General features: G+C 41.5%; 42 protein-coding genes (1 of these 42 cut by a window edge). 17 read left to right on the top strand and 25 right to left on the bottom strand.

Annotated features, from left to right (window positions below):
• The 9 genes from purH to rsmD form a co-directional block, all read right to left on the bottom strand.
• Window positions 1-58, bottom strand: partial view of a bifunctional phosphoribosylaminoimidazolecarboxamide formyltransferase/IMP cyclohydrolase gene (gene purH, locus MSC25_RS16580; RefSeq protein WP_248443993.1) — the 5' portion only. 1,529 nt of this gene lie to the left of the window's left edge; only the first 58 of its 1,587 coding nucleotides appear in the window; the start codon lies at window positions 56-58; its stop codon lies beyond the left edge, outside the window.
• A 325-nt stretch (window positions 59-383) separates the two neighbouring features.
• Window positions 384-674: a DNA-binding transcriptional regulator Fis gene (gene fis / locus MSC25_RS16585; protein ID WP_002957804.1), complete on the bottom strand. Its 291-nt coding sequence runs from the start codon at window positions 672-674 to the stop codon at window positions 384-386.
• 19 nt (window positions 675-693) lie between these two features.
• Window positions 694-1,665: a tRNA dihydrouridine synthase DusB gene (dusB, locus tag MSC25_RS16590; protein ID WP_004588630.1), complete on the bottom strand. Its 972-nt coding sequence runs from the start codon at window positions 1,663-1,665 to the stop codon at window positions 694-696.
• 282 nt (window positions 1,666-1,947) lie between these two features.
• The gene (gene prmA / locus MSC25_RS16595) at window positions 1,948-2,829 is read right to left on the bottom strand and encodes a 50S ribosomal protein L11 methyltransferase (protein ID WP_121638027.1); all 882 of its coding nucleotides are present in this window, start codon (window positions 2,827-2,829) and stop codon (window positions 1,948-1,950) included.
• Window positions 2,830-2,895: 66 nt separating this feature from the next.
• Window positions 2,896-4,743 carry an RNA polymerase sigma factor RpoD gene (rpoD, locus tag MSC25_RS16600; RefSeq protein ID WP_054983281.1) on the bottom strand — a complete coding sequence of 616 codons (1,848 nt, stop codon included), beginning with the start codon at window positions 4,741-4,743 and terminating at the stop codon, window positions 2,896-2,898.
• A gap of 124 nt (window positions 4,744-4,867) precedes the next feature.
• Window positions 4,868-6,619: a DNA primase gene (gene dnaG, locus MSC25_RS16605; RefSeq protein WP_024031414.1), complete on the bottom strand. Its 1,752-nt coding sequence runs from the start codon at window positions 6,617-6,619 to the stop codon at window positions 4,868-4,870.
• A gap of 372 nt (window positions 6,620-6,991) precedes the next feature.
• The gene (locus tag MSC25_RS16610; protein ID WP_004588626.1) at window positions 6,992-7,438 is read right to left on the bottom strand and encodes a GatB/YqeY domain-containing protein; all 447 of its coding nucleotides are present in this window, start codon (window positions 7,436-7,438) and stop codon (window positions 6,992-6,994) included.
• Window positions 7,439-7,458: 20 nt separating this feature from the next.
• The gene (gene rpsU, locus MSC25_RS16615; protein ID WP_002957797.1) at window positions 7,459-7,674 is read right to left on the bottom strand and encodes a 30S ribosomal protein S21; all 216 of its coding nucleotides are present in this window, start codon (window positions 7,672-7,674) and stop codon (window positions 7,459-7,461) included.
• 145 nt (window positions 7,675-7,819) lie between these two features.
• Entirely contained in the window at window positions 7,820-8,425 is a 606-nt protein-coding gene (rsmD, locus tag MSC25_RS16620) for a 16S rRNA (guanine(966)-N(2))-methyltransferase RsmD (RefSeq protein ID WP_004588625.1), read from the bottom strand.
• 207 nt (window positions 8,426-8,632) lie between these two features.
• Here rsmD and ftsY point away from each other — a divergent pair, with 207 nt between their 5' ends.
• The 5 genes from ftsY (at window position 8,633) to MSC25_RS16645 (ending at window position 15,887) form a co-directional block, all read left to right on the top strand.
• Window positions 8,633-10,657 (top strand): signal recognition particle-docking protein FtsY, encoded by a 2,025-nt coding sequence (ftsY, locus tag MSC25_RS16625; RefSeq protein ID WP_248443994.1) that lies wholly within the window; start codon window positions 8,633-8,635, stop codon window positions 10,655-10,657.
• A 232-nt stretch (window positions 10,658-10,889) separates the two neighbouring features.
• A complete protein-coding gene (gene ftsE / locus MSC25_RS16630) occupies window positions 10,890-11,567 on the top strand; it encodes a cell division ATP-binding protein FtsE (protein WP_004588623.1) in 678 nt (225 codons plus the stop codon).
• Window positions 11,564-12,550, top strand: coding sequence for a permease-like cell division protein FtsX (ftsX, locus tag MSC25_RS16635; protein ID WP_004588622.1), 987 nt, complete (start codon window positions 11,564-11,566; stop codon window positions 12,548-12,550). Before ftsE ends, ftsX begins: the two co-directional genes overlap by 4 nt.
• A 260-nt stretch (window positions 12,551-12,810) precedes the next feature.
• Window positions 12,811-13,674: an RNA polymerase sigma factor RpoH gene (rpoH, locus tag MSC25_RS16640; RefSeq protein ID WP_004588621.1), complete on the top strand. Its 864-nt coding sequence runs from the start codon at window positions 12,811-12,813 to the stop codon at window positions 13,672-13,674.
• Between the two features lie 341 nt (window positions 13,675-14,015).
• Window positions 14,016-15,887, top strand: a complete 1,872-nt coding sequence (locus tag MSC25_RS16645; RefSeq protein WP_096042353.1) for a methyl-accepting chemotaxis protein — start codon at window positions 14,016-14,018, stop codon at window positions 15,885-15,887.
• Between the two features lie 58 nt (window positions 15,888-15,945).
• Here the strand turns inward: MSC25_RS16645 and MSC25_RS16650 are convergent, their stop codons facing one another.
• The 4 genes from MSC25_RS16650 to gpmM all read right to left on the bottom strand — a co-directional run bounded on the left by MSC25_RS16650 (window position 15,946) and on the right by gpmM (window position 20,891).
• A complete protein-coding gene (locus tag MSC25_RS16650) occupies window positions 15,946-16,701 on the bottom strand; it encodes a divergent polysaccharide deacetylase family protein (RefSeq protein ID WP_096042352.1) in 756 nt (251 codons plus the stop codon).
• Between the two features lie 200 nt (window positions 16,702-16,901).
• Complete coding sequence (locus MSC25_RS16655; RefSeq protein ID WP_248443995.1) at window positions 16,902-18,167, bottom strand: S41 family peptidase; 1,266 nt, start codon at window positions 18,165-18,167, stop codon at window positions 16,902-16,904.
• Window positions 18,168-18,203: 36 nt separating this feature from the next.
• Window positions 18,204-19,343 (bottom strand): peptidoglycan DD-metalloendopeptidase family protein, encoded by a 1,140-nt coding sequence (locus MSC25_RS16660; protein WP_248443996.1) that lies wholly within the window; start codon window positions 19,341-19,343, stop codon window positions 18,204-18,206.
• A gap of 3 nt (window positions 19,344-19,346) precedes the next feature.
• A complete protein-coding gene (gene gpmM, locus MSC25_RS16665) occupies window positions 19,347-20,891 on the bottom strand; it encodes a 2,3-bisphosphoglycerate-independent phosphoglycerate mutase (protein ID WP_248443997.1) in 1,545 nt (514 codons plus the stop codon).
• A gap of 580 nt (window positions 20,892-21,471) precedes the next feature.
• Between gpmM and MSC25_RS16670 the strand changes: the two genes are divergently transcribed.
• From MSC25_RS16670 to gpsA, 4 genes are read left to right on the top strand one after another with little or no spacing between them, the layout of a single operon-like run.
• The gene (locus tag MSC25_RS16670; protein WP_096042348.1) at window positions 21,472-21,903 is read left to right on the top strand and encodes a rhodanese-like domain-containing protein; all 432 of its coding nucleotides are present in this window, start codon (window positions 21,472-21,474) and stop codon (window positions 21,901-21,903) included.
• Between the two features lie 31 nt (window positions 21,904-21,934).
• Window positions 21,935-22,192 (top strand): glutaredoxin 3, encoded by a 258-nt coding sequence (gene grxC / locus MSC25_RS16675; RefSeq protein WP_004588615.1) that lies wholly within the window; start codon window positions 21,935-21,937, stop codon window positions 22,190-22,192.
• A gap of 34 nt (window positions 22,193-22,226) precedes the next feature.
• Window positions 22,227-22,712 (top strand): protein-export chaperone SecB, encoded by a 486-nt coding sequence (secB, locus tag MSC25_RS16680; protein WP_004588614.1) that lies wholly within the window; start codon window positions 22,227-22,229, stop codon window positions 22,710-22,712.
• 3 nt (window positions 22,713-22,715) lie between these two features.
• Window positions 22,716-23,723 carry an NAD(P)H-dependent glycerol-3-phosphate dehydrogenase gene (gene gpsA, locus MSC25_RS16685; protein WP_024031407.1) on the top strand — a complete coding sequence of 336 codons (1,008 nt, stop codon included), beginning with the start codon at window positions 22,716-22,718 and terminating at the stop codon, window positions 23,721-23,723.
• A gap of 96 nt (window positions 23,724-23,819) precedes the next feature.
• Here the strand turns inward: gpsA and trmL are convergent, their stop codons facing one another.
• A complete protein-coding gene (gene trmL / locus MSC25_RS16690) occupies window positions 23,820-24,284 on the bottom strand; it encodes a tRNA (uridine(34)/cytosine(34)/5-carboxymethylaminomethyluridine(34)-2'-O)-methyltransferase TrmL (RefSeq protein ID WP_004588612.1) in 465 nt (154 codons plus the stop codon).
• 159 nt (window positions 24,285-24,443) lie between these two features.
• On the opposite strand from trmL, the gene MSC25_RS16695 reads away from it, so the two are divergent.
• Window positions 24,444-25,310 (top strand): cation diffusion facilitator family transporter, encoded by an 867-nt coding sequence (locus MSC25_RS16695; protein ID WP_084554422.1) that lies wholly within the window; start codon window positions 24,444-24,446, stop codon window positions 25,308-25,310.
• Here the strand turns inward: MSC25_RS16695 and MSC25_RS16700 are convergent.
• The 3 genes from MSC25_RS16700 to MSC25_RS16710 are packed head-to-tail and all read right to left on the bottom strand — an operon-like array spanning window position 25,270 to window position 28,302.
• Window positions 25,270-26,217 (bottom strand): alpha/beta fold hydrolase, encoded by a 948-nt coding sequence (locus MSC25_RS16700; RefSeq protein WP_055252664.1) that lies wholly within the window; start codon window positions 26,215-26,217, stop codon window positions 25,270-25,272. The two genes, MSC25_RS16695 and MSC25_RS16700, sit on opposite strands and share 41 nt — an antisense overlap.
• A gap of 2 nt (window positions 26,218-26,219) precedes the next feature.
• Window positions 26,220-27,635 carry an ATP-binding protein gene (locus MSC25_RS16705; protein ID WP_154945868.1) on the bottom strand — a complete coding sequence of 472 codons (1,416 nt, stop codon included), beginning with the start codon at window positions 27,633-27,635 and terminating at the stop codon, window positions 26,220-26,222.
• A complete protein-coding gene (locus tag MSC25_RS16710; protein ID WP_248443998.1) occupies window positions 27,613-28,302 on the bottom strand; it encodes a response regulator in 690 nt (229 codons plus the stop codon). Before MSC25_RS16710 ends, MSC25_RS16705 begins: the two co-directional genes overlap by 23 nt.
• Before the next feature lie 175 nt (window positions 28,303-28,477).
• Here MSC25_RS16710 and MSC25_RS16715 point away from each other — a divergent pair, with 175 nt between their 5' ends.
• Window positions 28,478-28,969: a Spy/CpxP family protein refolding chaperone gene (locus MSC25_RS16715; RefSeq protein WP_004588607.1), complete on the top strand. Its 492-nt coding sequence runs from the start codon at window positions 28,478-28,480 to the stop codon at window positions 28,967-28,969.
• 67 nt (window positions 28,970-29,036) lie between these two features.
• Here MSC25_RS16715 and yacG read toward each other — a convergent pair whose 3' ends face one another.
• The 8 genes from yacG to nadC form a co-directional block, all read right to left on the bottom strand.
• Window positions 29,037-29,267: a DNA gyrase inhibitor YacG gene (gene yacG / locus MSC25_RS16720; protein WP_024031401.1), complete on the bottom strand. Its 231-nt coding sequence runs from the start codon at window positions 29,265-29,267 to the stop codon at window positions 29,037-29,039.
• 47 nt (window positions 29,268-29,314) lie between these two features.
• A complete protein-coding gene (gene pilB / locus MSC25_RS16725; protein ID WP_126008292.1) occupies window positions 29,315-30,991 on the bottom strand; it encodes a type IV-A pilus assembly ATPase PilB in 1,677 nt (558 codons plus the stop codon).
• 146 nt (window positions 30,992-31,137) lie between these two features.
• Window positions 31,138-31,758 carry a dephospho-CoA kinase gene (coaE, locus tag MSC25_RS16730; protein WP_004588604.1) on the bottom strand — a complete coding sequence of 207 codons (621 nt, stop codon included), beginning with the start codon at window positions 31,756-31,758 and terminating at the stop codon, window positions 31,138-31,140.
• Between the two features lies 1 nt (window position 31,759).
• Window positions 31,760-32,650 (bottom strand): A24 family peptidase, encoded by an 891-nt coding sequence (locus MSC25_RS16735; protein WP_248443999.1) that lies wholly within the window; start codon window positions 32,648-32,650, stop codon window positions 31,760-31,762.
• Window positions 32,651-32,664: 14 nt separating this feature from the next.
• Window positions 32,665-33,894 carry a type II secretion system F family protein gene (locus tag MSC25_RS16740; protein WP_248444000.1) on the bottom strand — a complete coding sequence of 410 codons (1,230 nt, stop codon included), beginning with the start codon at window positions 33,892-33,894 and terminating at the stop codon, window positions 32,665-32,667.
• Window positions 33,895-33,905: 11 nt separating this feature from the next.
• A complete protein-coding gene (locus MSC25_RS16745) occupies window positions 33,906-34,646 on the bottom strand; it encodes a hypothetical protein (protein ID WP_248444001.1) in 741 nt (246 codons plus the stop codon).
• Window positions 34,647-34,697: 51 nt separating this feature from the next.
• Window positions 34,698-35,207, bottom strand: a complete 510-nt coding sequence (locus MSC25_RS16750) for a pilin (protein WP_282448147.1) — start codon at window positions 35,205-35,207, stop codon at window positions 34,698-34,700.
• A gap of 469 nt (window positions 35,208-35,676) precedes the next feature.
• Window positions 35,677-36,528 (bottom strand): carboxylating nicotinate-nucleotide diphosphorylase, encoded by an 852-nt coding sequence (gene nadC, locus MSC25_RS16760; RefSeq protein ID WP_248444002.1) that lies wholly within the window; start codon window positions 36,526-36,528, stop codon window positions 35,677-35,679.
• A gap of 215 nt (window positions 36,529-36,743) precedes the next feature.
• On the opposite strand from nadC, the gene ampD reads away from it, so the two are divergent.
• The 6 genes from ampD (at window position 36,744) to lpdA (ending at window position 45,595) form a co-directional block, all read left to right on the top strand.
• Window positions 36,744-37,298 (top strand): 1,6-anhydro-N-acetylmuramyl-L-alanine amidase AmpD, encoded by a 555-nt coding sequence (gene ampD, locus MSC25_RS16765; RefSeq protein ID WP_248444003.1) that lies wholly within the window; start codon window positions 36,744-36,746, stop codon window positions 37,296-37,298.
• A gap of 13 nt (window positions 37,299-37,311) precedes the next feature.
• On the top strand, window positions 37,312-38,163 hold the full coding sequence (ampE, locus tag MSC25_RS16770; RefSeq protein ID WP_248444004.1) for a beta-lactamase regulator AmpE: 852 nt from the start codon (window positions 37,312-37,314) through the stop codon (window positions 38,161-38,163).
• A 404-nt stretch (window positions 38,164-38,567) separates the two neighbouring features.
• Window positions 38,568-39,317 carry a pyruvate dehydrogenase complex transcriptional repressor PdhR gene (gene pdhR / locus MSC25_RS16775; protein WP_004588597.1) on the top strand — a complete coding sequence of 250 codons (750 nt, stop codon included), beginning with the start codon at window positions 38,568-38,570 and terminating at the stop codon, window positions 39,315-39,317.
• Between the two features lie 90 nt (window positions 39,318-39,407).
• Complete coding sequence (gene aceE / locus MSC25_RS16780; RefSeq protein ID WP_024031395.1) at window positions 39,408-42,074, top strand: pyruvate dehydrogenase (acetyl-transferring), homodimeric type; 2,667 nt, start codon at window positions 39,408-39,410, stop codon at window positions 42,072-42,074.
• Window positions 42,075-42,084: 10 nt separating this feature from the next.
• Window positions 42,085-43,992, top strand: coding sequence for a pyruvate dehydrogenase complex dihydrolipoyllysine-residue acetyltransferase (gene aceF, locus MSC25_RS16785; protein ID WP_248444005.1), 1,908 nt, complete (start codon window positions 42,085-42,087; stop codon window positions 43,990-43,992).
• A 175-nt stretch (window positions 43,993-44,167) separates the two neighbouring features.
• The gene (gene lpdA, locus MSC25_RS16790) at window positions 44,168-45,595 is read left to right on the top strand and encodes a dihydrolipoyl dehydrogenase (protein WP_029773352.1); all 1,428 of its coding nucleotides are present in this window, start codon (window positions 44,168-44,170) and stop codon (window positions 45,593-45,595) included.
• The last annotated feature ends 212 nt before the right edge of the window (window positions 45,596-45,807 follow it).

Genomic DNA, 45,807 nt, shown 5'->3' on the forward strand with positions numbered 1-45,807 from the left:
TACCGGTTTTATCAGACACACTTAATAGTGCGCGACGAATAGGACGATGAGTATCCATTGTAGTTTAATTTCCTCAGTTAATGAGCTAGCTTAGAAGCGGGCATTTTAACTGATTACTACTCAAAAAACGACTTATAAAGCGCCAATAAGCGTGAGCATTTTGCAACATCTCTACTAAATTGTACGCATAAAAAAAGCACCCGAAGGTGCTTTTTTTGCATGATACCAATTGTATTGGATTAGTAAGCAGTTATAACGATAGAAAAACAAGTCTATAACAAGGCAAAAATTTTACAGTGTAGTTATTCTACATAAGAAATTTTTAACGCCGTTATGGGCTTGTTTAGCTCGTTAGCATGCTTACGCTTTCAATATAATTGGTATTAGTTCATGCCGTATTTTTTAAGCTTTTTACGTAAAGTACCACGGTTGATACCTAGTAAAATTGCCGCACGAGTTTGGTTACCACGTGTGTATGTCATTACTTCTTCAAGTAATGGCGCTTCTAGCTCTGAAAGAACAAGGTCGTAAACGTCTTGCACATCTTGACCGTTAAGCTGCTTTAAATAGTGGTGAACAGCTTTTTTTACTGCATCACGCAATGGCTGCGGTTTCTCGTGTGACTGAACATGAGGGTTTGTGATAAATGGAGAAGTCACGTTTTGTTCGAACATTATTTAATCTCTTTCTTTCTTAGTTAGCTGCTAGTGTTTTAAAGTATTGCGTTAATGCGTCAACCTGTGCTTGTGGGTTGTCGAGCGCATTAAATACTCGCCTAAACTGACCGTCACTGTCATGGGTTTGCAAATACCAAGATACATGTTTGCGAGCGATTCGCGCTCCCATTGGCTCGCCGTAAAACGCATGGAGGTTATCTAAATGCTCCATTAAAATACTTCGCACCTCTGAAATAGCAGGTGGTGGTAAGTGTTCTCCAGTTCGCAAATAGTGGTCTATCTCCCTAAATATCCAAGGGCGACCTTGGGCGGCTCGGCCAATCATGATGGCATCTGCACCCGTATAGTCCAAAACCTGCTTTGCTTTTTCTGGAGATGTAATATCACCATTAGCAACCACAGGTATCGACACTGAGCGTTTTATATCCCTAATCGTGGCATATTCTGCTTCACCTTTGTACATACATGCGCGTGTACGCCCATGTACGGCAAGTGACGCAATGCCATAACGCTCAGCTATTCTCGCAATCTCTACACCATTACGGTTGTCCTGATCCCATCCTGTACGGATTTTAAGTGTGACAGGGATATCAACAGCGTTAACCACTGCATCAACTATCTCTTCCACAAGTTCAGGAAACTGTAATAATGCAGAGCCTGCGAGTTTCTTGTTCACTTTTTTTGCTGGGCACCCCATATTGATATCTATGATCTGTGCACCGTTAGCAACATTGAATTGTGCGGCCTGCGCCATAAGCTCAGGATCAGCTCCTGCAATTTGCACCGCGCGTATACCCGACTCACCGCTGTGATCCATACGGTTCATCGATTTTTCAGTTTTCCAAACCTTCGGGTTTGACGATAACATTTCAGACACGGCCAAGCCTGCGCCTAAGCGGCGGCAAAGCTGTCTAAATGGTCTGTCTGTAATACCTGCCATTGGCGCGACTATTACATTATTCTCAAGTTGGTATGAACCGATACGCACTGTATTCAATAGGCCTCTTTTCAAGGGGCGCTAAGTTTACGGTTTTTTTAGGAAAAATCAAAGGCTATAAATTGAACAAAAGTGACTTTTTTTTGCCCTTTTCGTATTGACTTTTGATAACCGCATGACAAGTGGGTCGATTTGTTTGAAATTTAAACAAAAAATAATTTTGTTAAATTATGCGAGCTAATTTTCGAACTGTAAAAAAATAGTAAAGCCTGTTAAATACAGGCTTTACATGCAAGTTTTGAGTTAAAACTCTAAATTTATAAATATATGCGGTTAGCTATTTTTTGTACCGCTTACACGGGTCCAATCACCCTCTAGTGCAATATCGTCAAGCTCAATAAACGGTGCGTAAATATCGGCAACCGATTGGGCTTGCTCTTCTAATATGCCCGACATAGCAATTTTGCCACCCGGTTTAAGTAATCCCAAAATTACACTGTGAAGCTCACGCAGCGGCTGCGCTAAAATATTAGCCACTACAATATCAGCACTAAACTCAGGTTGGTTTTCTGGTAGGTATACCTCAAGCTTATCGGCTACGCCATTACGTTGTGCGTTATCTAAGCTTGCTTCTAGTGCTTGCGGGTCAATATCAATACCTATCATGCGCTCTGCACCAAGTTTAATGGCTGCAATGCCTAAAATTCCCGAGCCACAACCAAAATCAACCACTGTTTTACCACTTAAATCTTGGCTTTCTAACCATTTAAGGCACAATGCCGTTGTTGCATGCGTACCCGTACCAAACGCAAGGCCTGGGTCGAGCAGTACATTAACTGCATCTGGGTCTGGAATGTCGCGCCAGCTTGGGCAGATCCACAGTTTTTCGCCGAACTGGATTGGGTGAAAGTTATCCATCCACTCACGTTCCCAGTCTTTATCTTCTAGTTGCTCAATTTTGTATACCAGCGTGTCTTTAATTTCATCATGACGCTTAAGTAATGCAATTACCGCGTTCATATCATGATTGGCTTCAAATAGACCAATTACAGTGGTATCGGCCCAAAACTCTACGGTGCCAATTTTAGGCTCATAAATAGGCGTGTCTTTAGCGTCAATAAAAGTAACAGAGGCGCTGCCTGCTTCCATTAATAAGTCACTCACTGCATCTGCGGTAGCAGCATTGGCATTGATACGGATTTGGATCCAAGCCATGGTTGTTTCCTTTAAATAGAAAAAAGGCCGCTACAGCGGCCTTTTTAGTTTATATGAAGCGCTAAATTATTTAGCGTCTAAAAAGCTTTTTAGTAAATCAGAGCGAGAAGGGTGGCGTAATTTACGCAGTGCTTTCGCTTCTATTTGACGAATACGCTCACGTGTTACGTCAAACTGTTTACCTACTTCTTCTAAGGTGTGGTCGGTATTCATATCAATACCAAAGCGCATACGAAGTACTTTAGCTTCACGGGCTGTAAGGCCTGCTAGCACGTCGTTTGTTGCGCCACGAAGAGATTCCATTGTTGCCGAGTCGATTGGCGAATCAATAGTGGTATCTTCGATAAAGTCACCTAAGTGCGAATCTTCATCATCACCGATTGGTGTTTCCATCGAAATTGGCTCTTTGGCAATTTTAAGTACCTTACGGATTTTATCCTCAGGCATCATCATGCGTTCTGCTAATTCTTCAGGATTTGGCTCACGACCCATTTCTTGTAACATTTGACGAGATATACGGTTAAGTTTATTAATCGTTTCTATCATATGTACTGGAATACGGATTGTTCTTGCTTGGTCAGCAATTGAGCGGGTAATCGCTTGGCGAATCCACCACGTAGCATAAGTCGAGAACTTATAACCACGGCGGTATTCAAACTTATCTACCGCTTTCATCAAGCCAATGTTACCTTCTTGGATTAAATCTAAGAACTGTAAACCACGGTTTGTGTATTTTTTAGCAATTGAGATTACAAGACGTAAGTTAGCTTCAACCATTTCTTTTTTCGCACGGCGCGCTTTTGCTTCACCAATGCTCATACGACGGTTAATGTCTTTAATACGCTCAATGCTTAAGCCTGTGCTTTCTTCAATTACACATAGCTTTTGGATGCAACGAATAATTTCAGGCTTCACTTCTTCAAGTTTAGCTGAATGTTTTTCGTTAGCATTTATTTCTAGGTCTAGCCACGCTGAGTCAGTTTCGTTATTAGCAAAGTGCTTAATAAACGTTTTCTTAGGTAGCTTAGCAATTTGTACCGCTTGTTTCATGATAAGGCGTTCTTGAATACGCACTCTATCCATCATTTCACGCATGTTGTTAACCATGCGATCAAACTGTTTTGGTACTAATTTAAAGGTTCTGAAAAGCTCGCCAATTTCAAAAATAGCGGCTTGAGAATCTGGGTGCGAACGCCCTTTTTCATCAAAGGTAGCGCGAGCTTTAACGTATAAATCACGTAAGTTTTCAAAGTGAATACGGGCTTCTTCTGGATCTGGGCCTGTATCTACTTCTTCTTCGTCTTCATCGTCATCGCTGTCTTTGTCATCTTCATCATCGTCTTCATCAAGTTGTTCTTCACTTAATTCAGAGCCGATGTGAGTTGCTGAGATTTGCGCTTCGTCTTCGTTAGGGTCGAAAAAGCCTGAAATAATGTCGCTTAAGCGCATTTCTTCTGCTTCAAACTTATCCCACTGTTCAAGTAGGTAAGTAATCGCTTCAGGGTATTCGGCAACAGAAATTTGTACCTGGTTGATACCTTCTTCAATGCGCTTAGCGATTACAATTTCGCCTTCACGTGTAAGAAGTTCAACAGTACCCATTTCACGCATATACATGCGCACTGGGTCAGTTGTACGGCCAATTTCTTTTTCTACAGTTGCAAGGGCTGCAGCAGCAGCTTCTGCTGCGTCTTCGTCTGTCGTGGTTTCTTGCATCATTAATTCATCAGCATCAGGCGCGTTTTCGCTAACCTTGATACCCATGTCATTAATCATGCTAATGATATCTTCTACTTGATCTGAGTCGATTATGTCTTGTGGAAGGTGATCATTTACTTCAGCAAAAGTTAAGTAGCCTTGCTCTTTACCTTTTTGAATCAGAAGTTTTAATTGTGACTGAGGAGTTGGATCCATAGAGATTGTTTCTTCCACTCTGATAAGTTGATACAACAGGCGTCATCATAGAGTTAGCCTTTTAACTAACTTTAATAATGTGACGCAGTGAATAGCACAGTATAACAGTTTAAATCAAGTCTGACTAGCTGTTACTCGCTTTTAGCGCTGTCATAAGTAAATGACATTCTAGTTTTTCATCACTTGATAAGCCCTGTGTCTTGTCCTTTATTAATAGGGTCTCTAGTCGATAATTTAAACACTGATCTTCAATAAATTTAAAAGTATTTTGAAAAACAGTCTCTAAACGCTCATCACTAATTTGGTGCTGCCATGTGGCAAGCTTTACTAGCGGTTCGTAATCTTCGGAATCTCTAAATGATTCGAGTAAAACCGCTGTGTTAGCATTGTCTTTTTGCAGTGCGCGCTCTTGTAAGCGCAGTAGCAAACCAATCCCTGCTATGTTCATTTGCGCCAATTCTGGCAAATGGGGCACACTTTTAGCTAACTGTGGGTGCTGAATTAAAATACCAATAGCTTGGCGCATTGGGGTAATTTTAAATTTTCGCTCAACAGCGTGTTGTTGCTTTGGTGTTTTTAAGCGGCTATTTAGCTGCTCACGCGTACGGCCAATTAATCGCCCTAACTGCTCTAAAATATTTTCTTGGTAAAATTCACTCGGAATTTTTTCAATTAACGGCAAAGCGGCACTTAATAGCTTCGCTTTGCCTGAGTCTAGTGTTAGGTCTACTTCTTGGCTAAGCTTATTAAATAACACTTTGGTAAAATCATCTGCTTGGCTTAAGCGTTGCTCAAACTGTGTTTTACCTTCTTGCTGAACCAGTGAATCGGGGTCTTCGCCGTCAGGTAAAAATACAAAGTGTAATGCTTTGCCATCGTTTAAGTAGGGCAGAGCATTTTCTAGTGCTCGCCATGCAGCGTCGCGGCCCGCTCTGTCGCCATCGTAACAACAAATAACTTTGTCGGTGGTTCTAAATAGCGTATGCATATGCTCGCTTGTTGTTGCGGTACCAAGCGCAGCTACGGCATATTCAATACCTTGCTCTGCAAGTGCAACTACATCCATGTAACCTTCTACAATAAGTACATGCTCAAGCTTTTTATGTGCTTGTTTTGCCTCATAAAGACCATATAGCTCAAAGCCTTTATGAAAAATGCGGGTCTCTGGTGAGTTGAGGTATTTAGGCCCTTGGTCGGCTTGCATTACACGCCCGCCAAAGGCAATAACACGGCCACGTTTATCACGAATAGGGAACATTAACCGATCGCGGAAAAAATCAAACTGCCTACCTGGTGTTTTTTCGGAGGCGAGCTTAAGCTCGACCAGCTGTTCTTTTTGCTCTTTTGTTCGGCCAAGTTGTTGGCACAGCGCTTCCCATTCGCTCGGCGCATAACCAATCATAAACTTTTTAACGGTTTCGCCACTTAAACCACGCCCTTTTACATAGTCAATCACCGCAGCAGAGTTACTGTGGTGCTTTAATTGATGCTGGTAAAAGCGTGCTGTGTGTAACATTAAATCGTAATCTGAGCGCTTTTGCGCTGCCGTGCGCTCAGGTGCTGAGCTACTGCCTTTCTCGCGAGGTACGTCTAAATTTAAAAGGCTTGCGAGCTCTTCTATGGCATCAACAAATTCAAGCTTGTCGTATTCCATAACAAACGAAATAGCGTTGCCATTAGCACCACAGCCAAAGCAGTGGTAAAACTGTTTATCTTGAGAAACAGTAAACGAGGGAGATTTTTCGTTATGGAAAGGGCAGCAAGCTTGGTAGTCTTTGCCTGCTTTTTTAAGACCAACTTTAGAGTCTATTAGCTCTACAATATCTGTTCTGGCGAGTAAATCGTCAATAAAATTTCGTGGGATCTTTCCAGCCATGTTTTGTAAGTAGTCCTAACAATTGGTGAGGTGTAATTTCAACACAATGCGCGCATTTATAAAAGGGGTATTGGTAAGCTAAAAAGCTACATTATATCCATGGGCAATAATACTTAATCATTTTTAGGTGCTAAACCTGACGCTAACAGCGTGCAAAGCTAGGATATTGAAGGTAGAGCAGTGCAGGCGCAGTAAGTGATAGCCCTAAATAACCCATTTTACCTAGCCCTCAATGTGCTTTTGTAGCTACACAATAAATCACTTAATTACATGCACGAGCATTACTTAAAAGCGTTTTGTTTGTCTACTTAAACGAAGAAACCGAGCACTAGGCTCGGTTTGCTTTAATCATACTTTGTGTATGTGGGAGTATTAGGCTGTTAATCGTTGCTTAATTAAACCAGAAAGCTTGCCCATATCGGCACGTCCTTCGGCTTTGCTTTTGATTATGCCCATTACTTTACCCATGTCTTGCATACCTGCTGCATTAGTATCAGCAATAGCCGCATCAATAAGGGCAACTATTTCTTCTTCACTCAATTGTTGAGGTAAAAAAGTTTCTAGTGCTGCGATCTCATTGGCTTCAATTTCGGCTAAATCTTCACGCCCAGCATCTTTGTACTGAGTGTAAGAATCACGACGTTGTTTAACAAGCTTCACTATAACGGAGGTAATACCTGCGTCGTCTAGTGTTATTTGCTCGTCAATCTCACGTTGCTTGATTGCGGCAAGCACCATGCGAATAGGGTTAAGACGTTGTTTGTCTTTCGCTCTCATCGCATCTTTTTGCGCATCTTTTAGCGTTATTAAAAGGCTCATTTATACAAGACCTAATACTATTAGTATAATTTAACGCGACGTGCGTTATCGCGAGAAAGCTTCTTCATGTGACGCTTAACCGCTGCAGCTTTTTTACGCTTACGCTCAGCTGTTGGCTTTTCATAGTGCTCGCGACGACGAACTTCTGAAAGGATACCTGCTTTTTCACATGAACGCTTGAAGCGACGAAGTGCTACGTCAAACGGTTCGTTCTCTCTTACTTTAATTACTGGCATTAAAAATTCACCTACCTAAATTATGAGCGTTGCTCAAGTTGATCAAACATTGATCAAGTGGTTCAAAAATGGTGCGGTATTGTAATCCGAAGCAACACCACATGTAAAGGATAATATTAACAGAAATGCAGCGGCTTAAATAGTGTTAATTTGGCTGGCGTTGGTATAGCCTACAGAATACTTGCCCTGCTTTTTTTTCTTTAATTAACAGCCAGTTATCTGGTTGTGAAAAGCTGCTTAGTTCGGTTTCTACCTCAACATAAATGAGCGCGTCTTCGCTAAGCCATTGGTTATTTTCTAATAAATCACAGCTACTTTGCGCTAAGTTTTTACGAAATGGTGGGTCAACAAAAACTAAATTAAATGGTGAATTTGTATTCTTTTGCTCTAAATATGAGAGTGAATTAGTGTGTTTTACCTGTGCATTTTCAAGCTTTAAGGTACTAATATTTTGCTCAATTTGCTTAGCAGCCGAGGCATCTAGTTCGATAAACGTGGTGCTTTTGGCAAACCGAGAAAGCGCTTCAAAGCCAAGCCCGCCAGAGCCTGCAAAGCAATCGAGAACTGTTGCATCGCGCGTATCTTGCATTAACCAATTAAACACGGTTTCTTTAATGCGGTCTGTTGTTGGGCGTAGCCCTTCTACATTTTTTACCGGCAGTTTACGGCCACGAAATTGCCCGCTGATTACTCTAATAAAGCCGTCAGTAGATTTGCTAATTGCTTTATTTTTCGTTGTTTTTTTTCTCATTTAGGTCACTAAAAAATGGTATAAGGGATCTAGCTCAGATAATATTGTGCGTAGTTTACGTTTAGCTTCATTTTTCAACCGCATTAAAAGTGTTACTATTTAGCACTTACGTTTTGAACGGTTGTTTGGCCGGCACGCTTTGCTGAGCCACACCAAGCTATTTCAAATTTTAGTTTATCAGATTTTTATAAGTGGTTATTAGCAAGTATGGCAAAAAAAAGTAAATTCATGTCTTGGCTCGGTTTTGGTAAGTCAGATAAAAAACAAGCAGAAGCTGATAAACAACAGGCATTAGCTCAGCAACAAGAGGCTGAGCGCTTAGCGGCAGAAAAGGCCGAAGCAGAGCGTGAAGAACAAGCACGTATTGCTGCTGAAAAAGCACAAGCAGAGCGTTTAGCAATTGAAAAGGCTAATGCAGAGTTGCTTGCAAAAGAGCAAGCCGAAGCACAGGCGCAACAACAAGCACAAGCTGCTCGTCTAGCTGAGCAAGAAGCGCAAATGCGTTTAGAGCAAGAGCGAATGGCTGCACAGCGAGCTGAGCAACAACGTTTAGACACAGAGCGCGAGCAAGCTGAGCAAGATGAAAAATTAGCAATTGAAAAAGCCAACGCTGAGTTGCTTGCGAAAGAGCAAGCTGAAGCACAGGTACAACAACAAGCACAAGCCGCTCGTTTAGCAGAGCAAGAAGCGCAAATGCGTTTAGAGCAAGAGCGTGTTGCAGCAGAAAAAGCTGAAGCTGAGCGTTTAGAACAAGAGCGTATTGCACAAGAACAGGCAGAAGCTGAACGTGCAGAGCAAGAACGTATTGCTGCAGAAAAAGCAGAAGCTGATCGCTTAGAACAAGAGCGTATTGCCGCAGAGCAAGCAGAAGCTGAACGTGTAGAGCAAGAGCGTATTGCCGCAGAGCAAGCAGAAGTTGAACGTGCAGAGCAAGAGCGTATTGCTGCAGAAGCGGAAGCTGAGCGTTTAGAGCAACAGCGAATTGCACAGGAACAAGCAGAAGCTGAACGTTTAGAGCAAGAACGTATTGCAGCAGAACAAGCAGAGGCCGAGCGTTTAGAGCAGCAGCGTATTGCAGCAGAACAAGCAGAAGCTGAGCGTTTAGAGCAACAGCGAATTGCCGCAGAGCAAGCAGAAGCTGAACGCTTAGAACAAGAGCGTATTGCACAAGAACAGGCAGAAGCTGAACGTGCAGAGCAAGAACGTATTGCAGCAGAGGCCGAAGCTGATCGTTTAAAGCAAGAGCGCATTACGGCAGAGCTTGCAAAAGAAGAAGCTAAACTTGCCGAAAAGCCTAAAAAAGAAGGCTTTTTTTCACGTCTTAAAAAAGGGTTATTAAAAACCCGTGTAAATATAGGCTCTGGCTTTGCATCTATTTTTAGTGGTAAAAAAATAGACGATGATTTATTTGAAGATTTAGAAACACAGCTTCTTACCGCCGATTTAGGTGTTGATACCACCATGAAGCTGATTGATAGCCTTACTGATGCAGCTGATCGCAAGCAGCTTAAAGATGGCGATGCGCTTTATGAATTAATGAAGCAAGAAATGGCCGCAATGCTTAAAACAGCTGAGCAACCGCTTGAGATACGTGCTGATAAAAAACCATTTGTTATATTAATGGTCGGTGTAAACGGCGTAGGTAAAACGACAACCATTGGTAAGTTAGCTAAGCAATTTCAAAATGAAGGTAAGTCGGTTATGTTGGCCGCAGGTGATACCTTTCGTGCAGCAGCCGTAGAGCAGCTGCAAGTGTGGGGCGAGCGTAACAGCATTCCTGTTATTGCCCAGCACACTGGTGCAGATAGTGCCTCGGTGGTGTTTGATGCATTTCAAGCCGCTAAAGCGCGTAATGTAGATGTATTAATTGCCGATACAGCAGGGCGCTTGCAAAATAAAGATAACTTAATGCAAGAGCTTGAAAAAATAGCCCGCGTAATGAAGAAAATTGACCCTGATGCACCGCATGAAGTTATGCTAACCATTGATGCGGGTACAGGTCAAAATGCAATTAGCCAAGTAAACTTATTTAATCAATGTGTTGGGTTAACCGGTATTACCCTTTCAAAACTTGATGGTACTGCTAAAGGTGGGGTTATATTTGCGGTTGCAGATAAGTTTAATATTCCTATTCGTTACATTGGTGTTGGCGAAGGTATTGATGATTTACGCGCATTTAAAAGCGATGACTTTATTGACGCTTTATTTAGCCAAGATGAGGATGACGCTTAATACATAAAAGGGAGCTTGCTCCCTTTTTTGGTCTGTTTATCTTTTGAGATTAAACATGCGCTGCCCTTTGGACTATTTACTTTTTATTGCTCCGTTTTACTTAGCCTTCTGGGCTATAAACCTTGCGCCGCGATTAAATAGTCTCTAGGCAGAGCAAATTTCAATCCTCAAAGGTCAACAGGCCCTAGCTAAGGAATTCCATTTTACTAATTTGGGACTGGCATAATAAAAAATGATAAATTTTCAGCAAGTAAGTAAAACCTATCCGGGTGGGCATCGCGCTCTCGAAAAAGTTACATTTCATATTAAACCTGGCGAACTGGCTTTTTTAACAGGCCACAGTGGTGCGGGTAAAAGTACCTTATTAAAGCTCATTAGCTTAATGGAGCGCCCCTCTGCAGGCAACGTGCTAATTAATGGTGTTGATTTAAATAAAGTTAATTCTCGGCAAATTCCTTATGCGCGCCGCGATATTGGTATTATTTTTCAAAATCATCGATTGTTAGAGCGTTACACTGTGTTTGATAACGTTGCACTGCCGTTGATTATTGAAGGCACTCATCATAAACAAATCGCTAAACGAGTTCATGGTGCGCTAGATAAAGTAGGGCTGTTAGATAAAGTTAAATGCCATCCTTCTACACTCTCTGGTGGTGAGCAGCAACGCGTAGGTATTGCCAGAGCGATTGTAAATTCTCCGCCTATTTTATTAGCTGATGAACCAACGGGTAACCTTGACCCCGAGCTCTCTATGGAAATATTAAGGCTTTTTGAAGATTTTAATAAACACGGTACGACAGTACTTATAGCAACACACGACCTTGGTCTGGTGTCGCGTTTAAAATACCGTAGCCTGACTTTAAAAGATGGCCGAATGCTTGAAGACCCACTTGCGGAGGGCACGCTGTGAGCTTGTTATTTAAAGGACGCCAAAACTCAAACGATAAACAAAAAAAATCAGCCATAGCTGGCGGTTATTTTTTTATTATTAATATTTTTCGCCAAGGTGTGCATAGTTTAGGTGAAATGTGGCGTACGCCACTTGCATCATTAATGACAATTGCTGTACTTGGGCTAAGTTTAACATTGCCTGCAACGCTTTATTTAGTCGTAAAAAATGTACAGCAAGTCAGTAGCGGGTTTGAAGAAGCCAGTGAAATATCGCTTTTTGTAAAAGAAAGTATGAGCGAACAAGAAACACAAACCTTAGTAAAGCGTTTAGCACTTTACGCCGAGGTAGAAAGTGTTGAATTTATTTCTAAGCAACAAGCATTAACTGAATTTAAAGATGTGTCGGGGTTTGGGCAAGCTTTAGAATACCTAGATAGCAACCCGCTACCCGATGTTGTATTAGTGACACCTACTAAGCGGCATCGCCAGCCTAATGCGGCTAAAGCGCTGCTTACAAAGCTTGAGAACGAGCGCGAAGTAGATTTTGGTAAGCTTGATATTGCTTGGCTTGAGCGCCTAAATGCATTATTAGACTTATTAAAAGAAAGCGTTATCACAATTGCTTTATTACTTCTTACCTCTGTCACGCTTATTATTGGTAATACGATTCGTTTATCGATTATGGATAAAAAAGAAGAAATACAAGTAATGAAGTTAGTAGGTGCTACCAATACATTTATACATGCTCCGTTTTTGTGGACCGGCATTTGGTATGGTGTTATAGGGGGCTTGTTTGCATTTATTTGTATTGCCTTAATGATGTGGTGGTTAACTAGCGCAGTAAGCAGCGTTGCAGGCGTGTATCAAACAAGCTTTTCGTTAATTGGTTTAACGCTTAATGAGTTTGGCGCATTAGTATTACTAGCAACCAGCTTAGGCTTTATTGGTTCTTACTTATCGGTTAACCGATATATTAAAGAAATTGAGCCTGATAAAGTATGAGTACAGCTGCTAATGGCTGACTCAAAAATGTCATGTTTGTATATTATTATCCTCAAATGAGATTAGTTGTAAATGCGCTGTTACGCTTGCGCTAATCTCTTGCAATCCCTTAGTTCATCACTTATTCAGTCGCATGTAGTAGACTTAACATACACTAAAAAACCGCTTGATTTACGCTTAAAAAAAGTTTTAAATTGGGGTTAGCACTCTTAGAGAAAGAGTGCTAAGATGGTTTCAAATGTTTATCACCGAGGTGAAAAATGAGTAAAGATTTATACGCAATGGCACTTACAGTTGGGCAACAAAGCGCAAGCATGGACGGCTACCTTCAAGCGGTTAGCACAATTCCTATGCTTAAAGCTGAGCAAGAGAAAGAGCTAGCAACACGACTTCAAGAAGAAGGCGATCTTAGTGCTGCAAAGCAACTCATTATGTCGCATTTACGCTTTGTAGCACATATTGCTAAAAGCTACTCGGGTTATGGTTTACCGCAAGCCGACTTAATCCAAGAGGGCAATATAGGCCTGATGAAAGCGGTTAAGCGTTTCGACCCAAGTGTGGGTGTACGTTTAGTGTCTTTCGCTGTTCATTGGATTAAAGCAGAAATTCATGAGTTTGTGCTTAAAAATTGGCGCATCGTAAAAGTTGCGACCACTAAAGCGCAACGTAAATTGTTTTTTAATCTTCGTAAAAACAAAAAACGTTTAGGTTGGTTTAACCAAGCTGAAGTAAGCACTGTAGCTAATGAGCTAGGTGTGAGTGAAAAAGAAGTTCGTGAAATGGAATCGCGCATGAGCGGCCAAGACATGGGCTTTGACTTAACGGGCGACGATAACGACGACGCACCAACAAGTACATATTCACCAGTACAATATTTAACAGACGGCTCAGCTGATTTAGCTGACGATATTGAGCAGCAACAATGGCAAGAGCAGTCACATACTCGTTTATTTAGCGCGCTTAAAACGCTAGACGAACGCTCACAAGACATTGTAAGTGCACGCTGGTTGTCTGATGACAAAGCAACACTACAAGAGCTTGCTGAAAAATACAGTGTATCTGCTGAGCGTGTTCGCCAGCTAGAAAAAACAGCGATGAAAAAGCTGCAAAGTGCTATGAGCTAATAGCGCAAAAAATGTAAAACTTAAAAAGCCCTGCATTAATATGCGGGGCTTTTTTTTAACTAAAAAAGCTAACTAAAAAGGTTAATAGAAAGTATCGTTTGTCTTGTTCTGCTTACCTCTAGTCACATCTATGTATCTTTTAATTAAATGTACGCTATTTAAAATTAATGAATAAGTTTGGTTTTAATTTAAATAGATGATTTTAGTTTGTTTTTAATTTGGGTATATGAAAATATTCGCGCACCTGAGCGACTTATCGCTCAAATCGTAGCTTAATTAAGTCATTTAATTGCTGGTTTGTTGCCTTTCAATTTCATTTAACGCGAGTATTTACACTCAATATGAACTCATATTCACTAAAGAAAAAAATCTTGCTATCGGTCGTTCTTGCCCTAGCCGTTATTATTGTATTGCTGTCCTGGAATAGCTATACCTCTCAAAAAGCGTTACTGCTAAAAAGCAGTATTGATAACGTAAGCCAATCTGGTAAGCAACAGGCTACGAGTATTGAAAATTGGCTAGCTAGTCGTCAGCAGATAATTAAATCGGTTGCGAATAAGGTTGAGGACAACACGCTCAGCGCACTACAGCAAGCAGCATTTTCAGGTGGCTTTCAGTTAACTTACTTTGGAGATAGTAGCGGAAAAATGACTGACTCTGATCCCAGTATTGATCGCACCGGCTACGATCCGCGCACTCGTCCATGGTATAAACAAGCACTGCTTCAAAGTAGCACCGTAATTACCAAACCTTATTTAGATACCGCGTATAATCTGTTGGTTGTTTCTATTGCTAAAACCACGCAAAGCGGTGTGGTTGCGGGGGATTTATCGATTGAGGCCTTGGCCGATAGCGTCAATACAATGTCTTTGCCTGCGGATGGGTACGCCATTATGATGCATAAAGATGGCACTGTGGTTGCCTACAAAGACGCTAGAAAAGTAATGGCAGATATTACGCGTATTGACTCGAAAATAAATCATCAATTAATTTTATCTAACAGTCAAAACGGTGAATTTACTCCTGTTTACTTTGAGAGTGAAGACCGAGAGAAGCTAGTTTGGGGTGAAAACATTAACAATACAGATTGGCAGTTGCTGTTTGTATTGGATAAACAAACTTTAGAGGCTCCGCTTATTAGTTTATTGCTGACCCAATTAGTGCTGGTTGCAGTAGCACTTTTACTGAGTGTGTTGGCTATTTCATGGTTATTGGGTGTATTGCTCGCCCCTTTGAGCCGAGTGTCGCAAGCTTTATCAACAATTGCAGATGGTAACGGTGATTTAACCCAGCGTATAACTGTTGATACGCAAGATGAAGTTGGGGTTCTGGCTGGTAGTTTTAATCGTTTTGTTAGCAGCCAACATGAACTGATCAGTCATATTCGTCAATTAGCTACTGACTTAGACTTTGATGCAGAGAAAAGCTTGATCACCAACCAAAGCAGTGTCAGTGAGTTGCAGCGCCAGCAACAAGAAGTGGCTATGGTTGCTACCGCGGTCACAGAAATGGCGAGTGCAACCCATGAAATTGCCGCTAATGCAGAAAACACCGCAACCGCATCGCAACAATCGGCACAAAGTAGCCGTGAAGGTAAGCTGTTAGTTGATAAAACCAGAAACACGATTAATTCACTCGCGGGCGAAATAGACCAAACTACCACAGTTATTGGTGAATTAAGTTTGCATGCTCAGGCTATATCGAGCATTTTAACTACCATTCAAGAAATTGCAGAGCAAACAAATCTCTTAGCACTTAATGCTGCAATAGAGGCCGCCCGTGCGGGATCGCAGGGGCGTGGTTTTGCAGTGGTTGCCGATGAAGTGCGCGTGTTATCAAGAAGAACACAAAACTCTACAGCCGAAATTTATACCACTATAGAAACCTTACAAAACACCACTAAAAAAGCAGTGAGCTTGATGGACAGCAGTAAGGGCTATGCCAACAATAGTGTGGATGATGTAAATGCTGCCGCACACGCACTAGAAGAAATTACTTTGGCGGTAAATGAGATTTCTGATATGGCGGGTCAAATAGCGGTTGCAGCAGAAGAGCAAACGCAAGTGACCAATGAAATTACTAGAAATACGGTTGCCATTAAAGATGTAACCGATGAAATAACTACCTCAGCTACCGCGCATTTAAGCCAAGCCGAAGTATTAAAAGACAGAGCTACAGATCTAAATGCCAAGGTAGCGACATTTGTTTTATAAATACCATACTTATAATTGAGTTAAATTAACTGATGGAGTAAGGTGCTCGCTTACTCCATCAGTTTAATGAAATGGCTTGTTGTTGGGCTATTTGTACATACTTACGTTCTACCAGCTGTGAGATTGGTACCAGTTCAAAGCCTTGCTCAGTGAGCTCAGGTAGCGCTTGGCGTAAAAAGTCGATGGTTTCTGGGTAGGGGTGGGCAATCGCTATGGCAAAGTGATGTTTAGTCGCTTTATATTTTAGCTCATCCAGCCTTTGCTGCAGTTGCTCATGCGTGGTTATATTGTCTAAAAACACATGGCGGCCTATATTTTCAACCCCAATAAAATTTGCCGCATTTTGCGCTTGGCTTAAGTCGGTAGTACGGCTATCTAAAAAGAATAAATTACGTTTTTTAAGTACTTCCATAGTCCACTTCATGGCTTGGCTTTGTTGAGTGAGTGCCGACCCCATATGGTTATTAACCCCTTTTACTTGCGGTAAGCTTGCCAGTGCGGTGCCTAAAGTTTTTTGTAGCTGTTCTTTATCCATATTTACAGTGAGCCCACCAGGGCCGAGTGCTTTACCGTTCAAGGCTTGCATAGGTACATGCAATAAAAGCTCTTTATTTGCTTGGCTGGCAAGCGTGGCAAAAATTTGAGAGTAGGGTGTGTGGGGCAAAATTGAATACGACAATTGCCCTGGTAAGGTAAGAAATTCTAAATCTCGCTGATGATAGCCAATATCATCAATTACGATGGCTATTTGCTTTGCCCAAGCAGTGCTAGATACAAAGCAGATAGCCAACAACAGCCATTTTATTATTTTCACGTTTATAGTTTTTATTATCTTTTTAATTTATTAAGGGTATTTTTTAATCTCAGCGCCGGGTAATAAAGCTATCTCAGCAGCTATTTTTAGCGCTAACTGCTTTGAATTTACTTAAAACTTATAGCTAGAGAATAGCAGAATCTAATAGTGTTAATATTTATTCTGTTATTAAATCGCTTACCTAGAGTTCAGATTATTTACTATTGCATGCTAAGTAATTGCTTAGCTTTTACTAACTGTAAGTCGCCCAGTATTTCATGTTCAAATTGTGGTGCATTTTTGTTCTGCTCATTTTTTATTATAACGGCTTTATTTGATTGTGGAAGGGTTGCTTGCGCAATTGCTACATCAGGGGTAACTCCTACGCCTTCAATCGATACGCCCGCAGGTGTAAAGTACTTAGCAGTTGTTAATTTTAGCGCTGTATTACCATCACCAAGTGGGATCAAAGATTGCACCGAGCCTTTGCCATAAGACTGATTACCAACCACTGTAGCACGCTTATTATCTTTTAAAGCAGCGGCGAGTATTTCAGCCGCAGAGGCCGAATTTTCATTAATAAGCACCACAATAGGCAAGCCTTTTAGTATGTCACCTCGTTTAGCGTAGTAGGCTTGGTTAGCGTCGTAATAGCGCCCTTTAGTGGTGACTATAGTGCCACTTTGTAAAAATAGATCCGCTACCGCCACTGCACTTTGTAAAGTACCACCTGGGTTGTCACGTAAATCAATGACTAACCCTTTAAGGGGCGTGCGATAATCATTTTTAAGTGCAGCTACCTGCAGCGCCACTTCATGTAAGGTGTGATTAGAAAAATTATTTATGGCTAAATATCCAGTGCCTGAGTCGAGTAATTGGCTAGTGGCGCTTTCTAAGTTTATTTCTTTGCGATTTACCGCAAAGCTAATTGGTTGCTGCTGCCCTGCGCGCTTTATTGTTAGTTTAACCGCGTTAAAGCGGGTATCTTTTATCAACGCAGCTACTTGCTCTAAGCTACCTGTTTGCGTGTTTATATCATTAACACTAACAATAATATCGCCCGCTAAAATACCGGCCTTTTTGGCTGGGGAGTTTTTAACTACACCGACAATAGTAATGTCACTGTCAATGTCTTTCACTTCAATGCCCACGCCAGTGTAATGGCCATTTGTATTATTAAACAAAGCGTCTAAGTCATTTTCATTGAGGTATTTAGAATAAGGGTCTAGCTGGTCGAGTAAAATTTCTACTTGCTGATTATTAAAGGCACCCTGTGCACCTTTTGTCAGTGACAAGTCATCAACATAATAGGCTTTAATGTTGAAAAGTATTTCAGAAATTTGCTGACTTTTAAGATCTTTAACTGAGCTGGCAAGTAATGAATTGCTAAAACAAAAAATAGCAATACAGGTCAATGCGCACAATAAAAACAAATAGCGCGTACGGGAAGAGGGACATGAGCGTGTTTGTGGTATTTTTTGAGTCATCAGCTGCTCCTAATGCGGTGCAGCTGTTTTATTCACTTAAATACGTCTGCACCATTTAACAGGATTTACTGCGCGTCCTTTGTGGCGTATTTCAAAGTATAGACCAGAACTCGACTGTCCGCCGCTTTGACCTACTAATGCCAGCGTTTCGCCTTCTCGAACCATGTCGCCCACATCTTTTAATAATGTTTGCGCATGGCCGTATAGGCTCATAAAGCCCTCACCATGATCAACCACAATAACCCAGCCAAAGCCTTTAAGCCAATCAGCAAAAACAACTTGGCCATTATTAATACTGTTTACATTAGTGCCTTCTTTTGCACCAATTAACACGCCTTTCCAGTCTATGCCGCCATGTTTGCGCTGACCAAATGTGTGTTTTAGCTTTCCTTTGCTGGGCCAATTAAGCTTGCCTTTACTTTTATTAAGGCCGAGCAATTCAATTTTTTGATTCTTCTCTTGCTCAAGTTCTTCAATGGTGGTGATTAATGTTTGCTCGTTGTCTTTTAAGTAATTAATCGAGCTTTTAGTGCTATTGAGCTGTGCTTGTAAGTTTTTAAGATTAGTTTGGCGCTCGCTTTGGGCATTTACTAGCGCGCTTTGGCGTCTTTTTTGTTCTTCAAATAAGGCGGCTAATTTTTGTTTGGTTTTGGCAAGTGCAGCTTGGTTTTCTGCAATTTGTTGTTGTAGTACTTTAAGCTCTTCAATTTGCTCTATGCGCGCTTTATTTAAATAGTTGTAATAGCTTAAGGTACGCTCAAATTTAGCTGTGTCTTGCTGGTTTAAAAGCATTTTGGGGTAGTCGTCGCCCCCAGCCATGTAAGCACTTTTTAGCTGGGCCGCTAAAATGGCTTGAAATTGCGCGTGTTGCGCTTTTAATTGCTGTGCTTTTTGTTGCTGGGCTTGTTGTTTTTGCTCTGTTTCTTTTACTGATTGCTCAGCCATATTGAGAGCTTTAGCGTTTTTAGCTATTTCTAGCTCGTGTTTTTTTAAGTTTTTTTGCAGTGCGGCAATTTTTTTTCGCTGTGCGTTGTACTCTGCTTGGCTTTGTTCTAATGCAGATTGCACTTCAGATAGGTCTTTTTTAGTGCGGTTTTCGTTAGCGGTTGCAGGTGCAACCACTAACGAAACCAATACAAATGTATAAACACTAAACCAATTTACTGGTTTGCTCATGTGTTATTTCAACGTCATGATTGGCGTACCGGTCATTTCGCTTGGTTGCTCCATGCCCATCAGGTGTAGCATAGTAGGTGCTACATCACTTAATGCTTTGCCTTCACTTGGCGTTGCATCGCGTCCTACATAAATAAATGGCACTGGCTCGCTAGTGTGAGCGGTATGAGCTTGGCCCGTGGCAGTATTTGCCATTTGCTCTGCATTACCGTGATCGGCTGTGATAAGCGCTTCACCACCAAACTCATCTAGCGCTTCTACCACGCGGCCTATACATGCATCAACTGCTTCACAGGCTTTAACCGCGGCTTCAAACACACCAGAGTGACCCACCATATCGCCATTCGGGTAATTACAAATAATGGCATCAAACTTACCGCTTTTAATGGCTTCAATAAGTTTGTCGGTTAGCATTTCAGAATTCATTTCTGGCTGAAGGTCGTAAGTGGCAACCTGTGGAGAAGGAATTAATTCGCGTGATTCGCCTTCAAATTCATCTTCGCGTCCGCCACTAAAGAAAAAAGTAACATGAGCGTATTTTTCTGTTTCAGAAATACGTAGCTGCGTTTTGCCATTTTTTTCAAGCCATTCACCTAATACGTTTACCAATGGCGTAGGGCCAAATGCGACAGGGGCATCAATATCGGCTGAGTATTCTGTCATCATTACAAATGCGCTTAACTGTGGTGATTTTTTCTTTTCGAACCCATCGAAGCCTGGCTCTACAAAGGCACGGGTGATTTCACGGGCGCGGTCGGCTCTAAAATTAGCAAAGATGATAGTGTCGCCATCATTAATTTGTGCTGCTTCAGTGCCTTGTGGCGTGATGGTGGTTGGAGCTACAAATTCATCGTTTTCGTCGCGCTCATAGGCGGCTTCTAATGCCGACACACCATCAGCATAATTAAACTCGCCTTCACCTAATGCCATTACATTGTAGGCTTTTTCTACACGGTTCCAACGGTTGTCTCTGTCCATGGCGTAATAACGCCCCACAAGAGACGCTAAGCGGCCACAATTTAGCTCGGCAAATAAGGCTTCTATACGCTCTATTGATGCTTTAGCACTGCGTGGTGGTGTATCACGGCCATCTAAAAAGCCATGAAAATATACTTCTTTTGCACCGCGTTTAGCGGCTAATTGAATACTCGCGACAATATGATCTTCGTGGCTGTGAACACCTCCTGGGCTTAATAAACCCATAATATGCACGGCTTTGCCTGCAGCGATTGCTTTATCGATGTTTTCAACAAGTGCAGGAGTTGAGTCAAACTCGCCATCGTTGATTGCTTTGGTAATGCGAGTAAAGTCTTGATAAACAACACGACCAGCACCTAAATTTACATGGCCTACTTCTGAGTTACCCATTTGCCCTTCAGGTAAGCCTACATCTAAACCTGAGCCTGAAATTAATGTGCGTGGGCGGGTTGCCCATAGATTGTCTAAAACGGGGGTGTTGGCTGCAAGAATCGCATTGCTTTGCTCATCTTCGCGGTATCCCCAACCGTCTAAAATCATTAATACCAGTGGTTTTTTATGCTCTGTCATAATAGCTCCTGAAAATTAGCACCTGTTGATGGGCACTGTGCACCGAAAAGGTTATCTGGTTAGTTTTAGCATACCGTGTTTTAGCGCCAGAATCAGCACTGAGAACAAGATATTAAATTTTTTACTTACTTTCATATATGGGGTGCTTTATGTGTTTTTAAAGCGCAGCAAACTCGCATTTTAACTTGGTTTGGGTATACTTGCGTGGCTAAAGTACAAAATACCTAGAATATTAGGGCGTGTTGCACTTTGGTGGCTGAATTTGCAGCAGTATGTTTGGTTTTTAGGTAAGGCAGAGTCTATGAAGTGTGGTTACTCCCCATAAATAGGCGATAACGTAGCATAAATACCAAACATGCGCTGCCCGTTGGGTTCTTTCTAGGGACTATTACCTTTTTGTTGCCTACATGGATGTAGGTAAGGGCGTGAGCAGGACGCGGAAGCTTTGCTCGGTTTTTACTTAGCCCACTAGGTTACAAATCTCGCGCCGCGATTTAATCGCCTCTAGATTGAACAAATTTCAATCCACAAAGGCCAACACGCCCCTAGATTTAGAACATAATTTCATAGTGGAAGTAGAATGGATCAATATATTGAATTTATTACAAATCATCCTATTTTAAGCCTAGCTTGGGTTGGTCTTGTATTCCTTATTGTAAGCGGCTGGATAAAGAGCAAGTTTTCAGCAGTTAGAGAAATAAACCCACAGCAATTAACACTTCTTATTAATCGTGAAGATGGCAAAGTAGTTGATATTCGTGCTCAAAAAGAATTTAACGCAGGTCGTATTGCGGGTGCTGAACACTTAAGCCCTGAAAAAGCAAAACAATCTGACTTTTCAAGCCTTGAAAAGCACAAGAACAAACCCATTATACTAGTATGTGCCACAGGCATGACTGCTCAAGGTATTGCTAATGCAATGCATAAAGCAGGCTTTGAATCGGTTTATGTATTATCAGGTGGTATGGGGTCGTGGCAATCTGCCAGCCTTCCAACTACAACAGGTCGCTAATCAGTTTAGTAGTACCGATAGAGGATTTATTATGAGTAATGTTGTTTTATACACCAAAGCGTACTGTCCATTTTGCCAACGTGCTCTTGCACTTTTAAACAGTAAAGGCGTTGAGTACACAAATATTGATATTGGTGTTCAACCAGAGCTTCGCGATGAAATGATTGCTAAAGCAGGTGGCGCAAGCACAGTACCGCAAATTTTTATTAATGATGAACATATCGGTGGCTGCGACGACATGATGGCTATTGAAGCGCAAGGTAAACTTGACGCTAAGCTAAATGCTTAATTTTAATTATAAAAACTAACACGTAGGAAGCACAATGAACGAAGAAAATCAAAACGCAGCAGCACAAGAAGGTGGCGCACAATTTACTATTCAACGTATTTACACTAAAGATGTATCGTTTGAAACGCCTAACTCGCCTGCGATTTTTCAAAAAGAATGGACGCCAGAAGTTAAGCTAGACCTAGACACGCGCTCTAATAAGCTAGACGAAGGTGTGTTTGAAGTGGTTTTAGCACTAACGGTTACTGCTTCTATTGGTGAAGAAACTGCGTTTTTATGTGAAATTCAGCAAGCCGGTATTTTTACAGTTGGTGAGCTTGAAGAAGTACAACTAGCACATATGCTAGGTGCATACTGCCCTAACGTGTTATTCCCATACGCGCGTGAAGCCGTATCTAATCTTGTTAACCGTGGTACTTTCCCACAGCTTAACCTTGCGCCAGTGAACTTTGATGCGTTATTTGCACAATACATGCAACAACGTACTGCGCAAGCTGAGCAGGTTTCAGCAGACGCATAATTTATGAGTACAGCAACTTCAGCTGTTACCGTATTAGGAGCGGGGTCTTACGGCACCGCTCTTGCTATTTGCTTAGCCCGAAATGGTCACCAAGTGACACTTTGGGGTCGCAATAGCGACGACGTTGCCACGCTTGCAGCTGAGCGGAAAAATCAACGTTACCTTCCTGATGTACCATTCCCCGACACTCTTTTATTACAAGCCGATTTACAACAAGCCGTAGCCAGCAGTGCCATTGTACTTGTGGTTGTGCCAAGCCATGCCTTTGCAGATACATTGCAGCAAATTAAACCTGCGCTGGTTGAAGGTGCGCAAGTTGCGTGGGCAACAAAAGGGCTTGAGCCAAATACTGGTCGCTTGTTACAAGAGGTTGCCCTGCAGGAACTAGGTGATGAGATGCCGCTTGCGGTTTTATCAGGGCCAACCTTTGCAAAAGAAATGGCAATGGGGCTACCTACTGCTATATCGGTGTCGTCTACCTCAACGGAGTTTGCGCAACAACTTGCAGATCTTCTCCATTGTGGGCGCTCGTTCCGCGTGTATAACAACGATGACTTTATTGGCATTCAGTTAGGTGGCGCGGTTAAAAACGTAATAGCCATTGGTGCAGGTATGTCTGATGGGGTGGGCTTTGGTGCTAATGCACGTACAGCACTGATCACTCGCGGCTTAGCTGAGCTAACGCGCTTAGGGTGTGCCTTAGGTGCAAAGCAAGAAACCTTTATGGGTATGGCCGGACTTGGCGATTTAATCTTAACATGTACCGACAATCAATCGCGCAACCGTCGCTTTGGTTTGGCATTAGGTAAAGGTGAAGGGGTTGATGCTGCTATTGAGTCTATCGGGCAAGTTGTTGAAGGCTTTAGAAACACAAAAGAAGTGTATTTATTAGCACAACGCGCCGGTGTAGAAATGCCTATTACTGAGCAAATTTATAAAGTACTTTATGAAAATAAAGATATGAAAGAAGCCGCCATGGCATTATTAGGCCGAGAGCAGCGCGCCGAATAAATGAGCATATAATACTCACTTTATTAAAAGCATGAACTTGCTTTGCTATAAAAAAACCGACGCTATGTCGGTTTTTTATTGTTTGGTACAAGGTGCTTATTGCGCGTTAGGAAAGCCTAGCTGGCGCCAAGATTCATAAACGAATACCGCCACTGCGTTAGATAGGTTCATACTACGGCTATTGGGCTGCATAGGAATGCGCACACGCTGATCGTTAGGTAGCGCTTGAATCATCTCATCGGGGAGGCCGCGAGTTTCTGGCCCAAACACCAAGCAATCACCTGCTTGATAACTGGCTTCGTGATGAAACTGGCTGCCTTTAGTGGTGCATGCATACACTTTTTTAGGTTGGCACTTTTCAAGGTAGGCTTCAAACGAGGCATGGCGCTGTACGTTACTAAACTCGTGGTAATCTAGCCCGGCACGTTTTACTCGCTTATCGTCCCACTCAAAACCTAATGGCTCAATTAAATGCAATGAGTAACCTGTGTTTGCACACAAGCGTATGATATTTCCTGTATTTGGTGGAATTTCAGGTTGATATAAAACGATATCCAGCATAATGCGCCTTTCTATTAATCTATAATTTGACGAGTGGCAGTATACACGAAACCGGTAAAAAAAATGATATACTCGCGCCATTGAATACCGCAAGTAGTGAATATTAACGTGCATCACCGTAGTTACGAATTTTGGGTTAAAACATCAAGCATAGTTACCATGGTTATGGTTAGCTTAATGATAGCCGCTAAAACCTGGGCGTGGTTGGCATCGGGTTCAGCTTCTATGCTTGGCTCATTAACCGACTCATTAATGGATATTACCGCCACGGCCATGAGCTTTTTAGTGCTAGGGTATGCACTGCGCCCAGCAGATGACGATCACCGTTTTGGCCATGGCAAAGCAGAAGCCCTAGCCGGACTTGGTCAGGCTGCGTTTATAGCAGGGTCGGGGTGCTTATTGGCGTTTCACGGTATTGAGCGATTATTTAACCCAATTGTGCTTAGTCATTCACTGTTGGGTGTGTGGGTGAGTATATTTGCTATTGCTTGTACGTTAGTGATTGTGTTTTTTCAGATCAAAGTGGTTAAGCATACCGAATCCATCGCTATTAAAGCAGACTCGGTGCATTACAAAGGGGATTTAATTTTAAATGCCGCGGTATTACTTGCTATTTTGCTCTCGTACTATGGGGTGTTATACGCAGATCCGCTGTTTGCTATAGGCGTTGCCGGTTACTTACTTTATAACAGTTGGGATATTGCGTGTGAGAGTGCCGATCATCTTATGGATAAAGAACTCCCAGATGATGAAAAGCAAAGTATTTTAGATATTGCTAACGCACATAAAGATGTACACGGTGTACATGATATTCGCACTCGCCAAGGCGGTAAAATTAAGTTTATGCAAATGCACTTAGAGCTTGATGATCATTTAAGTTTAATACGTGCCCACAATGTGGCTGACGATGTAGAAAAGGCGCTTGCCGAGCGCTTTGACTCTGAGGTTGATATTTTAATTCATCTAGATCCGCTTTCGGTGGTACCTAAGTATCAAACGAAGAACAAAACTGATACAAGCGCATAAGCACAGGTTTTCTAATTTCGTCGCGTTCAAACAATAGCTCGTGCTTAGCCCCTGCAAAGCTTTTCAGCTCGGCGTTAGGGAGCCTATTTACGAGCTTTTGTTGCGCGTTGTTATCAACCACTTCATCGTTTTGTGCGCTGGCAATAAAAATAGGGAGGTTGATTGTGTGGGTATCCACGGCAGACATAAAAGCAAAGCTTGCATTTAACCAGCCATATGTAACGCCGCCTAACTGTAAAAGTGGCTGTTGTTGATAAGTGAGCCTAAAGAGGTTGTACCGCACTTGGCTGCTGGTTAAGGTATTAAGCGCAAATTCTTCTGGGTTGTAATCGTTTTGCCCTAGCGCATAACTGTAGCCAAAACCGAGCTTTGTGGCGGCGCGGGCTATAAATTTAGCTACCGGTTTAGGAATACCTTTAGTGTAAATATCAAACATGGGCGCAGATAAAAACGCACCGCTGAAAGTATGCGGGTAATTTGCAAAATAATCGTACGCTATAGCGCCGCCCATAGAGTGGGCTAATAATATTTTTTTGCCTTGCCAGTGTTTATTTACAATATGTTGGTTAAATAAATCTAAGTCGGCACTGTAGTCACTAAAGCGTTTTACATACCCTTTGTGCTTATTTTTTAACGGTCGATACGAGCGGCCTTGCCCTTGGTGGTCGGCTATAAATACCGCATAGTTATTCGTGTAAAGCTCCCACAGTAGCTCTTTGTATTTTTCAAGCCCTTCTATGCGCCCAGAGCTAATTACTATGGCAGTGTTAGCTGTTTCTGGCACTGCGTAAGCAAAAAACAGTTTACCTTCAGATGCATTAAAATAGTTTTTATTAAGTACATTTTCGTAAAAGTGATTAATGCGTGCTTGGTTACTTTCAAGCGCTGATTCGGTACTGTAAAACATGTTTACTCTTTAATTAGTGGCAGGGTGATATTGGCACAAAGCCCGCCTTTTTCTTTATTAGATAGCGCTAAACTACCGCCGTGGGCAATAATAGCATTTTTAGCGATAGCTAAGCCAAGCCCTGTGCCGCCACTTACTCTGTCGCGAGCATCAGATTGCCTAAAAAAGGGCTCACAAAGCTTGCTCAGTTGCTCATTTGGAACGCCAGGGCCATCGTCGCAAATCTCTATATAGATTTGGTTGTTATAGTGTACGTTAAAGCTAATGTTGCTGTGCGCGTATTTTATTGCGTTACGTAATAGGTTTTCGAGTGCGCTGGCAATTAATGATTCATCGCAGCTTAGCATTACATCGGCATTGCCACTAAAAGTAAGTGTTTTAGTATTTTGCTTGGCTTCAAACTGCGCATCGTTTAATACGTGCTCTACTATATCTTTTAACGATTGCTTTTGCTGTGACAGAGTTTGGCTTTGCGCTTCTAAACGCGACACTTGCAGCACGTCAGCAATCATTTTATCAAGCTGGTTTGCTTCTTTTTCTATACGTAATAAATACGATTGGCTTGCCTCGTTGGCTTGCATTTGTGCAAGGCCTGTTGCCATTTTTAAACGCGTAAGCGGGGAGCGTAACTCATGAGATATATCAGCCAGTAAGCGCTTTTGGGCACTAATAAGTTGCTCAAGCTGATTAGCCATGCTGTTAAAGTCGCGCCCAAGTACCCCTAACTCGTCTTTTCTGCTTGCAGGTATGGCAACTCGCGCTGACAAATCGCCAGATGAAAGTTTTATAGCTGCTTTTTTAAGGCTGTTAATTGGGGCGATTAAATTGCGGCTAAAAATAAAACTCAGGATTAAAGAGGCAAAAATAGCCACGAGTACTTTCATCCAATTCGGCATTAACTTGAAGCGCATGAGCAAAGGAGGTTGGTGGTTAATGTCTATTTCGTAGAGGTAAAACTGCCCCTCTGGCACACTAATATTAACAGGGCCGAAAGCTTGGTATTTTTCGGTAAAAATGACCTGTGGCGCCAAGTTTTGACTAAAGCTAAGTAAGTTTAAATCTATTTCAGCGGGGATCTCTTTATTGCTTAATGCGTCTTCGGGTTGTGCCGCGCCTAAAAATAAAATTTTTCGTTTTGAAAGCCTAGGGTGCGATAAAACATCAGCAAGGGTGCGTTTGTGTTTAGTGGCGCTTCGCTCAATGCTTTTGGCAGTATAAATTAGGTTTTTTTTCATTGGCCCCCGCAAAGGCTCGGTGCTTACTGCATTAATTGCCGTAATGTTGCTTAAAAATATAAGCGCAGCCACCGTGCCCGTTATTGTTAGCCAAAACCAAATAAATATTTTAAAAAATAAATAATGTCGAGGGTGCTTTAGCCATGCAAAGTAATGTTTGTTACTCACCTTGGATGAAGACATAACCTGTTCCTCGCATTGTTTTTATTCGCTCGCCTTGAATATGCTCAGCTATTTTTTTACGAATATTGCTAACGTGCATATCAATTGAGCGGTCGAACGAAGCTAAGCGCCTGCCTAGCACTTCTTCACTTATTTGCTCTTTACTGACAACTTCCCCGGCATTTTTAATTAATAACACCAGTACTTCGTACTCTGTGCCAGTAAGCGTGAGGGTGTGCTCGTTAATAGCGGCCTCTCGGGCTGCCAAATTAACCGTAATGCCATTTATATTCATTTTGCTAGGCGTTGCAACGTTTAGGCTATTTATGTGCTCTATACGGCGGGTAATGGCTTTTACTCGGGCAAGTAACTCGCGGTGATTAAAGGGTTTGGGTATGTAATCGTCTGCGCCAAGCTCTAAGCCAAAAATGCGATCAAAGTCTTCGCCTTTTGCAGTAAGCATAATAACCGGTGTTAGCTTTGTTTGCCTAAGTTGTTTAAGTACTTCAAAGCCATCAAGGGTGGGGAGCATGACATCAAGCAATATCAGCGCGTAGTCATTTGATAGAGCAAGCTTTAAACCTCGCTCGCCATCGTGAACGCTTTGTACGTCAAAACCTTGCGCGGCTAAATATTCAGTAAGTAGTTCGCACAAACCTGTGTCGTCATCAATCATTAATAGCTTCATTTCAAACCCTTAGGCAATTTCTATATGGTTATTTTACTTCTTAAATTGTGCAAAAGTGAATCTTTACACAACCTTTACACTGCTTTGCGTTACTTTGCGTTGCAAGAGGTATAGTTAACTCACTGGCTAAGCAGCCACAACCAAATTCAATCCATCCAATATTAAGGTGATGATTATGACTAAAGTAAATACACTTTCAAAATTAGTACTTATTTGTGGTCTAGCAACGGCTACACTTGGCGCCGGTAGCGTATTAGCAAAAGGCGGCATGCACGATAAGCAAGGCCATTCTCAAGCGCGTTTTTTATTATCTGAGCGCGGTGCCGACAAGCTTGATTTAACGCAAGAACAGCAAACTAAGCTTGAAGCTATTTTTGAAGCGCAAAAAACACAGATGAAAGCACTGCGCGGCGATGATAAAGAAGCCCGTAAAGCACAGCGTAAGGCTCAAAAAGAGAAAATGGATGCTCTACTTAGCGCACCAACATTTGACGAAAACGCTGCAAAAGAGCTATTAGCCGCACGCCACGAAAAAGGTACTGAGTTTGGCTTAATTAAGCTAAAAACACAGCATCAAGTAATGCAGGTACTTAACGCAGAGCAGCAAGAAAAGTTTGCAAAAATGCAAAAGCGTATGGGTAAAAAACACCGTAAGCAAAGAGACTAATTTATAGTTTAAACACTAAAAAGCCAGCTTAATGCTGGCTTTTGTCGTTTAAGAGGGTGAAAAACGCTTATTTAAAAAAGTCGTCATCGTTTTTAGCCATCATCTCTTCAATATCTTCAATCATATCTTGGCTAATTTGGTTAGCCGAGGTAATAGGCGTTGATATTTTATTGTTCTCAAAAGACCATTCACCTAAATCAATAAGCTGACAACGCTTAGAACAAAAAGGGCGATGTGGGCTTTGCTGTGACCATTCAACTTTGTTTTTACAGGTTGGACAGTTAACAATTGTTGGCATACTTTACTCTCTACAATGTGTTTTAGCCCTAATTAGGGCTATCACTTTTACATATTGGTTACGCGATTAATTTCAGCCAGAGACGTTAAACCATCGGCGGCTTTTCTTAAACCCGATAATCGCAAGTTATTAAACCCAGCTTGTAGCGATACCTCTGCGATTTCGAGCGAGTTGCCACCGCGCATAATAATTTGTGCAATTTCAGGGGTAATTTGCATTACTTCGTAAATGCCCACACGGCCTTTGTAACCATCGGTGCAATTTTCGCAGCCTTTGGGTGCGTATAGTGTCATATCTTCAATTTGTGTTGTGCTAAATCCTTGACGAGCCAATTCTTCTGCTGGCAGTGTTTCTGGAGTTTTACACTTAGGGCATAAACGCCTAGCTAAGCGCTGGGCAATAATCAAACTTATAGAGCTTGCCACGTTATACGCAGGCACGCCCATATTTAATAAACGCGTTATGGTTTCTGGCGCTGAGTTGGTATGTAGTGTTGATAACACTAAGTGACCTGTTTGCGCCGCTTTAATTGAAATTTCTGCGGTTTCTAGGTCACGTATTTCACCTACCATCACTACATCTGGATCTTGACGTAAAAATGCACGCAAGGCGTTAGCAAAGGTCATTTCGGCTTTCGGGTTAATTTGTACTTGGTTAACCCCTTCGAGGTTTATCTCAACCGGATCCTCGGCGGTACTAATGTTACGCTCCGGCTGGTTAAGTATATTTAAACCTGTATAAAGCGATACGGTTTTACCAGAGCCCGTTGGGCCGGTCACTAGTATCATGCCTTGTGGTTGCCCAAGCGCATCCATGTAGAGCTTTTTTTGATCCTCTTCGTAACCTAATACGTCAATACCTAGCATAGCGCTTGATGAATCAAGAATACGCATTACTATTTTTTCGCCCCATAACGTAGGCATAGTACTTACACGAAAATCGATGCTTTTACGCTCGGTAATTTTTAATTTAATACGGCCATCTTGTGGTTTACGTTTTTCAGCAATATCGAGCCTCGACATTACTTTGATACGCGCCGACAGTTTACTTGCTAAGGTATTGGGAGGGTTGGCAACTTCATGCAAAATGCCATCAATACGAAAGCGAATACGGTATTTGTGCTCGTAAGGTTCAAAGTGTAAATCAGAAGCGCCTTTTTTAATGGCATCCATTAATATTTTATTGATATAAACAATGATTGGCGCATCGTCTTTATCATCATCTTTAGGTGTGGTTTCTTTAGGGCCTTCATTATCTAAGTCGGCAAACTCTTTAAATTCATCGGCGCTTAAATCTAAGCTGCCTGCAGCATCAAGTAGTTGCTCAATTTTGCTATCCAGCTGAATATAGTCAACCACGACTATTTCGCACGATAAGCCGGTGCTAAATTCAAAGTTTTCAAAGGCACCGTAATCAGTCGGATCTGAGGCGGCAATGTATACTTTTCTGCCTTTTTGAACCAACGGTAAAATGTGGTGTTTACGTATTAGCTTTTCTTTAACTAAGTCTTCGGGGATTTGTGCAGGGTCGAAGTCTTTTAAATCAAAATACGGTACGCGAAATAAGTCTATACATTGTTCAGCTAAATCGTTGCTGTCAATTTTTCCACATTTAGATATAAGCTCAGCGGTTGAGGCAAACTCTTGCTGTTTTGCTTTTACGGTATCGGCATCAATGCGGCCAAGCGTTATAAATTTTCTCAATAACGGTGAGTTAATATTCATTGCGCACCTATTTTAGTCCTTCAATAGTTAACAATTTATCAGAAAAAAGCAGGTGATTAAATTCGCTGTGCTTATCAACACCTTTTTTGCTAACCAAATTACGAGTTTATGTTGTTATGACCGCATTAAGGGGCATTAGTTGTATTTTATACTGCATATTGTAGGTAATTTTTATGAAGAACAACAAGTTCTGCATGAACAAGTGATAAATCGCGGTCATTATTTAGAATATCATCGGCTTTTTGTTGTTTTTCTTCCCGTGGCATTTGTGACGCTATAATGCTATTTACCTGCTCAAGGCTAATATTGTCGCGTTTTATAGTACGTTCAATCTGCACAGGCTGTGGTACATCAATTAATAAAGTACGGTTGCAGTATTTGTTAAGTTTATTTTCAAACAATAATGGTGCAACCAATACAACATAAGCACTGCTTGCATTATTTAAATCGGTGAGTATTTTCTCCCTAATAAGCGGGTGTAATAGTGCGTTAAGCCACTCTTTATCATCATTGTTGGTAAATATTTTAGTGCGCAGCGCTGCTCTGTTTAATGTACCATCGGGCAGTAAAATACCCTCGCCAAAGTGTTCAATGATTGCATTTAGCCCTGTGCTATTAGGCGCTACCACTTGGCGGGCAATAATGTCCGCATCAACAACGCAAATACCCAGTTCTTCAAACATATTACTAACAGCCGTTTTACCGCAGCCAATACCACCTGTTAAACCCAATACCCAATTGTTTATTTTAGTTGCTGGCTTATTCATACTAATAACCAATTAAATTAAAATACGCAGCTTGAATTTGAGCGCCCCACAGCAGTGTTATCCAACCCGCGATAGCTAAGTAGGGGCCAAATGGAATAGGGGTTGCTTTGTCTTTACCTTGAATACTTAAAAGGGCAATACCAATAATGGCGCCCACCACACTTGAAAGCAAAATAATGGTTAATAGTGACTGCCACCCAAGCAGTGCGCCAAATACGGCCAGTAACTTAAAATCGCCATAGCCCATGCCTTCCTTGCCGGTTAATAGCTTAAATAACCAAAATACACTCCACAGGCTTAAATAGCCGCATGCGGCACCCACTATTGCTTCGCTTGGGCTTATTGTTAAACCCATTACAGCGGCTATAAGTGCAAGCCATACTAAAGGTAAAGTGAGCTGGTCGGGCAATAGCATATGGTCAATATCAATAAAGGTGAGCGCCACTAAAATCCAGGTAACAAAAATATATAAAAGGGCGTGCTCAGTAGCCCCAAAACTGTAGGCAATAACTAAACTTAATAGCGCGGTAATGGCTTCAACTATTGGGTAACGCGCTGATATTGGGTTACTGCAATTAGCACAATTACCTTTAAGCATAATCCAACTAATTATAGGAATATTTTGCCAAGGCTTAATCGCGGTTTTGCATTTAGGGCAGGTAGAATTAGGTTTTACTAAATTAAATGGCTCACTGTTACTGGCTTGTGTAGGTTTGGCTGTTAGTTCATCTTCTAATAATAATCTACATTCACTTTGCCATTCTCGCTGCATCATTAACGGCAGTCGATAAATAACTACATTTAAAAAACTACCTACACATAAACTGACTAAGCCAACCGTGGTTAAATAAAACCACAATTGGCTTTGCATTACTTCAATAATACTTTGCATATAAAACTCTACAACTAAACAACAGAACCTAACTCAAATATAGGTAAATACATAGCAATAATTAAACCACCGACAAGTACACCTAATACAGCCATTATTAATGGCTCGAGTAAACTAGACAATCCGTCAACAGCATCATCCACCTCTTGCTCATAAATAGTCGCTACTTTAGCAAGCATACCATCTAACGAGCCTGATTCCTCACCAATAGCTACCATTTGAATAACCATATCAGGAAATATTTTAGAGTTACGCATCGCCCAGTTCATTTGGTTACCCGAGCTCACCTCTGCTTTAATATCTAAAATAGCATAGCGATACACAGCATTACCGGATGCACCTGCTGCAGAATCTAGCGCATCAACAAGGGGTACACCCGCAGCAAAGGTGGTCGAAAGCGTACGAGCATATCGTGCAACAGCGGCTTTATTTAAAATCATACCAATTACAGGGAGTTTTAATATAGCTCTGTCGGTTGCGTCTCTTAGTTTTAAACTTCTAAGGCTAGCCTCTTTAAATAACCAACCGGCAGCAACCACTGTAATTAGAGCAACCCACCAGTACTCTTGCATAAATTCAGAAATACCAATAACAAATAAAGTAAATGCAGGCAACTGCGCCCCAAAGCCATTAAAAATATCTTGAAACTGTGGCACTACAAATATAAGTAGTATTGAGGTAACTATGAGAGCAACCACTAAAACCGCGATAGGATAAAACATGGCTTTTTTAATTTTTGACTTAAGCGCTTCTGATTTTTCTTTGTAAAGGGCAACACGGTCGAAAATTTTATCAAGCGCACCCGACTGCTCACCCGATGCCACTAAATCACAATACAAATCATCAAAATAACGAGGGTGTTTTCTTAGTGCTTGGTTAAGCGGCTGACCTGCTTTAACTTCATCGCCAATGTCCTTCATTAGCTTAGCAACACTTTTGTTGGTGGAGCCTGAACCAATCATTTCGATCGCTTGAATAAGTGGGACGCCCGCCATCAGCATAGTCGCAATCTGTCGGGTAACTAAAGCAATATCTTTTGGTGTTACTTTTTGTTTATTTTCAATTCCAAATAGTGGTTTTGGTTTACGCTTAACTTTTATAGGGGTTATACCTTGTTTGCGAAGCTGCGCTTTAACAAGTGCGATACTATTTCCAGCAAGCTCGCCTTCTAGACGCTTACCTCTAGAGTTTACGCCGACCCAAAGAAAGGTATCTAACTCCTTTTGATTTGATTTTTTACTCATAATTTACCCTTCTAGGATTCCCACCCATCAACATTGGCGTAGCCTATAATAGTTGCGTCATGTAAGCTTATAATAACAATCCATTCATCACTGAGATAACTGACTAAAGGATAATACGCCAGCGTATTTATATCTACTTTCCCGAATAATTCTATAATTTTATTGAGCTTCTTGTTACTTAATGCTGCCAAACTTCTGCTATTTTTGATTATGTCTATTTTTGAGTTTTCGTATGGAATTAACCTCTCTTTTTTAAAAGATGGATAAATACCATTTATTGAATCCCTTATACTCTTTAACAACCTAATGTCGTTCGATGGATATTTTTCAGTACTGTAAAGTGTAGGCCCTCTAAATAAGTTATATTTCCTTTTTTCATTCCCCCAAATAATATCAATGGGTCTTACAATTCTAAAGCGGTCAAACTCATAAGCAATGTACATTGGTTTTGCCTCATATAAAGTTTTAATACCGACAATGGCAGCGGATGCTTGCAAAGAAAAGAACAGACAATAGATAAAAAGGACTTCTTTCTTACTATTATTCCTCCCTATAGAAAGTAGCAAAATCAAGGTTATGATTAGGCCAAGCTCAACTGATATTAAAATAGTAAAAATCTCAGTTCCGGCTAAAATTTTTGAAAACTCAGATGGGTACCAGGTTGGTATTATAATATAGTATATAAGTGTTATGAGCAGTAGCGATAAGGAAATATGTAGAGTAATTATTTTTTGCAGTGATTTTATCTTCATTTTTTTAGTGTAATTAAGAAGGGCATAAAATACATGCCCTTCCTAAAATCATTATTTACATTCAGATGGAGCGAAGCGCGCTTCTAAACTTCCCGCAACAGCGCCATCGTAATCTGCTACATTTGCACCGGCGGCAGCACAGCGCCAATTCACTGCATCACTAGGAGGTGTGAATGCTGCAGTCCCATCAGGTAGTGCAGTTCCGATAGGAGCATTTGGCGTGATGATAACTGTTCCACCACCAGCAGCAGCAGTAGTAGTGACTGTAATTACACCAGTAGCAGCTGCAACTGCTACACTTTGTGTATTGGCTGTGGCGGTTGGCGCATTATAGCCTGTAGCATAACCTGTTGCTGCGCCTCGAGGGTTACCAGATGCTAATACATCTTGAACATTTACTTTTGCAGCTGATGCTAAACCTAGACCTTCGGCGACGCGAGCACGTACCGTATAATCTTGATACGCAGGCAACGCTACTGCAGCAAGAATACCGATAATTGCTACTACAATCATTAATTCGATTAGGGTGAAACCCTGTTGTTTTTGAGTCATTGTTTTCATGTTTCCTCTCCTAAAGGATAATGTTTTGTAAGGTAGCCAGGTTAGTGGCGAAAGTGCCAAGCTTAATTTACCTGATTAACTTTACAGATTTACTTAAAAATAAATTTTCACGTACTTTTAGCCTTAGGTATGAAACACAAAAGCTAAATGTGAGTTCATTATGTTGCAACTTGCACAGACTACCTAAACACAAAGTAGACTAAATATAGGAAACATACTGACCATTTGCTTTAATCTTTTAGGTATTTTTTGAAGATTAAAACAAAAAGCAGTTACTTATTACTATATTTTTCAAGGAAGTAATACAACTGGGTTAGTGTAACACTTTTTTTATGCTTAAAGCACACATATTTTTCTAAAAAGGATACTTTATTTAACAAAATGTTACAAAGTAGCTCTTTTGGCTTATTTAAAGCCTTTTTTCTTAGATTGTCAATTGATTAGCTATAGTAAAGTGAAATTTACTGCTTTAAAATTGCTCAAAACGCATCGATAAATCGATTGATTGTAAATTTTTTGTAAGTGCACCGCTGGATATAAAGTCGACACCAGCCTGCGAGTAAGTTTTAAGCGTTTCTAGCGTCATATTGCCAGAAACCTCTAATTTAGCGCGCTTATTAGTAGTGACCACAGCTTGCTGAATTTGTTCAACGCTAAAATTGTCGAGCATGATTATATCGGCGCCTGCATTAATGGCTTGCTCAAGTTCATTTAACGATTCAACCTCTACTTCTACGGGTTTTGTAGGGTGGTTTTGCTTGGCTTGTGCGACTGCTTTATCAATTCCGCCACACGCTGCTATGTGGTTTTCTTTAATTAAAAACGCATCAAATAAGCCTATACGGTGATTTGCACCGCCGCCGCATTTAACAGCGTATTTTTGAAGTAGCCTGAGTCCTGGTATTGTTTTACGGGTATCGAGCAGCTGGGTTGTGGTGCCGCTAAGCTCTTTTACATAATTTGCAGTTGTGGTTGCGGTACCCGAAAGCGTTTGTACAAAGTTAAGCGCGGTACGCTCTGCAGTTAAAATAGCGCGGGCAGAACCTTTAGCTGTAAATAAGGTGCTATTTGCTGGCACAAAGTCGCCATCATTTACTAATACGTTTACTTCAACGCTTGGATCTACTTGCTTAAACACTTCTATAATGATGTCTTTACCGCAAAAAACGCAATCTTCGCGGGTAATTACTTTAGCATTTGCGTGCTCGTTTTGTGGAATAAGCTGCGCGGTAATGTCGCCGTCTTGTGCTGATTGATAATTTAGATCTTCATCTAAGGCGAGGGTGACAAGTTGAGTAATAAGCGTGTGCGAAATTGACATATGAAGGCTCATAAGTGTTAATAAATTAAGCAAATTTTACTATGTTTAAATAACTAATAGAAGCGCTTTTAAATGAGCGGGGTTTATTACACCTATATATATAGCATGGCTACTAAAAGTAATGCTACCTGCTGAATGTTAGCTAACCGCAATGGCTATCATTCTTTATATAAATCCTTTAGCATCAAGTTTATGTATACCGTGGTATTAAAATAATGCAGATAGATTCAAGCGGAGTTGTCGCTAATATAACGCAGCGGCCCTGTACGCATTTTGATGAGCGCCCTGAAAATACCAATATTTCGCTGTTGGTAATTCATAATATTTCCTTGCCGGCTGGGCAATTTGGCACCGAATACGTTGATGCACTGTTTATGGGTGAGATTAACTGTAATGCGCACCCCAGTTTTTGTGATTTAAATGGGCTTAGAGTGTCAGCCCACTGTTTTATAAAACGTACTGGCGAGATTATTCAATATGTGCCATTTAATAAACGCGCGTGGCATGCCGGGCAATCTGAATATGAAGGGCAAAGCGCATGTAATAACTTTAGTATAGGTATTGAGCTTGAAGGTACAGATACCACACCTTACACTCAGACGCAGTACACCAGCTTACATAATCTAACAAAGGCAATTATGACCCGTTACCCGCTTATCACCACTAAGCGAGTTGTAGGACATTGCGATATAGCACCTGGGCGAAAAACCGACCCTGGGGAAAGTTTTAATTGGCCTGCTTATATAAGCAAGCTAGAACAAGCAAATTAAGTGAGTCGCTATCATGATTTTAGTTTCTATAATTATTGCACTAATACTTGAGCGTTTAGGTGCGCGCTCACAGTATTGGCAAATAAGCCATTACGTTAATGGTTATTTAAACCGCTCGGGTAAATTACTTGGTGAAAACGGATTGTTTGGCTCGGCGATTGGCTTTTTAATTTGGTTAGTTTTGCCGGTAGTGGCTGTTGCGCTTATATATGTACTCTCTGACTTTGTACTGTGGCAGTTAGCTATAAATGTTGCGGTTTTATTGGTTTGTTTTGGTTGTGCTAAGCACCGCGCTTTATATAAGTCGTATTTAAATGCACTAACGCGGGATGATAAAACCGCGGCCTCATTATACGCACTACAAATGGGGCAAAAACACCTAGAGGATGAAGAGGGCGGAGAAACATTTGGGCAAACCTTAGCGTGGATTAATTTTAGATTTTATTGCGCCGTTATTTTTTGGTTTGTAATGCTTGGTGCCCCAGGGGCCGTGATGTATGCAATAGTGCGTACGTTGGCCGATTTAGTTAAAGAAAACCATAAAGTGGTGTTTGCAAATCGCTTTACGCTGCTGCACAAATTATTATTTTGGCTAGATTGGCTACCAGCGCGTGTTGCAAGCTTTGGCTACTTAGTTATTGGTAACTTTAATAAAGGTACAAGCTGCTGGCTGCATTATGTATTGGATTTTAAAACGCCAAACCGCAAAGTAGTTACGTGTACAGCGCTTGCGGCTGAGCAAGTAGAGCAGCGTTATTACGGATGTGCTATTGAAGCCACTTGTATGATTAAATTAGTTAAACGCAACGTGCTTTTTTATTTAGTACTGATTGCACTGCTTACTTTATTTGGCGGTTTATCGTAGTCGCGATTTTACATCGCGCAATGTGTATCTCGCTTAGGGGGAGTATTGAGGTGAGGGTGTTAGTCGCGGGGTAAGCCCGCAGCAAAGGCCTTCTCCAATTCAAAAATTAATTTCTTCAATAAATTCAACTAGAGCGAATATTCTAATTCGCTCTGGTCAGACCAATTGTTTTCATCTTGTTAACGTTTGAATAAAACAACCTCAATTGTGCATTGTTTGAACTTCGTTCAAAATGCGTTACGCTACTCTAATTGCTCAAATAACCCGTAAATTGACAGTTATTTGCCTTTTTGATACCTTATTGAAAATTTTTGGTATGACCAATTTACCTTTTGGGTAAATCGTCAAGCTCTAGGCCTTAAAAATTAGGCTTTTTAGTATTTATGCAACGTGGACGTTGATTAATGTCTTTAAAGATTAAAGCAGCAAAATTATCTGATGTTATTTTACAGCAACTTGAGAATATGATTCTTGAGGGCTCATTAGCGCCAGGTGAAAAACTGCCGCCAGAGCGTGAACTTGCAAAACAGTTTGAGGTGTCTCGCCCCTCACTGCGTGAAGCTATCCAAAAGCTAGAAGCAAAAGGATTGGTCACTCGCAGGCAAGGCGGTGGCACGTTTGTAAAAAATCAGCTTGAAGAGGGGCTCACTGATCCGCTGTTTGATTTGATCAGTAAGCATCCTGAATCACAGTTCGATTTACTTGAATTTCGTCATGCACTTGAAGGGATTGCTGCATATTATGCGGCGCTTCGTGGTACCAGCACCGATTTTACCAAGGTTAAGCAAAGCTTTGATAAAATTGCTCAAGTTAATAACGATTTACAATTAAAAGCCAAAGCAATTAATGCGTTTCACTTTAGTGTAGCCGAAGCCTCACACAACGTGGTTTTACTTCACTTAGTGCGAGGCATGCAAGCGCTACTGGAGCAAAATGTATTGCAAAACTTAACGGTTTTATTAAAAAAACCAGATATTAGCAATCAATTAGCCCAGCACCGGCGCTTATTAATGGATGCCGTAATTGAGGGCAATCCAGAACAAGCCCGACTAGCAAGTAATGCCCATTTAGCCTTTATTGAAGAAGCATTACTTGAAGCGGGTAAAGAGCATTCGCGAATTGAACGTAGTTTAAGACGCACAAAACAAAATTAAGCTAATACGCTGTACTTAGAACACACTAAATTAGGTATACGTGGTATTAAATTAACAACATTCGTATTTTAAACATAAGGAAACCTCCATATGTCTGAAGTCAATAAAATTGACGTAGACGCGCTAGAAACACAAGAGTGGTTACAAGCTCTTGAATCAGTTGTGCGCGAAGAAGGTGTTGAACGAGCTCAGTATTTACTTGAGCAAGTGTTAGAGCAAGCCCGTTTAGACGGCGTTGATATGCCAACTGGCACAACAACTAACTACGTTAATACTATTCCAGTAGATCAAGAACCGGCGTACCCAGGGGATGTAAACCTTGAGCGTCGTATTCGTTCGATTATTCGTTGGAATGCAATCATGATTGTATTACGTGCATCGAAAAAAGATCTCGACTTAGGCGGCCATATGGCGTCTTACCAATCATCAGCTGCGTTTTATGAAGTGTGTTTTAACCACTTTTTCAAAGCGCCAAATGAGGTAGACGGCGGTGACTTAGTTTACTACCAAGGTCATATTTCTCCGGGTATTTATGCGCGTGCATTTGTTGAAGGTCGTCTTACGGCTGAGCAGCTTGATAACTTCCGTCAAGAAGTAGATGGTAAAGGTTTACCATCATACCCGCATCCTAAATTAATGCCTGAATTTTGGCAGTTCCCAACGGTATCTATGGGCTTAGGTCCAATTGCGTCTATTTACCAAGCACGCTTTTTAAAATACCTAGACGGCCGTGGCTTAAAAGACACTAAAAACCAACGTGTATACGCGTTTTTAGGTGACGGTGAAATGGATGAGCCAGAATCACGCGGCGCAATCTCTTTTGCTGCACGTGAAAAGCTAGACAACCTATGTTACTTAATTAACTGTAACTTACAGCGTTTAGATGGCCCAGTAATGGGTAATGGTAAAATTATTCAAGAACTAGAAGGCCTATTTAAAGGCGCTGGTTGGAACGTAATTAAAGTTGTATGGGGTAGCGGATGGGATATTCTGCTAGCTAAAGATACATCAGGTAAATTACTACAGTTGATGAACGAAACAATTGATGGTGATTACCAAACATATAAAGCGAAAGATGGCGCGTACGTACGTGAGCATTTCTTTGGCCGTTACCCAGAAACAGCTGCACTTGTTGCAGATATGACTGATGACGAAATTTTTGCGCTTAAGCGTGGTGGTCATGAGCCATCAAAACTTTATGCTGCATTTAAAAAGGCTGAGCAAACCAACGACCGTCCTACCGTAATTCTTGCTAAAACTGTAAAAGGTTACGGCATGGGTGAAGCGGCTGAAGGTAAAAACATTGCGCACCAAGTGAAAAAAATGGACATGAGCCATGTTGAACACTTACGTGACCGTTTAGGCCTACAAGATTTAGTATCAGAAGAGCAAATCAAAGATCTTCCATACTTAACGCTTGAAGAAGGTTCGGAAGAATACAAGTACTTACACGCACGCCGTGATGCACTTAAAGGTTACACACCTACACGTATTCCTAAGTTTACTGAAGAGCTAAAACTGCCAGAAGTAGACGCGTTTAAGCCGCTACTTGAAGAGCAAAAACGTGATATTTCTACCACAATGGGCTTTGTACGTGCACTTAACGTGTTACTAAAAGACAAAGGCATTGGCAAAAACATTGTGCCAATTATTGCTGATGAAGCGCGTACATTTGGTATGGAAGGTTTATTCCGTCAAATCGGTATTTACAATCCACATGGCCAAAACTACACCCCTCAAGACCGCGATATTGTTTCTTACTACAAAGAAGCTACATCAGGCCAAGTGCTACAAGAGGGTATTAACGAGCTAGGTGCAATGTCGTCATGGGTAGCTGCTGCAACATCTTACAGCACTAACGATTTACCTATGATCCCATTCTACATTTACTACTCTATGTTTGGTTTCCAGCGTGTTGGCGACATGGCATGGATGGCGGGTGACCAGCAAGCACGTGGTTTCTTATTAGGTGCAACAGCAGGTCGTACTACGCTAAATGGTGAAGGTCTACAGCACGAAGATGGTCACAGCCATATTCTTGCAAATACGGTTCCTAACTGTATTTCTTATGACCCAACGTACGCATTTGAAGTAGCGGTAATTATTCAAGATGGTATTCGTCGTATGTACGGTGAAAACCAAGAAAACATTTACTACTACCTAACGCTTATGAACGAAAACTACCATCAACCAGCAATGCCAGAAGGCGCTGAAGAAGGTATTCGTAAAGGTATTTACAAGCTTGAAAGCTACGAAGGTAAAAAAGCCAACGTACAGTTATTAAGCTCAGGTACTATTATGACTGAAGTACGCAAAGCTGCAGCCATTTTAAGCGAAGAGTACGGTATTGCTTCTGATGTTTATTCAGTAACATCATTCAATGAGCTTACCCGTGACGGTCAAGACGTTGAGCGTTTCAACATGCTTAACCCAGAAAGCGAGCAAAAAACGCCATACATCACTAGCGTATTAAACGACTCAGTGACTGTTGCTGCGACCGACTACATGAAAAACTACGCAGAGCAAGCGCGTTCATTTATTCCAAGCAGCAACTATAAAGTGCTTGGTACAGATGGTTACGGACGCTCTGATAGCCGTGAAAACTTACGTCGTCACTTTGAAGTTAATGCAAGCTACGTGGTTGTTGCTACGTTATCTGAACTTGCTAAACGTGGTGATGTTGAAAAGTCAGTGGTTGTTGAAGCAATTAAAAAGTTCGACATTGACACAAACAAACTAAATCCACTGTACGCATAAGAGGTTTGCAATGAGTATTGAAATTAATGTACCAGATATCGGTGGCGATGACGTAGAAGTAACCGAAATCTTAGTAAGCGTTGGCGACAAAGTAGATGTTGATCAATCGCTACTAACCGTTGAAGGCGATAAAGCATCAATGGAAGTACCTGCTGCGCAAGCAGGTACAGTCAAAGAAATTAAAGTAAGCGAAGGCGACACGGTAACAACAGGGTCGTTAATCATGATTTTTGAAGGCGAAGAGTCAGGCTCACAAAGTGAGCCAGAAGCGCCAGCTAAAGCTGATGCATCTGCACCTGCAGAAGCTTCAGGTTCTTCAACTAAAGAAGTAACTGTACCAGATATTGGTGACGACGAAGTTGAAGTAACAGAAATCATGGTCGCTGTTGGTGACAGCGTAGATGAAGAGCAGTCAATTTTAAGTGTTGAAGGCGATAAAGCATCTATGGAAGTACCAGCTCCTTTTGCCGGTACTGTAAAAGAAATTAAAGTAGCCGAAGGCGACAAAGTAAAAACAGGCTCTTTAGTGTTTGTTTTTGAAGTTGCTGGCTCAAGTGCACCTGCATCAGATGCGCCAAAGCAAGAATCTGCGCCAGCAGAGACTACTCAAAGCGCCGAGCCAAGCACAAAAGAAGTAAACGTACCTGATATTGGCGATGATGAAGTTGAAGTAACTGAAATCATGGTTGCTGTTGGCGATACGGTTGAAGAAGAGCAATCTATCTTAAACGTTGAAGGCGACAAAGCGGCTATGGAAGTACCAGCCCCGTTTGCTGGTACCGTTAAAGAAATTAAAGTGGCCGCTGGCGATAAAGTCAAAACTGGCTCACTTGTGTTTGTTTTTGAAGTTGCAGGCAGTGCGCCAGCAAAAGCAGCAGCCCCGGCTGAGCAAAAGCCAGCAGCACCTGCAAAAACCGAGTCTGCGCCAGCTCAAGCAGCACCTGCGGCTAAAGCAAGCAACGAAAGCTTTGAAAACAACAGCGCATATGCTCATGCATCGCCAGTTGTTCGCCGCTTAGCGCGTGAGTTTGGTATTAACTTAGCAAACGTTAAAGGCTCAGGGCGTAAAAACCGCGTAGTAAAAGAAGACGTGCAAAACTATGTTAAAAACCTAGTTAAGCAAGTTGAATCAGGCCAATTACCTGCTGGTAAAGGCAATGCGGGCGGTGGTGAGCTTGGCTTAATTCCGTGGCCGAAAGTAGATTTTGCTAAATTTGGTGAAATTGAAGAGAAAAAACTATCGCGTATTCAAAAGCTGTCGGGTAAAAACCTACACCGTAACTGGGTGCAAATCCCACATGTTACACAGTTTGACGAAGCTGATATCACCAGCCTTGAAGTGTTCCGTAAAGAACAAAACGTGTTAAGCGAGAAGAAAAAGCTCGGCGTTAAAATCACACCACTTGTGTTTGTGATGAAAGCGGTAGCGAAAGTACTTGCTGAGTTCCCAACGTTTAACTCGTCATTGTCTGAAGACGGTGAAAGCCTTATCCTTAAAAAGTACATCAATATTGGTGTTGCAGTAGATACGCCAAATGGCTTAGTTGTTCCAGTATTTAAAGATGTGGACAAAAAAGGCATTATTGAACTATCTCGCGAGCTGATGGATATTTCTAAAAAGGCGCGTGAAGGTAAGTTAACGTCATCTGATATGCAAGGCGGCTGTTTTACTATTTCAAGCTTAGGCGGTATTGGCGGTACGGCATTTACGCCGATTGTTAATGCACCAGAGGTTGCAATTTTAGGTGTATCTAAATCTGAAATGAAGCCTAAGTGGAATGGTAAAGACTTTGAACCAAAATTAATGGTTCCGCTATCTATGTCGTACGATCACCGTGTGATTGACGGTGCTCTAGCTGCACGCTTTACCGCAACGCTTGCTAGCTACATGAGCGACATACGTCAATTAGTGATGTAATCGCTACAATATGAACAAAATCAAATCCCAGCCAGTTGTTTTTAGCTGGGATTTTTACTATATGCAATGATACAATCTTTGCACTATTTGTGAATTGCTCTGATTTTCTGCCCATGCAGAAACATGGCAGTTAAATTTTAGGGCAGTGTCCCGTTCAAACAATTAAGGTAATAGCATGAGCAACGAATTAAAAACTCAAGTTGTTGTACTAGGCGGTGGTCCTGGTGGTTACTCTGCGGCTTTCCGCGCTGCTGACTTGGGCTTAGAAGTTACATTAGTAGAATCGCGTGAAACATTAGGCGGCGTATGTCTTAATGTTGGTTGTATTCCTTCAAAAGCACTTTTACACGTGGCTAAAGTGATTGATGACGCTGCAGAAATGTCATCTCACGGTGTTACTTTTGGCGCTCCGCAAATTGATTTAGACAAAATTCGCTCTTGGAAAGAGTCGGTTGTTGGCCAGCTTACAGGTGGCTTAGACGGCATGGCTAAGATGCGTAAAGTTAAAGTTGTACCAGGTTACGGTAAATTCACTGGCAGCAACACTTTAGACGTTGAAGGTGCTGACGGCACTACAACTATTACATTTGATAACGCAATCATTGCTGCGGGTTCTAAACCTGTTAGCTTACCGTTCATCCCAGAAGATGACCGTGTAATTGATTCAACTGGCGCATTAGAACTTAAAGACGTACCAGAGAAACTACTTGTTTTAGGTGGTGGTATTATCGGTCTTGAAATGGGTACGGTTTACCGCGCACTAGGTTCTGATATTGATGTAGTTGAATTTGCAGATCAGTTAGTTCCGGCTGCGGATAAAGATATCATCAAGATTTACCAAAAATACGTAAACAAAAAATTCAATGTTATGCTTTCTACTAAAGTTGTTGGCGTTGAAGCGAAAGATGATGGCTTATACGTTACTTTTGAAGGCAAAAACGCACCAGCTGAGCCAGTACGTTACGACAAAGTACTTGTTGCTGTAGGCCGTACGCCTAACGGTAACTTACTTGATGCTGATAAAGCAGGTGTTAATGTTGATGAGCGTGGCTTTATTAATGTTGATAAGCAATTACGTACTAACGTAGACCATATTTTTGCAATTGGTGATTTAGTTGGCCAACCTATGCTTGCGCATAAAGCGGTACACGAAGGCCATGTTGCTGCAGAAGTTATCTCTGGTCAGAAGCACTTCTTCGACCCTAAATGTATTCCTTCAATTGCCTACACTGATCCAGAAATCGCATGGGTAGGTGTGACTGAGAAAGAAGCAAAAGAGCAAGGCTTAAGCATTGAAACTGCGGTATTCCCGTGGGCTGCATCAGGTCGCGCAATTGCATCTGCTCGTACTGAAGGTTCTACTAAGCTTATCTTTGATAAAGACAGTGGCCGTGTAATCGGTGGTGCTATGGTGGGTATTAACGCAGGCGAAATGCTTGGCGAAATCGGCTTAGCAGTTGAAATGGGCGCAGACGGTGAAGACTTAGCGCTTACTATTCATGCTCACCCAACATTGAACGAGTCTATTGGCCTTGCAGCTGAGATTTTTGAAGGTTCAATCACTGATTTACCAAACAAAAAAGCGGTTAAAAAGAAGAAGTAAACTCTTTTAGTTAACTGTTTAAAAACCCAGGCCTCGGCTTGGGTTTTTTGTTTTTATAGCCGTCAGCCGTCAGCCGTCAGCCGTCAGTTTAAGACAAGCTCGTCTTGACACGTAAGTTAATATGAGCAAAATTTCTAGCTGATAGCTGATAGCTGATAGCTGATAGCTGATAGCTGATAGCTGATAGCTGATAGCTGATAGCTGATAGCTGA

The organism is Pseudoalteromonas sp. 1CM17D (assembly GCF_023161805.1).
Lineage (GTDB): Bacteria > Pseudomonadota > Gammaproteobacteria > Enterobacterales > Alteromonadaceae > Pseudoalteromonas > Pseudoalteromonas atlantica.

Bases quoted from the DNA above. Each gene is read 5' to 3' on its own strand.
- MSC25_RS16670 (WP_096042348.1), top strand. From the start codon at position 21,472: ATGGATCAATATATTGAATTTATTACAAATCATCCTATTTTAAGCCTA.
- MSC25_RS16655 (WP_248443995.1), bottom strand. From the start codon at position 18,167: ATGACTCAAAAAATACCACAAACACGCTCATGTCCCTCTTCCCGTACG.
- rpoH (WP_004588621.1), top strand. From the start codon at position 12,811: ATGAGTAAAGATTTATACGCAATGGCACTTACAGTTGGGCAACAAAGC.
- MSC25_RS16745 (WP_248444001.1), bottom strand. From the start codon at position 34,646: ATGAAGATAAAATCACTGCAAAAAATAATTACTCTACATATTTCCTTA.
- gpmM (WP_248443997.1), bottom strand. From the start codon at position 20,891: ATGACAGAGCATAAAAAACCACTGGTATTAATGATTTTAGACGGTTGG.
- MSC25_RS16660 (WP_248443996.1), bottom strand. From the start codon at position 19,343: ATGAGCAAACCAGTAAATTGGTTTAGTGTTTATACATTTGTATTGGTT.
- coaE (WP_004588604.1), bottom strand. From the start codon at position 31,758: ATGAATAAGCCAGCAACTAAAATAAACAATTGGGTATTGGGTTTAACA.
- ampD (WP_248444003.1), top strand. From the start codon at position 36,744: ATGCAGATAGATTCAAGCGGAGTTGTCGCTAATATAACGCAGCGGCCC.
- trmL (WP_004588612.1), bottom strand. From the start codon at position 24,284: ATGCTGGATATCGTTTTATATCAACCTGAAATTCCACCAAATACAGGA.
- grxC (WP_004588615.1), top strand. From the start codon at position 21,935: ATGAGTAATGTTGTTTTATACACCAAAGCGTACTGTCCATTTTGCCAA.
- fis (WP_002957804.1), bottom strand. From the start codon at position 674: ATGTTCGAACAAAACGTGACTTCTCCATTTATCACAAACCCTCATGTT.
- aceF (WP_248444005.1), top strand. From the start codon at position 42,085: ATGAGTATTGAAATTAATGTACCAGATATCGGTGGCGATGACGTAGAA.
- MSC25_RS16700 (WP_055252664.1), bottom strand. From the start codon at position 26,217: ATGTTTTACAGTACCGAATCAGCGCTTGAAAGTAACCAAGCACGCATT.
- MSC25_RS16715 (WP_004588607.1), top strand. From the start codon at position 28,478: ATGACTAAAGTAAATACACTTTCAAAATTAGTACTTATTTGTGGTCTA.
- MSC25_RS16735 (WP_248443999.1), bottom strand. From the start codon at position 32,650: ATGCAAAGTATTATTGAAGTAATGCAAAGCCAATTGTGGTTTTATTTA.
- ftsY (WP_248443994.1), top strand. From the start codon at position 8,633: ATGGCAAAAAAAAGTAAATTCATGTCTTGGCTCGGTTTTGGTAAGTCA.
- rpsU (WP_002957797.1), bottom strand. From the start codon at position 7,674: ATGCCAGTAATTAAAGTAAGAGAGAACGAACCGTTTGACGTAGCACTT.
- nadC (WP_248444002.1), bottom strand. From the start codon at position 36,528: ATGTCAATTTCGCACACGCTTATTACTCAACTTGTCACCCTCGCCTTA.
- gpsA (WP_024031407.1), top strand. From the start codon at position 22,716: ATGAGTACAGCAACTTCAGCTGTTACCGTATTAGGAGCGGGGTCTTAC.
- MSC25_RS16705 (WP_154945868.1), bottom strand. From the start codon at position 27,635: ATGTCTTCATCCAAGGTGAGTAACAAACATTACTTTGCATGGCTAAAG.
- secB (WP_004588614.1), top strand. From the start codon at position 22,227: ATGAACGAAGAAAATCAAAACGCAGCAGCACAAGAAGGTGGCGCACAA.
- pdhR (WP_004588597.1), top strand. From the start codon at position 38,568: ATGTCTTTAAAGATTAAAGCAGCAAAATTATCTGATGTTATTTTACAG.
- MSC25_RS16610 (WP_004588626.1), bottom strand. From the start codon at position 7,438: ATGAGCCTTTTAATAACGCTAAAAGATGCGCAAAAAGATGCGATGAGA.
- ftsE (WP_004588623.1), top strand. From the start codon at position 10,890: ATGATAAATTTTCAGCAAGTAAGTAAAACCTATCCGGGTGGGCATCGC.
- rsmD (WP_004588625.1), bottom strand. From the start codon at position 8,425: ATGAGAAAAAAAACAACGAAAAATAAAGCAATTAGCAAATCTACTGAC.
- MSC25_RS16645 (WP_096042353.1), top strand. From the start codon at position 14,016: ATGAACTCATATTCACTAAAGAAAAAAATCTTGCTATCGGTCGTTCTT.
- aceE (WP_024031395.1), top strand. From the start codon at position 39,408: ATGTCTGAAGTCAATAAAATTGACGTAGACGCGCTAGAAACACAAGAG.
- lpdA (WP_029773352.1), top strand. From the start codon at position 44,168: ATGAGCAACGAATTAAAAACTCAAGTTGTTGTACTAGGCGGTGGTCCT.
- MSC25_RS16710 (WP_248443998.1), bottom strand. From the start codon at position 28,302: ATGAAGCTATTAATGATTGATGACGACACAGGTTTGTGCGAACTACTT.
- ampE (WP_248444004.1), top strand. From the start codon at position 37,312: ATGATTTTAGTTTCTATAATTATTGCACTAATACTTGAGCGTTTAGGT.
- prmA (WP_121638027.1), bottom strand. From the start codon at position 2,829: ATGGCTTGGATCCAAATCCGTATCAATGCCAATGCTGCTACCGCAGAT.
- MSC25_RS16740 (WP_248444000.1), bottom strand. From the start codon at position 33,894: ATGAGTAAAAAATCAAATCAAAAGGAGTTAGATACCTTTCTTTGGGTC.
- MSC25_RS16695 (WP_084554422.1), top strand. From the start codon at position 24,444: ATGGTTATGGTTAGCTTAATGATAGCCGCTAAAACCTGGGCGTGGTTG.
- MSC25_RS16750 (WP_282448147.1), bottom strand. From the start codon at position 35,207: ATGAAAACAATGACTCAAAAACAACAGGGTTTCACCCTAATCGAATTA.
- yacG (WP_024031401.1), bottom strand. From the start codon at position 29,267: ATGCCAACAATTGTTAACTGTCCAACCTGTAAAAACAAAGTTGAATGG.
- rpoD (WP_054983281.1), bottom strand. From the start codon at position 4,743: ATGGATCCAACTCCTCAGTCACAATTAAAACTTCTGATTCAAAAAGGT.
- pilB (WP_126008292.1), bottom strand. From the start codon at position 30,991: ATGAATATTAACTCACCGTTATTGAGAAAATTTATAACGCTTGGCCGC.
- dnaG (WP_024031414.1), bottom strand. From the start codon at position 6,619: ATGGCTGGAAAGATCCCACGAAATTTTATTGACGATTTACTCGCCAGA.